This window comes from Kitasatospora sp. RG8 (assembly GCF_017813315.1).
Taxonomy (GTDB): domain Bacteria; phylum Actinomycetota; class Actinomycetes; order Streptomycetales; family Streptomycetaceae; genus Kitasatospora.
Genome location: NZ_JAGIYX010000022.1, coordinates 1 through 56,392, shown reverse-complemented (window position 1 = coordinate 56,392; position 56,392 = coordinate 1). Strand labels below are relative to the sequence as shown.

At 72.7% G+C, this 56,392-nt stretch carries 52 protein-coding genes and 1 tRNA gene (1 of these 53 cut by a window edge); 16 read left to right on the top strand and 37 right to left on the bottom strand.

Features of this window, described 5'->3' with window-relative positions; translation table 11 throughout:
- The 14 genes from tatA to arc all read right to left on the bottom strand — a co-directional run.
- A protein-coding gene (gene tatA / locus J5Y04_RS27830; protein WP_209415164.1) for a Sec-independent protein translocase subunit TatA crosses the window boundary here: on the bottom strand, positions 1-129 show its beginning. Its footprint begins 171 nt before the window's first position; 129 of the gene's 300 nt are visible here — the first part of the coding sequence; the start codon lies at positions 127-129; its stop codon lies beyond the left edge, outside the window.
- 241 nt (positions 130-370) lie between these two features.
- Positions 371-547 carry a hypothetical protein gene (locus tag J5Y04_RS27825; protein WP_153882874.1) on the bottom strand — a complete coding sequence of 59 codons (177 nt, stop codon included), beginning with the start codon at positions 545-547 and terminating at the stop codon, positions 371-373.
- Positions 548-631: 84 nt separating this feature from the next.
- A complete protein-coding gene (locus J5Y04_RS27820; protein WP_245205594.1) occupies positions 632-838 on the bottom strand; it encodes a hypothetical protein in 207 nt (68 codons plus the stop codon).
- A gap of 27 nt (positions 839-865) precedes the next feature.
- Positions 866-1,822 (bottom strand): YafY family protein, encoded by a 957-nt coding sequence (locus tag J5Y04_RS27815; RefSeq protein ID WP_209415162.1) that lies wholly within the window; start codon positions 1,820-1,822, stop codon positions 866-868.
- The gene (locus J5Y04_RS27810; protein ID WP_209415161.1) at positions 1,819-2,811 is read right to left on the bottom strand and encodes a YafY family protein; all 993 of its coding nucleotides are present in this window, start codon (positions 2,809-2,811) and stop codon (positions 1,819-1,821) included. The genes J5Y04_RS27815 and J5Y04_RS27810 overlap by 4 nt, the downstream gene beginning before the upstream one ends.
- 237 nt (positions 2,812-3,048) lie before the next feature.
- A complete protein-coding gene (locus J5Y04_RS27805) occupies positions 3,049-3,423 on the bottom strand; it encodes an FKBP-type peptidyl-prolyl cis-trans isomerase (protein WP_148647689.1) in 375 nt (124 codons plus the stop codon).
- A gap of 159 nt (positions 3,424-3,582) precedes the next feature.
- Positions 3,583-4,899, bottom strand: a complete 1,317-nt coding sequence (locus J5Y04_RS27800; RefSeq protein WP_209415160.1) for an FKBP-type peptidyl-prolyl cis-trans isomerase — start codon at positions 4,897-4,899, stop codon at positions 3,583-3,585.
- 220 nt (positions 4,900-5,119) lie between these two features.
- Positions 5,120-6,106: an FKBP-type peptidyl-prolyl cis-trans isomerase gene (locus J5Y04_RS27795; protein ID WP_209415159.1), complete on the bottom strand. Its 987-nt coding sequence runs from the start codon at positions 6,104-6,106 to the stop codon at positions 5,120-5,122.
- A 128-nt stretch (positions 6,107-6,234) separates the two neighbouring features.
- Positions 6,235-7,596 (bottom strand): Pup--protein ligase, encoded by a 1,362-nt coding sequence (gene pafA / locus J5Y04_RS27790; RefSeq protein WP_148647692.1) that lies wholly within the window; start codon positions 7,594-7,596, stop codon positions 6,235-6,237.
- A 125-nt stretch (positions 7,597-7,721) separates the two neighbouring features.
- Complete coding sequence (gene prcA / locus J5Y04_RS27785; protein ID WP_148647693.1) at positions 7,722-8,498, bottom strand: proteasome subunit alpha; 777 nt, start codon at positions 8,496-8,498, stop codon at positions 7,722-7,724.
- A 31-nt stretch (positions 8,499-8,529) separates the two neighbouring features.
- Positions 8,530-9,372: a proteasome subunit beta gene (gene prcB, locus J5Y04_RS27780; RefSeq protein ID WP_209415158.1), complete on the bottom strand. Its 843-nt coding sequence runs from the start codon at positions 9,370-9,372 to the stop codon at positions 8,530-8,532.
- Between the two features lie 160 nt (positions 9,373-9,532).
- Positions 9,533-9,751: a ubiquitin-like protein Pup gene (locus J5Y04_RS27775; RefSeq protein ID WP_209415157.1), complete on the bottom strand. Its 219-nt coding sequence runs from the start codon at positions 9,749-9,751 to the stop codon at positions 9,533-9,535.
- Positions 9,752-9,925: 174 nt separating this feature from the next.
- Entirely contained in the window at positions 9,926-11,437 is a 1,512-nt protein-coding gene (gene dop, locus J5Y04_RS27770; protein ID WP_209415156.1) for a depupylase/deamidase Dop, read from the bottom strand.
- 229 nt (positions 11,438-11,666) lie between these two features.
- Positions 11,667-13,433: a proteasome ATPase gene (arc, locus tag J5Y04_RS27765; protein WP_209415155.1), complete on the bottom strand. Its 1,767-nt coding sequence runs from the start codon at positions 13,431-13,433 to the stop codon at positions 11,667-11,669.
- 284 nt (positions 13,434-13,717) lie between these two features.
- Between arc and J5Y04_RS27760 the strand changes: the two genes are divergently transcribed.
- The gene (locus J5Y04_RS27760; RefSeq protein WP_148647697.1) at positions 13,718-14,020 is read left to right on the top strand and encodes a ferredoxin; all 303 of its coding nucleotides are present in this window, start codon (positions 13,718-13,720) and stop codon (positions 14,018-14,020) included.
- Between the two features lie 18 nt (positions 14,021-14,038).
- Here J5Y04_RS27760 and J5Y04_RS27755 read toward each other — a convergent pair whose 3' ends face one another.
- The 3 genes from J5Y04_RS27755 to J5Y04_RS27745 form a co-directional block, all read right to left on the bottom strand.
- The gene (locus tag J5Y04_RS27755) at positions 14,039-14,644 is read right to left on the bottom strand and encodes a hypothetical protein (protein WP_209415154.1); all 606 of its coding nucleotides are present in this window, start codon (positions 14,642-14,644) and stop codon (positions 14,039-14,041) included.
- 158 nt (positions 14,645-14,802) lie between these two features.
- On the bottom strand, positions 14,803-15,762 hold the full coding sequence (locus J5Y04_RS27750) for a tRNA (adenine-N1)-methyltransferase (RefSeq protein ID WP_209415153.1): 960 nt from the start codon (positions 15,760-15,762) through the stop codon (positions 14,803-14,805).
- Positions 15,763-15,843: 81 nt separating this feature from the next.
- Positions 15,844-17,058 (bottom strand): site-2 protease family protein, encoded by a 1,215-nt coding sequence (locus tag J5Y04_RS27745; RefSeq protein ID WP_307853328.1) that lies wholly within the window; start codon positions 17,056-17,058, stop codon positions 15,844-15,846.
- Between the two features lie 171 nt (positions 17,059-17,229).
- On the opposite strand from J5Y04_RS27745, the gene J5Y04_RS27740 reads away from it, so the two are divergent.
- Together J5Y04_RS27740 and J5Y04_RS27735 are read left to right on the top strand one after the other, a co-directional pair.
- Entirely contained in the window at positions 17,230-18,111 is an 882-nt protein-coding gene (locus J5Y04_RS27740; RefSeq protein WP_148647702.1) for a RecB family exonuclease, read from the top strand.
- Positions 18,112-18,154: 43 nt separating this feature from the next.
- The gene (locus J5Y04_RS27735) at positions 18,155-18,826 is read left to right on the top strand and encodes a response regulator transcription factor (RefSeq protein ID WP_148647703.1); all 672 of its coding nucleotides are present in this window, start codon (positions 18,155-18,157) and stop codon (positions 18,824-18,826) included.
- A gap of 136 nt (positions 18,827-18,962) precedes the next feature.
- On the opposite strand, the gene J5Y04_RS27730 is transcribed toward J5Y04_RS27735, so the two are convergent.
- From J5Y04_RS27730 to metH, 3 genes are all read right to left on the bottom strand, one after another.
- Entirely contained in the window at positions 18,963-20,576 is a 1,614-nt protein-coding gene (locus J5Y04_RS27730; protein ID WP_209415151.1) for an ABC transporter substrate-binding protein, read from the bottom strand.
- Between the two features lie 351 nt (positions 20,577-20,927).
- Positions 20,928-21,632: an HAD family phosphatase gene (locus J5Y04_RS27725; RefSeq protein ID WP_209415150.1), complete on the bottom strand. Its 705-nt coding sequence runs from the start codon at positions 21,630-21,632 to the stop codon at positions 20,928-20,930.
- A 159-nt stretch (positions 21,633-21,791) separates the two neighbouring features.
- A complete protein-coding gene (gene metH / locus J5Y04_RS27720) occupies positions 21,792-25,298 on the bottom strand; it encodes a methionine synthase (RefSeq protein WP_209415149.1) in 3,507 nt (1,168 codons plus the stop codon).
- A gap of 145 nt (positions 25,299-25,443) precedes the next feature.
- Between metH and J5Y04_RS27715 the strand changes: the two genes are divergently transcribed.
- A complete protein-coding gene (locus J5Y04_RS27715; RefSeq protein WP_209415148.1) occupies positions 25,444-26,532 on the top strand; it encodes a glycosyl hydrolase family 18 protein in 1,089 nt (362 codons plus the stop codon).
- A 79-nt stretch (positions 26,533-26,611) separates the two neighbouring features.
- Here J5Y04_RS27715 and J5Y04_RS27710 read toward each other — a convergent pair whose 3' ends face one another.
- Positions 26,612-27,127 carry an SRPBCC domain-containing protein gene (locus J5Y04_RS27710; protein WP_209415147.1) on the bottom strand — a complete coding sequence of 172 codons (516 nt, stop codon included), beginning with the start codon at positions 27,125-27,127 and terminating at the stop codon, positions 26,612-26,614.
- A gap of 362 nt (positions 27,128-27,489) precedes the next feature.
- On the opposite strand from J5Y04_RS27710, the gene J5Y04_RS27705 reads away from it, so the two are divergent.
- Entirely contained in the window at positions 27,490-28,440 is a 951-nt protein-coding gene (locus J5Y04_RS27705) for a PAC2 family protein (protein WP_209415146.1), read from the top strand.
- Between the two features lie 199 nt (positions 28,441-28,639).
- On the opposite strand, the gene mshC is transcribed toward J5Y04_RS27705, so the two are convergent.
- From mshC to J5Y04_RS27675, 6 genes are all read right to left on the bottom strand, one after another.
- Positions 28,640-29,869, bottom strand: a complete 1,230-nt coding sequence (mshC, locus tag J5Y04_RS27700; protein WP_209415145.1) for a cysteine--1-D-myo-inosityl 2-amino-2-deoxy-alpha-D-glucopyranoside ligase — start codon at positions 29,867-29,869, stop codon at positions 28,640-28,642.
- Positions 29,870-30,087: 218 nt separating this feature from the next.
- On the bottom strand, positions 30,088-30,960 hold the full coding sequence (locus tag J5Y04_RS27695) for a carbohydrate-binding protein (RefSeq protein WP_209415144.1): 873 nt from the start codon (positions 30,958-30,960) through the stop codon (positions 30,088-30,090).
- Positions 30,961-31,177: 217 nt separating this feature from the next.
- Complete coding sequence (locus J5Y04_RS27690) at positions 31,178-32,095, bottom strand: AraC family transcriptional regulator (protein WP_209415143.1); 918 nt, start codon at positions 32,093-32,095, stop codon at positions 31,178-31,180.
- A gap of 157 nt (positions 32,096-32,252) precedes the next feature.
- Positions 32,253-33,050, bottom strand: coding sequence for an SCO1664 family protein (locus tag J5Y04_RS27685; RefSeq protein ID WP_241681555.1), 798 nt, complete (start codon positions 33,048-33,050; stop codon positions 32,253-32,255).
- Between the two features lie 44 nt (positions 33,051-33,094).
- Positions 33,095-33,673 (bottom strand): DUF3090 domain-containing protein, encoded by a 579-nt coding sequence (locus J5Y04_RS27680; protein WP_209415142.1) that lies wholly within the window; start codon positions 33,671-33,673, stop codon positions 33,095-33,097.
- 188 nt (positions 33,674-33,861) lie between these two features.
- On the bottom strand, positions 33,862-34,590 hold the full coding sequence (locus tag J5Y04_RS27675; protein ID WP_209415141.1) for an MSMEG_4193 family putative phosphomutase: 729 nt from the start codon (positions 34,588-34,590) through the stop codon (positions 33,862-33,864).
- Positions 34,591-34,807: 217 nt separating this feature from the next.
- Between J5Y04_RS27675 and J5Y04_RS27670 the strand changes: the two genes are divergently transcribed.
- Positions 34,808-35,800, top strand: a complete 993-nt coding sequence (locus J5Y04_RS27670; protein ID WP_209415140.1) for a magnesium and cobalt transport protein CorA — start codon at positions 34,808-34,810, stop codon at positions 35,798-35,800.
- Positions 35,801-36,046: 246 nt separating this feature from the next.
- Here J5Y04_RS27670 and J5Y04_RS27665 read toward each other — a convergent pair whose 3' ends face one another.
- Entirely contained in the window at positions 36,047-37,093 is a 1,047-nt protein-coding gene (locus J5Y04_RS27665) for an LLM class F420-dependent oxidoreductase (protein ID WP_209415139.1), read from the bottom strand.
- 385 nt (positions 37,094-37,478) lie between these two features.
- Between J5Y04_RS27665 and J5Y04_RS27660 the strand changes: the two genes are divergently transcribed.
- The 5 genes from J5Y04_RS27660 (at position 37,479) to J5Y04_RS27640 (ending at position 43,607) form a co-directional block, all read left to right on the top strand.
- Positions 37,479-38,459, top strand: coding sequence for an aldo/keto reductase (locus J5Y04_RS27660; RefSeq protein ID WP_209415138.1), 981 nt, complete (start codon positions 37,479-37,481; stop codon positions 38,457-38,459).
- 324 nt (positions 38,460-38,783) lie between these two features.
- Complete coding sequence (locus J5Y04_RS27655; protein ID WP_209415137.1) at positions 38,784-41,111, top strand: helix-hairpin-helix domain-containing protein; 2,328 nt, start codon at positions 38,784-38,786, stop codon at positions 41,109-41,111.
- A gap of 134 nt (positions 41,112-41,245) precedes the next feature.
- A complete protein-coding gene (locus tag J5Y04_RS27650) occupies positions 41,246-41,806 on the top strand; it encodes a cysteine hydrolase family protein (RefSeq protein WP_209415136.1) in 561 nt (186 codons plus the stop codon).
- A 229-nt stretch (positions 41,807-42,035) separates the two neighbouring features.
- Positions 42,036-42,818, top strand: coding sequence for an SDR family NAD(P)-dependent oxidoreductase (locus J5Y04_RS27645; protein WP_209415135.1), 783 nt, complete (start codon positions 42,036-42,038; stop codon positions 42,816-42,818).
- A gap of 153 nt (positions 42,819-42,971) precedes the next feature.
- Positions 42,972-43,607, top strand: a complete 636-nt coding sequence (locus J5Y04_RS27640) for an ester cyclase (protein WP_209415134.1) — start codon at positions 42,972-42,974, stop codon at positions 43,605-43,607.
- A 115-nt stretch (positions 43,608-43,722) separates the two neighbouring features.
- On the opposite strand, the gene J5Y04_RS27635 is transcribed toward J5Y04_RS27640, so the two are convergent.
- Positions 43,723-44,328: a hypothetical protein gene (locus J5Y04_RS27635; RefSeq protein ID WP_148647722.1), complete on the bottom strand. Its 606-nt coding sequence runs from the start codon at positions 44,326-44,328 to the stop codon at positions 43,723-43,725.
- A gap of 454 nt (positions 44,329-44,782) precedes the next feature.
- Between J5Y04_RS27635 and J5Y04_RS27630 the strand changes: the two genes are divergently transcribed.
- Positions 44,783-44,992, top strand: coding sequence for a DUF5703 family protein (locus tag J5Y04_RS27630; protein ID WP_037846781.1), 210 nt, complete (start codon positions 44,783-44,785; stop codon positions 44,990-44,992).
- A gap of 275 nt (positions 44,993-45,267) precedes the next feature.
- On the opposite strand, the gene J5Y04_RS27625 is transcribed toward J5Y04_RS27630, so the two are convergent.
- The 3 genes from J5Y04_RS27625 to J5Y04_RS27615 form a co-directional block, all read right to left on the bottom strand.
- Positions 45,268-46,119: a chaplin gene (locus J5Y04_RS27625; RefSeq protein ID WP_209415133.1), complete on the bottom strand. Its 852-nt coding sequence runs from the start codon at positions 46,117-46,119 to the stop codon at positions 45,268-45,270.
- A 394-nt stretch (positions 46,120-46,513) separates the two neighbouring features.
- On the bottom strand, positions 46,514-46,759 hold the full coding sequence (locus tag J5Y04_RS27620) for a chaplin (protein ID WP_209415132.1): 246 nt from the start codon (positions 46,757-46,759) through the stop codon (positions 46,514-46,516).
- A gap of 255 nt (positions 46,760-47,014) precedes the next feature.
- Positions 47,015-48,361, bottom strand: coding sequence for a M20/M25/M40 family metallo-hydrolase (locus J5Y04_RS27615; RefSeq protein WP_307853326.1), 1,347 nt, complete (start codon positions 48,359-48,361; stop codon positions 47,015-47,017).
- A gap of 293 nt (positions 48,362-48,654) precedes the next feature.
- On the opposite strand from J5Y04_RS27615, the gene J5Y04_RS27610 reads away from it, so the two are divergent.
- Positions 48,655-48,742: transfer RNA gene (locus J5Y04_RS27610), tRNA-Leu, on the top strand.
- 153 nt (positions 48,743-48,895) lie between these two features.
- Here the strand turns inward: J5Y04_RS27610 and J5Y04_RS44030 are convergent.
- A complete protein-coding gene (locus J5Y04_RS44030; RefSeq protein WP_209415131.1) occupies positions 48,896-49,111 on the bottom strand; it encodes a YrhB domain-containing protein in 216 nt (71 codons plus the stop codon).
- Between the two features lie 397 nt (positions 49,112-49,508).
- Between J5Y04_RS44030 and J5Y04_RS27600 the strand changes: the two genes are divergently transcribed.
- A complete protein-coding gene (locus J5Y04_RS27600) occupies positions 49,509-50,612 on the top strand; it encodes a CapA family protein (protein WP_256463563.1) in 1,104 nt (367 codons plus the stop codon).
- A 655-nt stretch (positions 50,613-51,267) separates the two neighbouring features.
- Here J5Y04_RS27600 and J5Y04_RS27595 read toward each other — a convergent pair.
- On the bottom strand, positions 51,268-52,284 hold the full coding sequence (locus tag J5Y04_RS27595) for a DUF2278 family protein (protein WP_209415129.1): 1,017 nt from the start codon (positions 52,282-52,284) through the stop codon (positions 51,268-51,270).
- Between the two features lie 253 nt (positions 52,285-52,537).
- On the opposite strand from J5Y04_RS27595, the gene J5Y04_RS27590 reads away from it, so the two are divergent.
- Positions 52,538-53,209: a MarR family winged helix-turn-helix transcriptional regulator gene (locus J5Y04_RS27590; protein WP_209415128.1), complete on the top strand. Its 672-nt coding sequence runs from the start codon at positions 52,538-52,540 to the stop codon at positions 53,207-53,209.
- A 22-nt stretch (positions 53,210-53,231) separates the two neighbouring features.
- Positions 53,232-53,678, top strand: a complete 447-nt coding sequence (locus tag J5Y04_RS27585) for a hypothetical protein (protein ID WP_209415127.1) — start codon at positions 53,232-53,234, stop codon at positions 53,676-53,678.
- Between the two features lie 50 nt (positions 53,679-53,728).
- Here the strand turns inward: J5Y04_RS27585 and J5Y04_RS27580 are convergent, their stop codons facing one another.
- The 3 genes from J5Y04_RS27580 to J5Y04_RS27570 all read right to left on the bottom strand — a co-directional run.
- Positions 53,729-55,111: a chloride channel protein gene (locus J5Y04_RS27580; protein WP_209415126.1), complete on the bottom strand. Its 1,383-nt coding sequence runs from the start codon at positions 55,109-55,111 to the stop codon at positions 53,729-53,731.
- Positions 55,112-55,367: 256 nt separating this feature from the next.
- Positions 55,368-56,123 carry a TetR family transcriptional regulator gene (locus J5Y04_RS27575; protein WP_209415234.1) on the bottom strand — a complete coding sequence of 252 codons (756 nt, stop codon included), beginning with the start codon at positions 56,121-56,123 and terminating at the stop codon, positions 55,368-55,370.
- A gap of 145 nt (positions 56,124-56,268) precedes the next feature.
- Positions 56,269-56,392 (bottom strand): acyl-CoA dehydrogenase family protein (locus tag J5Y04_RS27570; protein WP_256463564.1); only part of this gene is annotated, 124 nt, incomplete at its 5' end.

Here is a 56,392-nt window from a genome sequence, read left to right as displayed (position 1 = left end):
CTTGGCCTCACTCTTGAGGATCCGCATCGACTGGCCGAGCGAGCGTGCCAGATCGGGCAGTCGCTTGGCGCCGAAAAGCAGGATGGCAAAAACCACGATCACCAGGATCGCGGTCCCCGAGATCCGCATGCTCGACCACCTTCAGTCACGGCGGCACCGGTGGGCCGCCCGTTGCGGGGATGGTAACCGCTGCGGGTGACGCCCTGACGTCGGCCGCCCGAACAGGACAGCGGCTCCCGGTCGGACCGTGCAGAGGGAGCCAACTGAGAGCGTAACCCGCCCACACCTCCGCGCAGCAGCCCCCGTACCCGCAACGGCCCGACGTGGTAGAGGACACCCGGGCCGCAGGACCGCGCCGGCCGGCGGCTGCTCAGCGTCCGGGCACCGCCGCCGCGAGGTCGCCGGCCGCCTCGGCCAGCGCGCGCGAGGCGGCGTCCACCCCCTTGGCGAGCGCCCGCACGTCCAGCCAGAGCCGGATCGCGAGGACACCGAGCACCAGCAGGCCGGCGGTGACGAGCAGGACGGCGGCGACGAGCATCCAGGACATGGCCACCACCCTACCGACCGGGGCCCGGCCCCCGACGCGGGCGGTTCGCCCCGGTCCGGAAGGGGCCGCCCCGGTCCCGGGCGGTCAGCCCTCGGCCGTCACGAGCCGCATCGTCCGCACCCCGGCGCCCGTCAGAGCGGTGACGATCTTCTCCCCGGCCGCCTTGCGCACCGCGGCCCCGCACAGCGGGCAGCCGAAGCTGTAGTGCGCCTGCGCGGGAGTCCGGCCGAGGGTCAGGCGGAACTCCTCGGCCGGCAGCTCCACCTTCTCCCGGCACTCCGAGCAGTACACCTTGAATCTGGTACCGGGCTCCACGGCTCAGACCAGCCCCTCCCCGTAGGCGGCCAGCGCCTCCAGCGCCGCCGACCGCGCCTGTCCGGCGAGCTCCGGCGGCGAGACGATCCGGCCGTCCCGGCCGAGGCGCAGCGCCAACGGGCGCAGCTGGGACGGGTCGGCGCTGCGCAGGGTGATCCGCAGGCCGCCGTCGGGCAGCTCCTCGGCGTGGTCGTGGGTGTAGTACTCGGCGACCCAGCGCCCGCCGGAGGTGACCTCGACGACCACCTCGGGGTCGTCGGCGGACGGGTTGACCAGCCCGCCGGAGAGGTCGCGCGGCTCGCGCCGGGGCGGGTCGGAGGGGGTGTCCAGGACCTTGATCTCGGCGACCCGGTCGAGCCGGAACATCCGGTGGTCCTCGGAGGTCCGGCACCAGGCCTCGAGGTAGGTGTGGCCCTCGGTGAGCAGCCGGATCGGGTCGACCTCGCGCTCGGTCATGCCGCCGCGGCCGTGCGAGTAGTAGCGCAGCCAGACCCGCCGGCCCTCGCTGAGGGCGCGGTCGATGTCGGCGAAGACGTGGCTCTCGGCCTCGAAGGTGACGCCGACCCGGGCGCTGCCCTCGGCGCTGTCCCCGGCGGCGTTCTCGATCTTGGCGACGGCGCGGGTGAGCGCCTCGCGGTCACCGGCCCGCAGGCCGGGCAGGCCGGCCACCGCGCGGGCGGCGACCAGCAGCGCGGTCGCCTCGTCGGCGGCGAGGCGCAGCGGCTGGGCGACGTCGTCGACGTTGTGCCACCAGATCCGCTCGCCGTCGGTGTCGATGTCGAGCAGGTCGCCGCCGCGGAAGCTGGTGCCGCACATCGGCAGCACGTTGAGGTCGCCGATCAGCTCGCGCTCGGTGATGCCGAAGGCGCGGGCGACCTCGGCGACCTCGGCGCCGGGGCGCTCGCGCAGGTAGGTGACCAGCGAGAGCATCCGCCGGGTCTGGTCGATCGCGTTGCTCATGCCCGCACTCCCTCGATTCCGTCCACAACGCCGGTCCCGGCGACAGCGCGCAGCCGCTCGATCACGTCCGTGCGCAGCTCGTCCGGGCCGAGCACCACCACGTCGGGCCCGAACTCGGCGAGGTCGGCGCCGAGCCCGTTGCCGTACGGGATCTCCAGCTCGTCCCAGGTGTCGTCGGCCCGCCGGGTGCTCAGTGCCTTGGTGCGCAGCGGGAAGCCGGCCCCGCGGCGGACCCGGACGACGGCGGTCGCGGTGGCGCCCTCGCCGGCGAACTTGGCGACGGTGGCGCGGACGTCGACGTGCTCGGGGACGGTGCCGAGGAAGGCCCCGGAGCGGGCGCGGACCTTGCCGGTGATCCGGCTGAGCCGGAAGACGCGGGCGTCGCCGCGGTCGCGGTCCCAGCCGGCCAGGTACCAGTGGCCGCGCCAGCACTCCAACGCCCAGGGTTCGACGGTGCGCTGCTCGACGGCGGCGGCGCCGGCCTTGCGGTACTCGAAGGTGACGGGGCGGCGGTCGCGGGCGGCGGTGAGCAGCGGTTCGAAGGCGCTCTCGCGGGCGGGGATGCGCGGTTCGAGGGCGGTGCGGCCCTCGGTCTCGCTGAACGGGACGCCGGCGGCGCGCAGCTTCTGCAGGGCGCCGCTGGCCGCGCCGGACATCTTGGCCTGCTGCCAGACGCGGGCGGCGAGGGTGAGCGCGGCGGCCTCCTCGGCGTCGAGGGCGATCTCCGGCAGGCGGTTGCGGTCGGCGCGGGCGAGGTAGCCGAGTTCGCCGTCGAGGGCGTTCTCGTCGACGTCGATGACCAGGCCGAGTTCGCGCAGGTCGTCCTTGTCGCGCTCGAACATCCGGTTGAAGGCGTCCTCGCTGCTGTTCTGCCAGGCTTCGCGGTAGGCCTCGATGGACTCCCGCAGCTCCTTCTTGGAGAGCGGACGTCTGGTGTTCATCAGGCACAGGGCGAGATTCATCAGCCGCTCTGCCTTGGCGATCGCCATCGCTGACCCTTCCGGTGTGCCGCGCCGCGCGCGGGGTGCGCCCGCCGGGTGGTCGTCGACCCGGCGGGACCGACCGTACCGGTAGCGGTACGCAGTGCAAAAGCCGAGTCCCTAAACGCGTGGGGCCGCACCCCCGCGCGGGGGGTACGGCCCTCGGTCACGACCGGGTCGCAGCGGTGTGCGGCCCGGTCGGGACCGTGGTCCGGCCGGGATCGGGCCCGGTCGTCGGGGTTCGGGTCAGACCGAGATCAGGTCGACCACGAAGATCAGCGTCGAGCCCGCCGGGATGAGCGGGGACGGCGACTGGTTGCCGTACGCCAGGTGCGACGGGATGACCAGCTCGCGGCGGCCGCCGACCTTCATGCCGACGACGCCCTGGTCCCAGCCCTTGATGACGCGGCCGGCGCCGAGCGGGAACTTGAAGGTGGAACCGCGGTTCCAGCTGGCGTCGAACTCCTCGCCGGTCTCAAAGGTCACACCGGCGTAGTGCACCTCGACGACCTGGCCCGGCTTGGCCTCGTCGCCGGTGCCGACCTCGATGTCGCGGATCTGCAGCTCGGTCGGCGCGTCGCCACCCGGGAAGTCGATCTCCGGCTTCGTCTTGTTGCTCACAACTGCCTCTTCTCGATTGGTTCCATTCACGACCAAGCGGCGGGCGCCCGCACCCGGTCCGTTCCCGGACCACGGTACGGGCGCCCGCCGCCCGTCCGGGCTCAGGCCACGCGGCCCGGCCCGAAGGTCACACGCACACCATTGTCACCCGAAAGTGGATCAGCCCTGACCGGCGTCCAGAATGTCCACGACGAAGACCAGGGTGGCGTTGGCCGGGATGTCGCCCTGGCCCTTGTCCCCGTAGCCGAGCGAGGCGGGGATGACCAGCTCGACGCGGCTGCCGACGGTCTGGCCCTCCAGGCCCTGGTCCCAGCCGGCGATGACCTGGCCGCCGCCCACCGGGAAGGAGAACGCCTGGCCCTTGCTGAGCGAGGAGTCGAAGACCTTGCCGTCCTTGAACAGCGCGCCGGTGTACTGGACGACGACCTTCTCGCCCTTCTCCACCTTGGGGCCGGTGCCCTTGATCAGGACGTGCGTCTTGAGCTCAGTCGGGTCGGCGGCGCCGGCGACCGGGGTGATGTCGGCCGGCTTCTTGCCGTTGTCCTTCACCTGCGGGAAGTCCGCGGGCGGCGGGGTCACGGTGCCGCTGACCACGGCGTCGGGCGCGTTGCTGTTGCGGATGTCGATGACGAACACCAGGTTGTCCTTGGCGCCGATCGACATGCTCGGGTTGCCCTGGGCGCCGAACGCGGCGGCCGGCGGGGCCACCACCAGGACGCGGCTGCCGGCCTTCTTGCCGACGACGGCCTGGTCGAGGGCCGGGATCAGGGCGTCGGTGCCGGCCTGGAAGATCTGCGGCTTGCCCTTCTCGTCGTACGAGCTGGGGATGTCCTTGCCGGTGGTCCAGTCCTTGGCCGTGTAGTCGACCGAGGTCCAGGAGTTCTTCTCGACCTTGGCGCCGGTGCCCTCGGAGAGGACCTTGACGACGAAGGAGCCGTCGGACTGCTCGCCGGGCACCTCGATGCCGGCCTTCTTGCCGAACTCGCCGGTGATCGTCGGCAGCACCTTGGCGCTGTCCTTGATCGGCGGCACCGGCTCGGCGCTCGGCGTGGCCGGCGCGCTCTTGCTGGCGTCCGGCTTGGCGGCGGCGGTGTCGCTCTTGGACCCGCCGTCCCTGTTCACGACGTACAACGTGATGCCGCTGCCGACCAGCAGCACCGCGAGCACGGTGCCGAGGATCACACCGAGCTTGCCGACGCCGGGCGGGTTCTCGGCGTACCCGGCCTCCGAGGTGTCCTGGCGGCGCACGTTGGACGCGAAGATCTGCGGGGCCTCGTCGGTCTTCGTCCCGCCCGTCCGCGGCGCGGCGGTGCCGGGCTGGGCCCAGCCCGCCTGCTGCTTCAGGATCGACGGCGGTACGACGATCGACTCGCCGTCGCCGGGCAGCGGGCCACCGGGCCGCGAGTCGGCCGGGTCACCGGTGGAGTTTCCGTTCGCGGTGCCGGCTCCGCCCGGGCTCGACGCTTTCTCAGACATGACTCCCCATCCATCTCGCCACGAGGTCTTCGAGGTCTACGGCCGGCGTGTTCGGCGCCGGGGTGCTGTCGCACTGCCGCCCGGAACCCGGACGCCGGAGGCGCCTACCACAGTGCGAGGGCAGTATGACAGGTCAGGATGAGGGCGGACGCTTCCTTGTGCGAGCGCCCGCCCAAGCGTACGGAATCCCACCGCACTCTTCCCAGCCCGCCTCGGGGATCTAGACCGCCTCGAGGATGTCGATCACGAAGACCAGGGTCGCGTTCGGCGGGACGGCGTCCTTCCCCTGCTCCTTGTAACCGAGGGCGGGCGGGACCACCAGTTCCACCCGGCTGCCGACGGTCTGGCCGACCAGGCCCTTGTCCCAGCCCTCGATCACGCTTCCGGTGCCGATCTGGAGCGCCTGCGCGCCGCCGTGGCTCCACGACGAGTCGAACTGCTGGCCGTTGCTCCAGAGCACCCCGGTGTACTGCACGACGAGGGTCTGCCCGGCCTTGACCTGCTTGCCCTCGCCCTTGATCAGCACGGCCTGCTGGAGGTCGGCGGGCGGGGCCTGCCCGGGCGGGATCGTGATCGTCGGAGCGGCCTTGCCGTTGTCCTTGACCTGCGGCAGCGTCGCCGGCGGCTGCGTCATGGCACCGGAGAGGGTGGAGTCGGGCGGCAGGCTCTCCATGATGTCCAGCACGAACACGACGGTGTCCCCGGGGCCCACGCCGAGCTCGGTGTTGCCCTGGCTGCCGAACGCGGCGGCCGGCGGGGCCACCACCAGCAGCCGGCTGCCGACCTTCTTGCCGATCACGCTCTGGTCGAAGGCGGGCACCAGCTGCCCGCTGCCCGCCTGGTAGAGCTGCGGCTTGCCGCCCGCGTCGTAGGAGCTGGGCAGGTCCTTGCCGGTGGTCCAGTCCTTGGCGGTGTAGTTCACCGTCACCCAGTCGCCCTTGTTCACCGTGGAGCGGTCCCCCTCGCTCACGGTGTTGACCACGAACTGGCCGCTGGGCGCACCATCGGGGATGGTGATGGTGGCCTTGCTCCCGAACCCGCCGCCCGAGAGCGTCGGCATCGGCGCGGCCTCGCTCACCGGTGCCGGCACGGTGGGCGCCGCACTGGGCGTCGTGGGCGTCGCCGGGCTGGTCGCCTTGGTGGAGCTGCTGCAGGCGACCGCCAGCAGCAGGGGCAGGGTGAGAAGCAAACCGGCGGTGCGGCGCACGGCGTTCCTAACTGTCGGTCAAAGTCGGCTCTCCGGACTCGACGGACAGCGTATGCCCCGACGGTGTCCGGCCCCGGTAGACACCACCGGGGCCGGACACCGCGAAGATCACACCGGGACCGCTCAGCTCACATCCCCGCGATCAGCTTCTCCACCCTCTCGTCGACGGAGCGGAACGGGTCCTTGCACAGGACCGTCCGCTGCGCCTGGTCGTTCAGCTTCAGGTGCACCCAGTCCACCGTGAAGTCCCGGCGCTGCTCCTGCGCCCGGCGGATGAAGTCCCCGCGCAGCCGGGCCCGGGTGGTCTGCGGCGGGATCGACTTGGCCTCGAAGGTCTTGAGGTCGGTGGTCACCCGCTGGGCCTGGTTCTTGGCCTGGAGCAGGTAGAACAGGCCGCGTCGGCGGTGGATGTCGTGGTACGCGAGGTCGATCTGGGCCACCCGCGGGTTGGACATGCTCATCTGGTGCTTCTCGCGGTAGCGCTCGATGAGCTTGTACTTCATGATCCAGTCGATCTCGGTGGCCACCCCGTCGAGCCGCTCGGTGCGGACCGCCTCCAGGGTGCGGCCCCAGAGGTCGAGGACCCGGGCGATGGTGCCGGTGTTGATGCCCTTGCGGTCGGCGAACTCCAGCGCCTTGGTGTAGTACTCCTCCTGGATGTCCAGCGCGCTGGCCTCCCGGCCGTTGGCGAGCCGGACCTGGTGGGTGCCGGTGAGGTCGTGGCTGACCTCGCGGATCGCCCGGATCGGGTTCTCCAGGGTGAGGTCGCGCATCACCACGCCGGCCTCGATGAGCCGGAGCACCAGGTCGGTCGCGCCGACCTTGAGCAGGGTGGTGGTCTCCGACATGTTGGAGTCGCCGACGATGACGTGCAGCCTGCGGTAGCGCTCGGCGTCGGCGTGCGGCTCGTCGCGGGTGTTGATGATCGGGCGGGAGCGGGTGGTCGCCGAGCTGACGCCCTCCCAGATGTGCTCGGCCCGCTGGCTGACGCAGTACACCGCGCCGCGCGGGGTCTGCAGCACCTTGCCGGCGCCGCAGATCAGCTGGCGGGTGACCAGGAAGGGGATCAGGACGTCCGCCAGCCGGGAGAACTCGCCGTGCCGGGCCACCAGGTAGTTCTCGTGGCAGCCGTAGGAGTTGCCGGCCGAGTCGGTGTTGTTCTTGAAGAGGTAGACGTCCCCCGCGATGCCCTCCTCGTGCAGCCGGCGCTCGGCGTCCACCAGGAGCCCTTCGAGGATGCGCTCGCCCGCCTTGTCGTGGGTCACCAGCTCGGTGACCTCGTCGCACTCGGGGGTGGCGTACTCGGGGTGGGAGCCGACGTCGAGGTAGAGGCGGGCACCGTTGCGCAGGAACACGTTGCTGCTGCGCCCCCAGGAGACAACGCGGCGGAAGAGGTAGCGGGCCACCTCGTCCGGCGACAGCCGTCGCTGTCCCCGGAACGTGCAGGTGACGCCGTACTCGTTCTCCAGCCCGAAGATTCGGCGGTCCATGCGGCATCCATTCTCTGATGGGAGCTGTCCGAAACCGCCTCCGCGGCGCCGTACGGGCCGCCGCAGGGGCACGGAGTCCCGCACGACGACGGCGGACGGCCGCCGTACGGGACTCCTTGGCACTGCTAGTCGGACTGCTCCGACTGCTCCGGCGGCGCGGTGGCCGCCGGCTTCTCCTCGTCGTCCGACTCCGCGGACACGTCGCCGTCGAGCAGCCGGGCGAGCTGGCCGCCCAGGATCCGCTTGAACTTGCGCTGCTGGAAGCGCTGGCGGTCGAGGACCGCCACCTCCAGCTGTTCGGGGGTGAGGGCGCGCGGGCTGCCGCCGTTCGGGTCCCGGGCGAGGGAGTCCACGGCGACCTTGACCGCCTCGGTGAGCGAGAGCCCGCTGCGGTGGCGCTGGCCCAGGTAGTTGCCGATCGAGTCGGCGTTGCCGCCGACCACCACGTAGTTCTTCTCGTCGACGACCGAGCCGTCCGGGGTGAGGCGGTAGATCTGGTCCTCGTCCGTGGTACGGCCGACCTCGGCCACGATCAGCTCCACCTCGTACGGCTTCTCGCCGACCGAGGAGAAGATCGTGCCGAGCGTCTGGGCGTAGACGTTGGCGAGGCCGCGGGCGGTGACGTCGGCCCGGTCGTAGGAGTAGCCGCGCAGGTCGGCGTAGCGGACGCCGCCGATGCGCAGGTTCTCGAACTCGTTGTAGCGGCCGACCGCCGCGAAGGCGATCTTGTCGTAGATCTCGGAGACCTTGTGGAGCGCCCGGGAGGTGTTCTCGGCGACGAAGACGATGCCGTCGGCGTAGGTGAGCACGACCACGCTGCGACCGCGCGCGATGCCCTTGCGGGCGTACTCCGCGCGGTCCGCCATGGCCTGCTGGGGCGAGACGTAGAACGGTGTCGACACCGGCGGCCGTCCCTTCCTTGGTAGGTGTTGGCTAGAGCAGCGGGGCCTGCGGGCCGTTGGGGTGGATGAGGCGCTCGTCGGTGATCGAGACGGCGATCTCGGACACCTCGGCCTCGGTGAGCCGGCGGAAACCGTCCTCCGTGATCAGCGAGACGATCGGGAAGATCTTGCGGGCGAGGTCCGGACCGCCGGTGGCGGAGTCGTCGTCGGCCGCGTCGTAGAGGGCCTGGACGACCAGGGTGGACGCCTGCTGGGCCGTCAGGTCCGCGCGGTAGAGCTTCTTCATCGAGCCGCGGGCGAAGACCGAGCCCGAGCCGGTGGCGGCGAACCCGCGCTCCTCGGAGCGGCCGCCGGTGACGTCGTAGGTGAAGATCCGGCCGCGGCCGAGGTCGAGGTCGTAGCCGGCGAAGAGCGGGACGACGGCGAGGCCCTGCATCGCCATGCCGAGGTTGCCCCGGATCATGGTGGTGAGGCGGTTGGCCTTGCCCTCCAGGGAGAGCACGGTGCCCTCGATCTTCTCGTAGTGCTCCAGCTCCAGCTGGAACAGCCGGACCATCTCGACCGCGAGGCCGGCGGTGCCGGCGATGCCGACCGCGCTGTACTCGTCGGCCGGGAAGACCTTCTCGATGTCGCGCTGGGCGATCACGTTGCCCATGGTGGCGCGGCGGTCACCGGCGATGACCACGCCGCCGTCGAACACCGCGGAGACGATCGTCGTCCCGTGCGGGGCCTCGACCACCGCTCCCTCCGGGAGGCTGCGGCGGCCCGGGATCAGCTCCGGCTGGTGCTCCGCCAGGAAGTCGAGGAACGACGAGGATCCCGGGGTCAGGAAGGCAGCCGGTAGACGCCCGGTGCCACGAGTGTTGGCTTCCACACGATTCCTTCCAGGTAGCTTGAAGCGCGCTGCCCGGCACCCTACCCGCCGACGATCACCGTCCACGCGTGGAGGGCCGGACCGGAACGGACGGACGGCCGTTGCCGTCCGCCCGCCCTCGGCGGCCGAGACCGTGAATTCCCTGAATGCCCGGGCGGTGTTACTGGCCGCCCTTCTGCACGAATTGCCGCACGAAATCCTCGGCATTGGACTCGAGCACTTCGTCGATTTCGTCGAGAACCGCGTCGACGTCGTCGCTCAGCTTTTCCTGGCGCTCCTTGAGCTCCTCGGAATTCTGCGCTTCCGCGACCTGCTCCTCGACCTCCTCGGAGGAGCGGTTCGCCCGCTGCTGGCCGCCGCCGGTGTCCTTGCTCGCCATTTCCCTCACCCCGCTCGATTCGTCTGGCACGGTTTGGTCGTTGCTTGCTGCACCGACCCTATACACAAGGGGCGACTACCGCTCCCGGTTTGCCGGTGACGCTTCCCGTCCGACACCCGCTGTCACCCCGGATGATTCCCATTCGGCGGACGTTCACCCATGGTGATCAAAAAGTTACCCGCCGGACAGGACGCGGAGCAGGTCCTCGGCCGTCCGGCAGCGGTCCAGCAGCTCCTTGACGTGGTTGCGGGTGCCGCGCAGCGGCTCCAGCGTGGGAACCCGCTGCAGCGAGTCGCGGCCCGGCAGGTCGAAGATCACCGAGTCCCAGGAGGCCGCGGCGACGTGCTCCGCGTACTGCTCCAGGCAGCGCCCGCGGAAGTAGGCCCTGGTGTCCTCCGGGGGCTTGGAGACGGCCCGCTCGACCTCCTCCTCGGTGAGCAGCCGCTCGAACCGGCCGCGGGCCACCAGACGGTTGTAGAGGCCCTTCTCGGGCCGTACGTCGCTGTACTGGAGGTCGACCAGGTGCAGCCGGGAGTTGTCCCACTCCAGGGCGTCGCGACTGCGGTAGCCCTCCAGGATCTCCCGCTTGGCGACCCAGTCCAGCTGCTTGGAGAGCGACATCGGGTCGCGCTCCAGCCGGCCCAGCACGTCCTCCCAGCGGGCCAGCACGTCCACGGTCTGCTCGTCCGCGTCGTTGCCGAAGCGGTCCTCGACGTACTTGCGGGCCAGTTCGAAGTACTCCAGCTGGAGCTGCACCGCGGTCAGCTTGCGCCCGTTGCGCAGCGTGACGAGGTGCTTCAGCGTGGGGTCGTGGGAGACCCGGTGCAGGGTGCGCACCGGCTGGTCGACGGCGAGGTCGGAGGCGATGAAGGAGTCCTCGATCATCGCCAGGACCAGCGAGGTGGTGCCCAGCTTGAGGTAGGTGGAGATCTCGGAGAGGTTGGCGTCACCGATGATCACGTGGAGCCGGCGGTACTTCTCGGCGTCCGCGTGCGGTTCGTCCCGGGTGTTGATGATCGGCCGCTTGAGGGTGGTCTCCAGGCCGACCTCCACCTCGAAGTAGTCGGCCCGCTGGCTGATCTGGAAGCCGTTGGCGGAGCCGTCCTGGCCGATGCCGACCCGGCCGGCGCCGGTGACCACCTGGCGGGAGACGAAGAACGGGGTGAGGTGGCGGACGATGTCGGCGAACGGTGTCGCCCGTTTCATCAGGTAGTTCTCGTGGGTGCCGTAGGAGGCGCCCTTGTTGTCGGTGTTGTTCTTGTACAGGTGGATGGTCTGCCCGTTGGGCAGTTCCAGGGCGCGCCTCGCGGCGGCCGCCATGATCCGCTCGCCGGCCTTGTCCCAGAGCACGGCGTCGCGCGGGTTGGTCACCTCGGGCGAGCTGTACTCGGGGTGCGCGTGGTCGACGTAGAACCGCGCGCCGTTGGTGAGGATGATGTTGGCGAGGCCGATGTCCTCGTCGGTGAGCTGGCTGGCGTCCGCGACGTCGCGCGCGAGGTCGAAGCCCCGGGCGTCGCGCAGCGGGTTCTCCTCCTCGAAGTCCCAGCGGGCCCGCCGTGCCCGGTGCATCGCCGCCGCGTACGCGTTGACGATCTGGGACGAGGTGAGCATGGCGTTGGCGTTGGGGTGCCCGGGCACGGAGATCCCGTACTCGGTCTCGATGCCCATCACGCGCCGTACGGTCATGCGGCCCTCCTTGCCCGGTGCGCCGCCCCCCACGGGCGGAACACGCTGACGTACCGCTGAACAACACCGGCGCCGGCGATGTGCCCGCGCACGGTGGGTCGAGCCTAGAACGCGGCACCGACGGGCGGGCCCCGAGACGCGCCGTCCGGCTGCGGGGCCGCGAGGCGCCACAGCCGGACGGGGTGCGTGCTGCTCCGGGGACCGCGGTTGCCGGCCCGGGGTCGAACGGTTACAGGTACTGCCCGGTGTTGGCGACAGTGTCGATCGAGCGGCCGGACTCGGCGCCCTGCTTTCCGGTGACCAGCGTGCGGATGAAGACGATCCGCTCGCCCTTCTTGCCGGAGATCCGGGCCCAGTCGTCCGGGTTGGTCGTGTTGGGCAGGTCCTCGTTCTCCTTGAACTCGTCCACGCAGGCGGCGAGCAGGTGGGAGACGCGCAGACCGCGCTGGCCGTGGTCGAGGAAGTCCTTGATGGCCATCTTCTTGGCACGGTCGACGATGTTCTGGATCATCGCGCCGGAGTTGAAGTCCTTGAAGTACAGGACCTCCTTGTCACCGTTGGCGTAGGTGACCTCCAGGAAGCGGTTCTCCTCGGTCTCGGAGTACATCCGCTCCACCACCGACTGGATCATCGCCTCCACGGTCGCCTCGACGGAGCTGTCGTGCTCCTTGAGGTCGTCCGGGTGGAAGGGCAGCGTGCCCTTGAGGTACTTGGAGAAGATGTCCTTCGCGGCCTCGGCGTCCGGGCGCTCGATCTTGATCTTGACGTCCAGGCGGCCGGGCCGCAGGATCGCCGGGTCGATCATGTCCTCGCGGTTCGAGGCGCCGATGACGATGACGTTCTCCAGGCCCTCCACGCCGTCGATCTCGGCGAGCAGCTGCGGGACGATGGTGTTCTCCACGTCCGAGCTGACACCGGATCCACGGGTGCGGAAGAGCGACTCCATCTCGTCGAAGAAGACGATGACGGGCGTGCCCTCGCTCGCCTTCTCCCGGGCCCGCTGGAAGACCAGGCGGATCTGCCGCTCGGTCTCGCCCACGTACTTGTTGAGCAGCTCGGGGCCCTTGATGTTGAGGAAGTAGCTCTTCCCCTGGGGCCGGCCGGTCACCTCGGCGACCTTCTTGGCCAGCGAGTTGGCCACCGCCTTGGCGATGAGCGTCTTGCCGCAGCCGGGCGGGCCGTAGAGCAGCACGCCCTTGGGCGGGCGCAGCTCGTACTCCTTGAAGAGGTCGGCGTGCAGGTAGGGCAGCTCGACCGCGTCGCGGATCAGCTCGATCTGGTTGCTGAGGCCGCCGATCTGGCGGTAGTCGATGTCCGGGACCTCTTCGAGGACCAGCTCCTCGACCTCGGACTTCGGCACGACCTCGTAGACGTAGCCGGAGCGGGGCTCCAGCAGGAGGGCGTCCCCCGCCCGGATGGTGATCTCGCGCAGCGGTTCGGCGAGGCGCACCACCCGCTCCTCGTCGGTGTGGCCGATGACCAGGGCCCGCTCGCCGTCCTCGAGGATCTCCTTGAGGGTGACGATGTCGCCGATGCGCTCGAAGGCCATCGCGTCCACGATGTTGAGGGCCTCGTTGAGCATCACCTCCTGGCCGCGCCGCAGTTCGTCGAGGTCGACGTTGGGGCTGACGTTCACGCGGAGCTTGCGCCCCCCGGTGAAGATGTCGGCGGTGCCGTCCTCGTTCTGGTTGAGGAAGGTGCCGAATCCGGCCGGGGGCTGTGCCAGCCGGTCCACTTCCTCCTTGAGGGCCACGATCTGGTCGCGGGCCTCGCGCAGGGTGGAGGCGAGCCGTTCGTTCTGGGCGGTCACGCCGGCCAGGTTGGTCTGGAGCTCGACGATCCGCTCTTCGAGGATTCTCGAATTGCGCGGCGAGTCGGCGAGCTTGCGGCGCAGCACGGCGATTTCCTGCTCAAGGTACGAGACCTGAGCGGCCTCGTCGGAACCACGAGCGGGCCTGCCGGTGCTGCGGTTGTAGTCGTCATCGTGGGCTGCCACGGTCCTCACCTCCTCCGGGGAGCTGGACGCTTCCAGACCCTACCTGGGACCAGGGGTCCGTAAACCCCTAGATCAAGAAAGATGGAACGGGCGTGTCCGATCTTCGCCCTCGCGTGCTTCCCCTCTGCTAAGGGGATACCCACCGCGCACCGCCCAAAGCGGACCAGATGTATCGTCGAGCGAGTCGATATCCGATCGCGACCGAGACTTCCGGTCCGATCGTTGTACGAATGGCGGGATTGCCTCAGATAAGGGGCAGCCCGGGACAGAAACGGCAGGGGACCATGTCGGTGACCGAAGACGCGAAGGCCGGCGGACCGCTGGAGGTGTGGATCGACCAGGATCTGTGCACCGGCGACGGCATCTGCGTGCAGTACGCGCCCGAGGTCTTCGAGCTCGACATCGACGGGCTGGCCTACGTGAAGGGCGAGGACGACGAGCTGCGCCAGCAGCCCGGCGAGACGGCCCCGGTGCCGCTGACGCTTCTTCAGGACGTGGTGGACTCCGCCAAGGAGTGCCCCGGCGACTGCATCCACGTGCGCCGGGTCTCCGACCTGGTCGAGGTGTACGGGCCCGACGCCGAGTAGGCGGCGGGCGAGCACCCGTCAGGTCCGGGTGAGCGGGGCGGTGGTCTGGGAACGGTCCCAGCCGCCGCCCTTGCGCGTCCAGGTGAGGTCCAGTGAGATGTCCGGGCTGAACCGCGGCACGTCGTCGCTGGAATACCCCTGCGCGTGGGCGGTGATGACGCCGTCGCTGCGCAGGCCGAGCCGGCCGACGGTGAGGTGTTCGCCCTCGGAGAGCAGGGTGGCCAGCACGACGGGCTTCCCGCCGGTGCCGGGGCCGAGCAGGTAGACGGCGTCCGGCGGGGTGCCGTTCTCTGCCGCGCAGTGGGCGGCGGCGACGGTGCCGGGCCGGCCGTCGCCGAGGTCGGCGGCGAAGCTGACGGATATCTTCACCGGGAACGGCCCGCAGTCCAGCGGGAGTTCGGCCCGGGCCGGGTCGGGGGCGGCGGCCGCCGGGAGGGCCTTGGCGGTGGCCCGGGCGGGCCTCGGGGTGCCGGTGGCCGGGGCGGCGGCGAGCGCGGTGGCGACCACGGCGGCGCAGCCGGCGGTCGCGAGGGCCCAGTGCCAGGGGGCCGGGCGGGCGTGTGCCGGCCCGCTGCCGGGCTGCGGTGTCTGCTGCTCTGCCGTCGCCTTGACCGCGGTCTCCACCAGGCGTCCCCTCCAGCGGGAATGTGTGCGCGTGGGTCGGTGTGAGCGTGCATCGTCCCACACGGGGACGGGCGCGGGGTGGCCCGGGTGCGGGGGTAGCACGAAGGGGTGGTACGCGGGCGGGGAGCCCGGCGCACCACCCCTGTCGGGCGTACGGGTCAGCCGAGGTCGGCCGGCTCCGGATCGGCGGCGCGGGCGGCGGCCCGGGCGGCGGCGCGCTCCTGCAGGCTCGGCTCGGGCGAGCCGTTGTCGTAGTCCTCGCCGTACGCGCCCTTGGCCGGGCGGCGGCGGCGCAGCGGCGGCTCGACGCCGTCGGCGAGGCGGCGGGAGGTGAGCAGGAAGCCGGTGTGGCCGATCATCCGGTGGTCCGGGCGGACGGCCAGGCCTTCCAGGTGCCAGGTGCGGACCATGGTCTCCCAGGCCTGCGGCTCGGTGAAGGTGCCGTGCTCGCGCAGCGCCTCGACGGTCTTGGACATCTGCGTGGTGGTGGCCACGTAGCAGCAGATGAGGCCGCCGGGGACGAGCGCCTTGGAGGCGACGTCCAGGCACTCCCAGGGGGCGAGCATGTCGAGGATGACGCGGTCGACGTCGGTCTCGACCAGGTTGTCCTGGAGGTCGCCGACGGTGAGCTTCCACGCCGGGTGCGGCCCGCCGAAGTAGCGCTCGACGTTGCCCTGGGCGATGTCGGCGAAGTCCTGCCGGCGCTCGTAGGAGGCCAGCATGCCGGTGTCGCCGACGGCGCGCAGCAGGTAGGTGGAGAGCGCGCCGGAGCCGACGCCGGCCTCGACCACGCGGGCGCCGGCGAAGATGTCGGCCATGGCCAGGATCTGCCCCGCGTCCTTGGGGTAGATCACGGCCGCGCCACGCGGCATGGACAGGACGTAGTCGGGGAGCAGGGGGCGCAGCGCGAGGTACGGGACGTTCCCCGTGGTGCGCACGACCGTGCCCTCGGGGGCGCCGATCAGCTCGTCGTGGGGGAACGCACCCTTGTGGGTGTGGAACTGGTTCCCGGCCTGGAGCGTGAACGTGTAGTGGCGGCCCTTCGGGTCGGTCAGCTGGACCTGGTCCCCGACCTGGAAGGGCCCGCGTCGGCGGGTGGCACCGGTCGGTTCGGACATGCGGACAATCCTAAGGGAAGCGCGCCGTCCGGCTTACCAGGTGATCGTTGCGGTGATGGCGGCGCCCGCGGGGCGGGCCCCTCAGCGGCCGGCGACGGCGGCGGTGAGGCGCTGTTCGATGTCGGTGAGCGCGGCGACGCCGTACACCCGGCCGTCGGCCTCGACGACGAGGTACTCGCCGGCCGGGGTGGCGCGGACGGCGCGCAGCAGGTCCTCGCCGGTGAGGTCGGCGCTCAGGCGCAGTCCCGGTTCGAGGTCGCGGGCCAGCGCGCCGACGGCGATCCAGGGGCGGCGGTGCTCGGGCACGGCCCGCACCTGGGACTCCCGGACGATGGCGATCGGTTCGCCGCGGCCGTCGACGACGACGACGGCGCCGGCCTCGGCCTCGCGGGCGCGGCGCATGGCCTCGCCGAGCGGGGTGTCGGCGGTGACCTCGACGGCGCGCCGGGCGAGGTCGCGCAGGCGCAGGCCGGGCAGGGCCTCCTTGAGCCGGGCGTTCTGCAGGCTGCCGCCGGCGCCGGTCCAGATGATCGCGGCGAGGACGGCGGCCAGCACGGCGTCGATCATGGTGTCGGTGGTGGTGCGTTCGACGCCGCGGGCGGAGCTGACCAGGGGCAGGCCGATCAGGACGGCCACGGCCAGGCCACGGCCCACCCAGGCGGCGGCGACGGTGCCGGTCATCGGCCGGCCGGTGACCGCCCAGACGACGGCGCGCAGCATCCGGCCGCCGTCCAGCGGCAGGCCGGGCAGCAGGTTGAACGCGGCGACCACGAGGTTGGAGACCATCAGGCCGGTGAGCAGCACCCCGGGCACGCTGGAGAGTTCGACGGCCTGCATGGCGAGGTAGAAGGCGCCGCCGAGCACCAGTGAGAGCAGCGGCCCGACGAAGGCGAGCCAGAACTCGCGCCAGGGGCTCTCGGCCTCGTTCTCGATCTCGGAGACGCCGCCGAAGAACTGGAGCTGGATCCGGCGCACGCCGAGACGGTAACGGAGCGCGACGACGGTGTGGGCGAGTTCGTGGACGAGGACGGAGCCGTAGAAGGCGACGGCGAAGGAGAACGCGACCAGGTAGCGGGTGGCGCCGAGTCCGGGCAGGACGCGGTCGAGCTGGCCGCCGAAGACCCAGGTGATCAGGGCGGCGATGGCGAACCAGGAGGGCGTGACGTAGACCGGCACGCCGAAGGGGCGGCCCATCAGGATCCCGCTGCGGCGCTCCGGCTCCTCGGGCGGTCCGGGCCGGGTCCTGCCGTCGTGCGGTGGCTGGTCGGAGGTCTGCGGACCCCTGCTGTCGCTCACCGTGATCCCTTCGGTCGGTTCCCCGTCGTGCGCGCGCGCCGGTGCGCCCACGCTACGTGATCGGGGCCGTGGGGCGCCGTGCGCCCCTCTCCCAGACTTCATACCCACTGGAAAGGGCCCTTGGCAGCACGGTGGCAGCGGGATGACAGCACAGGGCAATAGGGTCGGGGTATGCAGCAGACCGACACCAGCAGTGCCCCCGCGGCCCCGGCCCGGCCGGCGGCGCCCCCGACCGGCCTGTCCCCGTCCCGCGCGGGGGACTTCCTGACCTGCCCGCTGCTGTACCGGCTGCGGGTGATCGACCGGCTGCCGGAGCCGCCGAGCGCGGCGGCGACCCGCGGCACCCTGGTGCACGCCGTGCTGGAGCGGCTGTTCGACAGCCCGGCGGCGGAGCGGACGCCGGAGCGGGCGCTGGGCCTGCTGCGCCCGCAGTGGGAGCGGCTGCTGGGCGAGCGTCCGGAGCTGGTCTCGCTGTTCCCGGGGGACCCGGACGGCGCGGCGCTGACCCGCTGGCTGGCGGACGCCGAGAAGCTGGTCGAGCGGTGGTTCCGGCTGGAGGACCCGACCCGGCTGCACCCGGTGGAGCGGGAGCTGTACGTGGAGACGGCCCTGGAGTCGGGGCTGCTGCTGCGCGGCTACATCGACCGGGTGGACGTCGCGCCGACCGGTGAGGTCCGGCTGGTGGACTACAAGACCGGCCGGGCGCCCTCGCGGGACTTCGAGGGCAAGGCGATGTTCCAGATGAAGTTCTACGCCCTGGTGGTCTGGCGGTGGAAGGGCGTGATCCCCAAGCGGCTCCAGCTGGTCTACCTCGGCGGGGGCGGGGACGTGGTCAGCTACGACCCGGACGAGACGGATCTCCTGGCGGTGGAGCGCAAGCTGCAGGCGCTCTGGGAGCGGATCACCGAGGCGGTGGCGACCGGGGAGTTCCCCGCCACCCGCAACCGGCTCTGCGACTGGTGCGACCACCAGGCCAGCTGCCCGGAGTTCGGCGGCACTCCCCCGCCGTACCCGCTGCCGCTGGCCCGCACGTCCGTCGAAGACGGCGTCTGACGAAGGCGATCCCACGGGGGATCCGATGAACGAGGAGTCCTAGGTGACGATCCGAGTGCTGCTGGTCGACGACCAGCCGCTGCTGCGCACCGGTTTCCGGATGATCCTGGAGGCGGAGTCCGACCTGGTGGTGGTCGGCGAGGCCGGCGACGGCCAGCAGGCGCTGGACCAGGTGCGGGCGCTCCAGCCCGACGTGGTGCTGATGGACATCCGGATGCCCAGGATGGACGGTGTGGAGGCGACCCGCCGGATCGCCGGCCCGGGGCGCGACGGCCCGGCCAAGGTGCTGGTGCTGACCACCTTCGACCTGGACGAGTACGTGGTGGAGGCGCTGCGCGCGGGTGCCAGCGGCTTCCTGCTGAAGGACGTCCCGGCCGAGGAGCTGGTGCAGGCGATCCGGGTGGTCGCGGACGGCGCGGCCATGCTGGCGCCGAGCATCACCCGCCGGCTGCTGGACATGTACGCCACCAAGCTGCCCTCGGGCGAGGAGGCGCCGCCGCAGGCGCTGAACGCGCTGACCGAGCGCGAGCTCGAGGTGCTGAAGCTGGTGGCGCGCGGCCTGTCGAACGCGGAGATCGCGGCGGAGCTGTTCGTCAGCGAGACCACGGTGAAGACCCACGTGGGCCACGTGCTGACCAAGCTCCAGCTGCGTGACCGGGTGCAGGCGGCGGTGTACGCGTACGAGAGCGGGCTGGTGCGCCCCGGCACGCTGTGACCGCGGCGGGCGCCGCGGGCGCCGTGCGCCGGACATGACGGTGGCCCGTCCGCTCCCCCTGCACCCTGGGGGGAGCGGACGGGCCACCGTGCTGAGGGTCGCCCGGTCGCCCGGGCCCGTGCACGCCGTCCGCCGGCTACTTGCCGATCCGGCCGATCTCCCAGAACCGGAAGACGCCGGTGGTGTCGACGGTCGCCTCGACGCCGGCGATGTACGGCTTCGAGGCGTAGAAGGACTTGTTCTGGTACAGCGGGATGAGCGGCACGTTCTCGGCCACGATGTTCTGGATCTGGTTGTAGGTGGCGGAGGCGGCGCCGCGGTCGGCCTGCTTGAGGCCCTCGGGCACCAGCTTCTGGCTGATCCGGGCGTCGTCCCAGCCGTGGTGGTACGCGCCGCCGCCGACGATCAGCGGGGCGATGTAGTTGTCGGCGTCCGGGTAGTCGGCGAACCAGCCGACGGTGTACGCCTGGTACCTGCCCTCGGTCCAGCCCTTCTTGAAGGCCTCCCAGTCCGCCTCGTGCTGGACGGTCACCTGGAAGATCCCGCCGGCCTCCAGCTGCTTCTTCAGCATGTCGGCCTCGGCGCTCTCGGTCCGCGAGCGGGACCAGGTGAGGGTCAGCTTGACCGGCATGGGGACCTTGGCCGCGGTCAGGATGGACTTGGCCTTGGCCGCGTCCTGGTCGCCGTACTTGTCGAAGAAGGACGTGCCGTGGCCGGTCACGCCGGCCGGGACCATCGAGTACAGCGGCTGGACGGTGCGCGCGAAGACGTCGCGGGCGAGCGACTTGCGGTCGACCAGCTGGGCCGCGGCCTGGCGGACGGCGACGTTGCCGGCGGTGGCGTCCTTGGTGTTGAAGACCAGGCTGCGGGTGTCGTTGCTGTCGCCCTCGACGACCTGGAGGTCGGTCTTGCCGCCCTGCTGCTCGGACCGGACCTGGGCCGCGGTGTTGGGCTCGAGGCTGTTGTCGGTCAGGTCGATGTCGCCCTTGTCGAGCGAGGCCTTCAGGTCGGAGGCCTTGTCGAAGTACCGCACGGTGAACTTCTTGTTCCGCAGCTTGGCGTCGCCGGTGTAGGCGGCGTTGGCCGAGAGCACGATCTTGCCGGGGGCCTTGGCGCCGCCCTCGGCGTCCATGGTCGCGATCGAGTCGATCTTGTACGGGCCGGAACCGACCAGCTTGTCGTTCTCGAGCAGCTTGTCGGCCGGGAACACCTGGTGGTCGACGATCGCGCCGGCCGGCGTCGCCAGCTTGGCCGGGAGGGTGGCGTCGGGCTGGGAGAGGTGGAAGACCACCTCGGTGTCGCCCTTGGCCTCGACCGACTTGATCGTTTCCAGCAGGCCGGCGGGGCCGTTCTGGTCGTTGATCTTCTTGGTCCGCTCGATGGAGTGGACCACGTCGGCGGCGGTGAGCGGGTGGCCGTTGGAGAACTTCAGGCCGGACTTCAGCGTGCAGTGGTAGAGCATGGCGTCGCTGCCGGAGAACTCGCAGGACTGCGCGGCGTCCGGGCCGGGCGCGCTGGAGGCGGCCGGGTAGCTCAGCAGCGACTGGAAGGAGTTGCGCAGCACCAGCCAGGCGCCGGAGTCGTAGGCGCCGGCCGGGTCCAGCACGTTGGTGACCGAGGTGGTACCCATGGTGATCGACTTGTCGCCGTCCCCCTTGACGGCGTCGGTGACCGACCCGCAGCCGGCCACCGAGACGGTCACGAGGCCGGCACAGCCGAGCACTGCCAGTCTTCCAGCTGAAGTCTTCACGGGTCGCGTCCTTCTGTGCGGTCCGGCGGGGGCCGGCCGGTCCGCGGAGGAGTGCGCCTACCGGGTGTGTGGCGCGCGCGGGCCGGTTGCCGTGCGACCGCGGGCAGGACGGGGTTGCCCGTCAGCGGCGGCGCAGGGCTCGGGGGTGGGGAACGAACTGGAGTAGCGTGCCATATCGAACACGCACCACCGGTACCCGTACAGGTGACAGTTGGGACACGAGATCCGGGTGCGGAGGCGGCCATCCTACGAGTTGTCAGGCAATGCCCGTTTTCTCCCCGGACCGCCGACGGCAACGGATGACGGTGCCCGCTTACCGGTCAGTAGGGCCGGTCCGCAATGAGACGACAATCACACTCGCGAGGCGACGAGCGAGCGGAGCAGTTCAAGATCCACCTGCTCCAGCGAGGGCAGCACCAGCCGCCCGGGGGCCGGCTCGATCACCGCCACCGTCGGCACCGCGATCACCGGGCAGCCCGCCGCCTCGGCCGAGCGGACGCCGGTCGGCGCGTCCTCGACCACCACGCAGCGCCCCGGCTCGGCACCCAGCCTGCGCGCCGCCTCCAGGTACGGGTCCGGGTGCGGCTTGGTGCGCGGCACCTCGTCGCCGGCGACGGAGAACGCGAAGTGGTGGGCGCCCAGCGACTGCAGCACGATGTCGATGATGTGCCGGTGCGAGGCGGACACCAGTGCGGCCGGAACGCCGTGCGCGGCAAGGGTGTTGAGGAGCCGCTCGGCGCCCGGCATGAGCGGGACGCCACCGGCCAGCAGGTCCACGAAGCGCTGGTTGATCAGGACGGTGAGGTCCGCCGGGGCGATGTCCACGCCGGTGCTGGCGAGCAGGTGGTCGATCACCCGGCTCATCGGGCCGCCGACGACCTGGGCGCGGTCGTTCTCGTCGAGCTCGTAGCCCAGCTCGGCGAAGAGCGAGGCCTCGGCCCGCCACCAGAAGTCCTCGGTGTCGACCAGCGTCCCGTCCATGTCCAGCAGCACCGCCTGCAGGCCCCGGCCGTCGCCGTGGTCGAGGACGCGGGTGGCGGTGGAGATGGTGGTCATGGCGGGATCCTTCCGTCGGTGCCCCGGGGGGCGCGACCGGGTTACCCGGCCCCTGGGGATGGCACGGGCCGGCCCGCTGGTGAGCGGACCGGCCCGTTCAGGATGATCCAGGATACGCCCCGACCGCCCGAAAAGGGCGAACGGTACGCGACGTGCGGACTACCGGGCGTTGAAGTACTTGGCCTCCGGGTGGTGGATCACGATCGCGTCGGTGGACTGCTCGGGGTGCAGCTGGAACTCCTCGGAGAGCACCACGCCGATCCGCTCGGGCCGCAGCAGCTCGGCGATCTTGGCGCGGTCCTCCAGCTCCGGGCAGGCCCCGTAGCCGAGCGAGAACCGGGCGCCCCGGTACTTCAGCGCGAACATGTCCTTGACGTCCTGCGGGTCCTCGCCGGAGAAGCCCAGCTCGAAGCGGACCCGGGCGTGCCAGAACTCCGCCAGCGCCTCGGCGAGCTGCACCGAGAGGCCGTGCAGCTCCAGGTAGTCGCGGTAGGAGTTGTTGGCGAACAGCTCGTTGGCCGCCTCGGAGATCCGGTTGCCCATGGTGACCACCTGGAGGCCCACCACGTCCTTGACCCCCGACTCCTCCGGGCGGAAGAAGTCCGCCAGGCAGAGCCGGCGCCCGCGCCGCTGGCGCGGGAAGGTGAAGCGGGTCCGCTCGGTGCCGTCCTCGTTGAAGACGATCAGGTCGTCGCCCTTGGAGTTGGCCGGGTAGTAGCCGTAGACCACGGCCGCCTCCAGCCAGCCCTCGGTCTGCAGCCGGTCCAGCCACATCCGCAGCCGCGGCCGGCCCTCGGTCTCCACCAGCTCCTCGTACGAGGGGCCGTCACCGCTGCGGGCCGCCTTGAGGCCCCACTGGCCCTTGAACAGCGCGTCCTCGTCCAGCCAGGAGGCGTAGTCGGCGAACGGCACGCCCTTGACGATCCGGTCGCCCCAGAACGGCGGGGCGGGAACGGTGTTGTCGACGGCCACGTCGGAGCGGATCTGGCCGAGGTTGACCTCCTCCGGCTCCTCGACCTCGACCCGGGCGTGCCGGCGCTGCTTGAGCTCCGGCAGGGCGGCGCCGGGCACACCGCGCTTGACCGCGATCAGCGCGTCCATCAGCCGCAGGCCCTCGAAGGCGTCCCGGGCGTAGCGGACCTCGCCCTCGTAGATCTCGTGCAGGTCCTGCTCGACGTAGGCGCGGGTGAGCGCGGCGCCGCCGAGAATCACCGGGTAGTCGGCCGCCAGCTTGCGCTGGTTCAGCTCCTCCAGGTTCTCCTTCATGATCACGGTGGACTTGACCAGCAGGCCGGACATCCCGATGACGTCCGCCCGGTGCTCCTGCGCGGCGTCCAGGATCGCCGAGACCGGCTGCTTGATGCCCAGGTTGACCACGTTGTAGCCGTTGTTGGACAGGATGATGTCGACCAGGTTCTTGCCGATGTCGTGGACGTCGCCCTTGACGGTGGCCAGCACGATGGTGCCCTTGCCCTCGCTGTCGGACTTCTCCATGTGCGGCTCCAGGTGGGCCACCGCGTTCTTCATCACCTCGGCGGACTGGAGCACGAACGGCAGCTGCATCTGGCCGGAGCCGAACAGCTCGCCGACCACCTTCATGCCGGAGAGCAGCGTGTCGTTGATGATCTCCAGCGCCGGACGCCCGGTCAGCGCCTCGTCCAGGTCGGCCTCCAGGCCGTTCCGCTCGCCGTCGATGATCCGGCGCTGGAGGCGCTCCTCCAGCGGCAGCGCGGCCAGCTCCTCCGCCTTGGACGCCTTGACCGAGGCCGAGGAGACGCCCTCGAACAGCTGGAGCAGCTTCTGCAGCGGGTCGTAGCCGTCGCGGCGGCGGTCGTAGACCAGGTCGAGCGCGACCTCGCGCTGGTCCTCGGGGATCCGGGCCATCGGCAGGATCTTGGAGGCGTGCACGATCGCCGAGTCCAGGCCCGCCTCGACGCACTCGTTCAGGAAGACCGAGTTGATCACCATCCGGGCGGCCGGGCTGAGGCCGAAGGAGATGTTCGACAGGCCGAGGGTGGTCTGCACGTCCGGGTGGCGGCGCTTGAGCTCGCGGATCGCCTCGATGGTCTCGATGCCGTCCCGGCGGGACTCCTCCTGGCCGGTGCCCAGGGTGAAGGCCAGGCAGTCGACCAGGATCGAGCCCTCGTCGATGCCGTACTCGGTGGTGAGCTGGGTGATCAGCCGCTCGGCGATGGCCACCTTGGTCTCGGCGGTGCGGGCCTGGCCCTCCTCGTCGATGGTCAGCGCGATCAGTCCGGCGCCGTGCTCCCGGGCCAGCGAGGCGATCCGGCCGAACCGGGTGTCCGGGCCGTCGCCGTCCTCGTAGTTGACCGAGTTGAGCACCGCGCGGCCGCCGAGCGACTCCAGGCCGGCGCGCAGCACGTCCGGCTCCGTGGAGTCCAGCACGATCGGCAGGGTCGAGGCGGTGGCCAGCCGGCCGGCGATCTCCTTCATGTCGGCGACGCCGTCGCGGCCGACGTAGTCCACGCAGAGGTCCAGCAGGTGGGAGCCGTCCCGGATCTGCTCGCGGGCGATCTCCACGCACGCCTGCCAGTCGCCGGCCAGCATCGACTCGCGGAACTTCTTCGAGCCGTTGGCGTTGGTGCGCTCGCCGATCGCCAGGTACGAGGTGTCCTGGCGGAACGGCACCGCCTGGTACAGCGAGGCGGCCGACGGCTCCGGACGCGGCTCGCGGGCGGTGACCGGGCGGCCCTGGACCCGCTCGACCACCTGGCGCAGGTGCTCGGGGGTGGTGCCGCAGCAGCCGCCGACCAGGGAGAGGCCGTACTCGCGGGTGAAGACGTCGTGCGCGTCGGCCAGCTCGGCCGGGGAGAGCGGGTAGTGCGCGCCGTCCTTGCCGAGCACCGGCAGGCCCGCGTTCGGCATGCAGGAGAGGCCGACCCGCGCGTTCTTGGCCAGGTAGCGCAGGTGCTCGCTCATCTCGGCCGGGCCGGTGGCGCAGTTCAGGCCGATGTAGTCGACGCCGAGCGGCTCCAGCGCGGTGAGCGCGGCGCCGATCTCCGAGCCGAGCAGCATGGTGCCGGTGGTCTCGACGGTCACCTGGACCAGCACCGGCAGGTCCACGCCGGCCTCGGCGAGCGCCTGCTTGCTGCCCAGGATCGCCGCCTTGGTCTGCAGCAGGTCCTGGCTGGTCTCCACCAGCAGGGCGTCCGCGCCGCCGGCGATCAGGCCGGCCGCGTTCAGCCGGAAGCCGTCGCGCAGCACCTCGTACGGCGCGTGGCCGAGGGTGGGCAGCTTGGTGCCGGGGCCGATCGAGCCGAGCACCCAGCGGGTCCGGCCGTCGGCGGCGTGGGCGTCGGCCGTCTCACGGGCGATCCGGGCGCCGGCCTCGGAGAGCTCGAAGATGCGGTCGGCGATCTCGTACTCGCCGAGCGCCGAGAAGTTGGCGCCGAAGGTGTTGGTCTCCACGCAGTCCACGCCCACCACGAAGTACGCGTCGTGGACGGAGCGGACGATGTCGGGCCGGGTGAGGTTGAGGACCTCGTTGCAGCCCTCCAGGTTCTGGAAGTCCTCCAGCGTCGGGTCCTGCGCCTGGAGCATGGTGCCCATCGCCCCGTCGGCGACCACCACGCGGGTGGCGAGCGCCTCACGCAACGCGTTCGCGCGGCTCTGCTGGGTGATGGACGGATCGGCTGCAGTGGCCATGGGGCTTCTCCCTGGGTGCGACGGCTGTCGGCTTTGCAACCCCGCTTGATCGGGGCCGCACCTGGCCAGCGTATCCGGCCCACGGCGGGAGGCGGTGGTGCATTCCGTATCCTGAGCGTTCGGCCGCGACGGGGAGAGCGACTGCATGACGACGATCGGCGCACGGGCACGGCGGTTCACGGGGGAACTGGGGAGGCCGCTGCGGGCGCTGCGGACCCGCTGGCGGGGGTGGTCCAGATGGCGGAAGTCCCTGGCCGTGCTGGGCGTCGTGGTGGCCGTGCTGGCGGCACCGGTCGGCGCGGCGGCGCTCGCGCTGCGGCTCCAGTACGCCGGCGACCCCTCCCCCGAGGCCCGCACCCGCGGCAAGGACGCCGTCTGGCTCGGCCACGCCTGGGTGGACGGCCGGAAGGGTGACGCCGACCTCGCCGACCTCGCCGAGCGGCTCTCCGGCACCGGCGTGCGCGACCTGTACGTCCACACCGGCCCGCTGGAGCACGACGGCTCGCTGCCGCCGTCCGTCCACCCCCGGGCCCGCTGGTTCACCGAGGCCGCGCACCGCGTCCTGCCGGGCGTCCGGGTGCAGAGCTGGCTGGGCGACGAGGTCAAGCCGGAGAAGGACGCCCTGGACCTGGAGGACGCACCCACCCGGGACCGGGTCACCGCCTCCGCCCGCCAGGTGCTCGACCTCGGCTTCGACGGGGTGCACTTCGACATGGAACCGATCCGCCCGGGCTCGAAGGGCTGGCTCGCCCTGCTCGACCAGGTGCGCCCGGTGACCGCCGGGCGCGGCACAAAGCTGTCGGTGGCCGCCCCGCAGATCGACCCGCTGCCCTGGCAGCACAACGTCGGCATCGCGCTGACCGGCCACGGCAAGTGGTGGGACCAGGCCTACTTCGCCGAGACCGCCCGCCGGGTCGACCAGATCGCGGTCATGACGTACGACTCCAGCATGCCGTCCGAGTCGCTGTACGGCGGCTACAACGCCTACCAGACCGAGCTGGCGCTGGAGGCCACCCCGGAGGACGTGGACCTGCTGATGGGCCTGCCGTTCTACTGGGAGGACAAGTGGGGCCACTGGGGCCACGCCGAGACGGTCGACGCCGGCATCCGGGGCATCCGGCTCGGACTCGGCCGGTACGACCTGCACCGGCGGAACTTCGGCGTCGGGCTGTACGTGGACTTCGCCGCCACCGAGCAGAACTGGGCGGACTACCGCAGCGGCTGGGTGCGCTGAGCCCCGCGGGGCCGGTGCGCACGCGTGCGGACGCCCGCCCCGGCCGGGGCGTCCGGGGTCGGCCCGGGGTCGGCGCGCCTCAGGCCATCCGGTGGGCGAGCGCGCCGAGGTAGCGGCGGATCGCGGCGTCCTCGCCCGTCACGTAGTGCCCGACGGCGCGGTAGAGCGGCTTGTACACCTCGCCGCGCTCGGTGACGGTCAGGGTGCAGCCCACGCCGGCCGGGGTCAGCACGTACGTCCAGGTGCCGCCGTACGGCAGGTCCGGATCGGCGATACCGGTCACCAGGCGGTGCGGCGCCTCGCTCTCCACCACCTCGTACGTGGTGTGGCCGTGCCTGTCGTACTCGCGCCAGCGGGCCCGGCCGCCGGCCGTCGCGGGCAGCCGCTCGACGTGCGACAGGCCCGGGCGCCAGGCGGGGTAGAGGTCGACGTCGGTCAGGACGTCCCAGACCGCGCCGGGCGGCTGGGCCAGGTCCAGGCCGCCCTCGGTCATGTGCTCCACCGGCAGCCGCCGCCCGGCCGCCTGGGCCGCCAGCACCGCCCCGGCCCCGGCCGCGAGCGCCACCGCGGCTCCTGCCCAAAGCCATCCGTTCATCCGCCCGGCTCCTCACACCCGCAGCCCGGCCCCCGCCTCCATCATCACGCCGCCCCGTCGCGGCAGCACGCCCGGCGGCCGGCCCGGCGGACCGGGCGGCGGACCGGGCGGCCCCGCGAGGGCGCCGCCGGGATATCCGCTGGCCCCCGGCGCCCGGCTCCCCCAGACTGTCCCGGTGCCCGGCCTGTCCCGGCGCCCGGCCGCCGGGCGCATCAAAGCCCGTAGGCTGGGCAGGTAGGGACCATGGAACGCGGCGTTCCATGGGTGACGAGAGGTTCGACAGTCGGCAGCCGGACCGCCGGCGCCCCGGCATCCCAGCCGGGACGGGGTGCGGCCGCCCGCCGACCGGAGGGAGACGCTGGGTGATCGAGCTGGAAGATGTTCCCGAGTTGATCGACCCGGTGATGGTCTGCGCCTTCGAGGGCTGGAACGACGCCGGTGACGCCGCATCCGCCGCCCTCGCGCATCTGGACGAGACCTGGGGCGGCAAGGTGTTCGCCGCCCTGGACGCGGAGGACTACTACGACTTCCAGGTCAACCGGCCCACGGTGTGGCTGGACGGCGGCGTCCGCCGGATCACCTGGCCGACCACCCGGCTCTCGGTGGTCCGGGTGACCGAGCCGACGACCCGGGACATCGTCCTGGTGCGCGGCATCGAGCCCAGCATGCGCTGGCGCTCGTTCTGCAACGAGATCCTCGCCTTCGCGCACGAGCTGGGCATCGAGCTGGTGGTGATCCTGGGCGCGCTGCTCGGCGACACCCCGCACAGCCGCCCGGTGCCGGTCAGCGGGGTCACCTCCGACCCGGAGCTGGCCCAGCGGCTGGACCTGGAGGAGAGCCGCTACGAGGGCCCGACCGGGATCGTCGGGGTGCTCCAGGAGGCGTGCACGCATGCCGGGGTGCCGGCCGTGACGCTCTGGGCGGCGGTGCCGCACTACGTCGCGCAGCCGCCGAACCCCAAGGCCACGCTGGCGCTGGTCAACAAGCTGGAGGACCTGCTCGACCTGCGCATCCCGCCGGGCGAGCTGGGCGAGGACTCCCGCGCCTGGCAGCTGGGCGTGGACCAGCTGGCCGCGGAGGACACCGAGGTGGCCGAGTACGTGCAGCAGCTGGAGGAGGCGCAGGACACCGCCGAGCTGCCGGAGGCCTCGGGCGACGCGATCGCCCGCGAGTTCGAGCGCTACCTGCGCCGCCGGGAGAACGTCGGGCCGACCGGCGAGAAGCCGGTGGCCGGGCACGCCACGGCGGAGCGGCCGAGCGATCCCGAGCCGCCGGCCGCCCGGGAGAGCCAGGACGGCGGCGAGGAGGAGTAGTCCCTCCGCCGCGGTACGCACGCCGAAAGGGGCGTCAGGACGAGTGGTCCTGACGCCCCTTTCGGCTGTCCGGCGGGTGCGCGGGTGCGTGGCGACTGCTACGTCCCGCGGGTGCGTGGCGTCCGCTGCGCCCGGCGGGTGCGTGGCGTCCGCTGCGCCCGGCGGGTGCGTGGCGCCCGCCGGGCGTGGCGTGCGGGTCCTACAGGGCCACGCCGAGCAGGGCGTCCACCGTGCGGGAGACCAGTCCGGGCGCGCCGATGTCCTCGCCGCCACCGGACTCCTGAAGGCCGGCCCAGCGGTCCACCGCGGCCAGCGCGGCGGGCGCGTCCAGGTCGTTGGCGAGCGCCTCGCGGACCTCGGCGAGCAGCGCCTCGGCCGGCGGGCCGTCCGGGCGGGAGACCGCGGCGCGCCAGCGGGCGAGCCGCTCCACGGCCTCGTCCAGGGTGGCCTTGGTCCACTCCCAGTCCTCGCGGTAGTGGTGCGAGAGCAGGGCGAGGCGGATCGCCGCCGGGTCGACGCCCTCACGGCGCAACGCCGAGACGAAGACCAGGTTGCCGCGGGACTTGGACATCTTGTGCCCGTCCAGGCCGACCATGCCGGCGTGCACGTACGCCTTGGCGTACGGGTGGTCGCCGGTGGCCACCTGGGCGTGCGCGGCGCCCATCTCGTGGTGCGGGAAGGAGAGGTCGCTGCCGCCGCCCTGGATGTCGAAGGACATGCCGAGGTACTGCAGCGCGATGGCGACGCACTCGATGTGCCAGCCGGGCCGGCCGTGGCCCAGCTCGGTGTCCCAGGCGGGCTCGCCCGGGCGGGCGGCGAGCCAGAGCAGGGCGTCCAGCGGGTGGCGCTTGCCCGGGCGGTCCGGGTCGCCGCCGCGCTCGGCGAAGACCGGGCGCATCGCCTCGCGGCTCAGGCCGGAGACCTCGCCGAAGTGCGGGTCGGCGTCCACCGAGAAGTAGATGTCGCCGTCCACCTCGTAGGCGGCACCGCTCGCCAGCAGCTTCTGGACCAGCGGGACGATCCACGGGATCGACTCGACGGCGCCGATGTAGTGGGCCGGCGGGAGCAGCCGCAGGGCGGTCATGTCCTCGCGGAAGAGCGCGGTCTCGCGCTCGGCCAGCGCCACCCAGTCCTGGCCGGTCTCGACCGCGCGGGCCAGCAGCGGGTCGTCCACGTCGGTGACGTTCTGCACGTACAGGACGTCGTGACCGGCGTCCTTCCACACTCGCTGCGCCAGGTCGAACGCGTTGTAGGTGGCGGCGTGGCCCATGTGGGTCGCGTCGTAGGGAGTGATGCCGCAGACGTAGATCCGGGCGGTGCCGTCCTGCGGCACGACCTCCCGGATACAGCCCGCTGCGGTGTCGTGGATACGAAGGGGGAGCCCCTGACCAGGCAGGGCGGGAACCTCGGAGGCGGGCCAGGCATGCATGGGAATCACTTTAACCGTGCGAACATTTGAAAGCCTAACCAGTATGCAAGATCGACTGGATTCGCCTGCTTTCGTTGCCTGAGCGCTTTCGGACTGATATTGACCGGCTCCGGGCGACCCCGGCGCGGCGCCCGCACCCCTCGCGGGCACGGGTGAGCGCCCGGCCGGCCCTGCCGCCGACCGGGCGCCCGGCTCCTCCGGGGAGGCGGCCGGAGCCGCTACAGCCGCTGCCAGAGGGCCGGCACGTTGGGCGGCTCCCAGCCGGTGATGGCGGTGTGCCCCTGCAGGCACCGGTAGGAGACGCCGGCATAGGTGACGCGGTCGCCGGTGTTGTAGAGCGTCCCGGCGGCCCAGGTGCCCCCGGGCTGCCCGGTCGCGGTGGGGGTCGGGGTCGGCGTTGGCGTGGTGGTCGGACTGCCGGTCGGGGTCGGCGTCTGCGGCACGTTCAGGACGAAGTCGTAGATACCCTCCTTCGCCTGGCCGACCTGGCGGACGTTCATCAGCAGCCGCGCGTCGTAGATGGTGTCGGTGCTGTTGCGCGGCTCACCCGGGAAGTACAGCTGGGTGGTGAGCACCGGACGGCCGGGCGCCTGGAGCTTGACGTGGATGTGCCGGGTGCGGCCCGGGTAGAGGCCGGGGACGATCGTGGTCAGGCTGAACGCGCCCTGGGCGTTGGTGAACTGGTGGCCGCGGAACGCGAAGCCGGTGTTGTCGTACGCGCCGTTGACGTCGGCCTGCCAGAAGTCGAGCAGCACGCCGGAGATCGGCAGGCAGGCCCGGCCGAAGACGTAGCCGCTCACGGTGAGCCGGGTGCCGGGGGTGCTGTCGGTGATCAGCGAGGTGCGCAGCGGGGAGTTGGGCTTGAAGTAGGGGCCCTCGGTCTGCTCGATGGTCGGTTCGTCGTCGTCGTGGCAGGCCGGGGTGAGACCGGGCAGCTCGCCGGTGCCGGCCCGGTCGCGGGCCAGGGCGACCCCGCCGCCGACCAGCAGGGGCGCGGTGCCGAGGACGGCGGCGGCCTTCAGGACGGACTTCCGGCTGATCCGGCGGTCGATCAGGCCCTCCGGCCCGGTGGGCTCTTCGGATGCGGGCATGCGCCGACTCCTTCGGTGTGTGGGGGATGGCGTGGAGTGTGGTGGACGGAGTGGTGCGGTGGACGGAGTAGTGCGGTGGATGACGCGGTGCGTGGATGACGCGGTGGATGGGCGGTGCGGTGGATGGGTGGCCCTTGCCATGGTGGGGGCATGACAAGGGCCGAGCCGGCCGCCCGCCCGGTCGCTCCGAGCGGGCCACCGGCGGCCAGCAGCCAACCTACGGGCCGTCGGGGGCCGCCGCGATGGACGCGATCCGGGGATCGTGGTGTTTTCCTCCGACCCGGACCCGGAACTCCCCCGGCGTCATCCCGGTCTCCCGCCGGAAGAAGCGGCAGAAGTACGCCGGGTCGCCGAACCCCGCCTCCCGGGACACCTGGCGGATCGTCAGATCGGTGCACGCCAGCAGTCGTTTCGCCTCCAGGGTCTGCTGCTGGCGGATCAGCCTGCCGGGCGTACGGCCGGTGGCCTGCTTGACCAGCGCCTGGAGGTGCCCGGGCGAGACTCCCAACTCCTGGGCGCAGGAGGCCACCGAGCGCTGGACCCCTCCCGGGTCGGCGATCAACCGGCCGAAGGCGGCGGCCAGTTCGGCCTGGCGGCCCGGCGCCGCACCACCCTCGCCCGGGGCGCGGGCGCGCAGCGCGCGGACGATCAGGATGTGCAGGCTGGCCCGCAGCACGCCCGCGTAGCCGGCCGGTCTGGTCCGGTACTCGTGTTCCATGTCGGCCAGCAACGCGCCGATCGGCCCGGCCTGTTCGCCGAGCGGGAGCACCGGGAGGGTGGCCAGGGCGCGCAGCGCGGCGACGTCCTGGGGCTGGGAGAGCAGGAAGTCCTCATTGAAGAGGACGACCTGACCGGTGAGCCCGTCCGCGTCGGCCCAGTAGTGCACCTGGCCTGGCGCGATCACGCACAACTGCGGTGGCCGGAGCGGCCGGTGGACCAGGTCCAGGACGTGGGCCCCGGCGCCGCCGGTGACGTAGACGATCTCGAAGAAGGAGTGCCGGTGGGGGAAGCCCGCGCGGGAGAGCGGGCCGATGGCGTCGAAGCCGCCGATCGCGAACGGCAGCAGGTGTGGCAGCGGGACCTGTAACCGGTGCAGCGGCAGGTCCAGGTGGGGGGTGGTCCGTCGCTCGTCCATCGGAGCAGTCTGCGGCCGGACAGCCGTACCGGTCCAGACCAATCCTGGCCCGGCCTTGCCCGGCCGGGCCCTGCCCTGCCCGGGTCCGGCCCCACCCCGGTCCGCCCCTGGGCCGGGGGCGGGCACGGGGGCGGGTGCCGATGCGTTCAGGTGCGCGTCAGATCGGCGGCCAGGGGATCGACGGCCAGTCCTCGGAGGGCAGCGGGTGCAGGCCGGTCCGCCGCAGCCCGTCCACCCGGTCCCGGGCGGCGGCGAGTTCGGCGGCCGTCAGGTGCGGGGCGAGCCGCTCGGCGAGGCCGCCGTCCAGCTGCTCCGCGAGGCCGGCCAGTACCTCCAGCGCCTCCTCCGGCAGCGGCTGCCCTGCCCAGCCCCAGAGCAGGGTGCGCAGCTTGCCCTCGGTGTTGAAGGTGACACCGTGGTCGATGCCGTAGATCCGGCCGTCGGCGGCGGGGATCAGGTGACCACCCTTGCGGTCGGCGTTGTTCAGGACGGCGTCCAGCACGGCCAGCCGCCGCAGCCGCCGGTCGTCGGGGTGGACGAGCAGTGCGGTACGCCCGTCGCCGACCTCCGCCTGCACGATCGGCAGCCAGCCGTCCTCGGGCCCCCGGGGGTCCTGGAGGGCGAGCAGCGGTTCGGCGTCCGGGTCGGGCTCGACCCAGAGCTGCACCATGCCGGGCCCGTGCGGCCCGTCGCGCAGCACGGTGGGCGGGATCAGCGCCCAGCCGGTGGCGGCGGCCAGTTCGTACGCGGCGACCTCGCGGCCGGCCAGCGTGCCGTCGGGGAAGTCCCAGAGCGGGCGTTCGCCGGCCACCGGCTTGTAGACGGCCTGCGCGGTCAGTCCGTCCAGCGTGACGCTGCAGTACAGCGCCGCGTTGGAGGCGTCGGTCAGCCGGCCGTGGACGGCCAGCGCGCCCTCGCGCAGCAGGTGCAGCGCGGTGGGCGGGTCGGCGGCCAGGGCGGCGCCCGCCGCCGGGTCCGCCTGCGGAGGGGTCTCGGTGTTCAGCGCCGGTAGCCGTTCGCGCGCGGGCACAGGTGGCCCTCCGGGTCGAGCGGCAGGTTGCAGAACGGGCAGGGCTTGCGGCCGGCGGCGACGAGGTCCAACGCCCGCTTGGCGAAGACCCGGGCCATCGCTCCGGTGAGCCGCACCCGCAGCATGTCCGGGCCGTTCTCGTCGTCCTCGAAGACGGCCTCGGCGGCGTTCTCGCCGTCCTCGTCGTCCTCGTCCTCGATCACCGCCTGCGCCTCGACGACCAGCCGGGCGTCGATGCTGTCCCAGGCCAACGCCATGGTGCCGACCCGGAACTCCTGCTCCAGCGGCAGGTCCAACGGCGCGGTGTCGAGCAGGTCGACCGGCGCGGTGGCGGGGATGGCGGCATCGCCGCCGCTGCGCCGCAGGGCCTCGTCCAGCACCTCCTCGATCCGTTCGGCGAGCGCGGCGACCTGGGTCTTCTCCAGCAGCACGCTGGTGATCCGCCCCCGGGCGGAGGCCTGCAGGTAGAACGCCCGGGCGCCGGGCTGGCCGACGGTGCCGGCCACGAACCGTTCGGGCTGGTCGTAGAAGAAGACCTGACGGGGCACGCTCTCGCTCCGGATCGTGTCGATCGTGGTAGGGGTCGGTCGGTCGTGGGGCGCTCGGGGTCGGTCGCGGCTGGTCGCGAGCCGGTGGTCGGGGTGGGGCCGGGTCCCGGTGGGACCCGTTAGTCACCCTACGACCTCCCGGCCCGGCCCGGGGAGCCGAGCCCGGGACCGGACACCGCCGGCTCCGGTCAGGCCGCGCCGGTGGCGCCGCCGACCACCGCGTCGCCGTCGGCGGTGCCGGCACCGCGCCCGGCGTGGCCGGTGGCGTCGGCGTCGCGCGGCCCGGGGGCGAGCGAGGCGAGGTCCCCGGTGTCGCCCATCCTCAGGACGAACGGCCGCTTCGGCGTGTAGCGGATCGCGGTGACCGAGCAGGGCTCGACGCTGATCCGCTGGAAGTGGTCGAGGTGCAGGCCGAGCGCGTCGGCCACCACCGCCTTGATCACGTCGCCGTGCGAGCAGGCGATCCAGACCGCGTCCTCGCCGTGCTCGGCGGCGATCTTCTCGTTCCACTCGCGGACGGCGCTCACCGTCCGGTGGCTCAGCTCGCGCAGGGACTCCCCGCCGGGGAAGGCGGCCGCCGCCGCGTGGTCCTGGACGGTGCGCCAGAGCGGCTCCTTGGCCAGCTCGGCCAGCGGGCGGCCGGTCCAGTCGCCGTAGTGGCACTCGCCGAGCCGCTCGTCCTCGGTGGGGCCGCCGAGTTCGGGCCGCGCGGCGAGCAGCGGCTCCAGCGTCTGCCGGCACCGCTCCAGCGGGCTGCTGACGGCCTGCGCCAGCGGGATCCCGGCGAGCCGGCCGGCCAGAGCGGCGGCCTGCGCGCGCCCGGTGTCGTCGAGGTCCACCCCGGGCGTCCAACCGGCCAGGATTCCGGCGGTGTTCGCGGTCGAGCGGCCGTGGCGGACGAGCAGCAGGGTGGGCATGGGGCCTAGCGTACGGCCTCCCGGGCGGGGCGCGGACGGGAGGCGGGCGGGCGGCGAGCGGCCAGGAACGGCAGCGGGCGGTTCCGGGACGGCGGAGGCAGTGACGTGAGGCGGCTGCGGCCGGGCGGGTCCGGGGCGGCGGGAGTGGTGCCGGATTGGTGTGGAGCATCGGTACGACGGGGCGATGTGCCGCCACCGCCGCCGTCCAGGGGCCACAATGGCCCGCATGATCGTCCACTGCGCCATCTACCGCGACGGCTGCCGGATCGAGGGCCCGCAGGACCACACCGGCGCCCTCGCCGCCGCGCGGGCGGCCGGCAAGGGCAGTTTCGTCTGGATAGGCCTGTTCGAGCCGACCGCCGAGGAACTCGACCAGGTCGGCACGGAGTTCTCGCTGCACCCGCTGGCCGCCGAGGACGCCGTCCGCGCGCACCAGCGCCCGAAGGTGGAGGCCTACCAGGACTACCTGTTCGTGGTGCTCAAGACGCTCGGGTACCACCCCGGTGGGCACGCGGTGACCAGCGGCGAGGTGATGGTCTTCGTCGGCGAGGACTTCGTGATGACGGTCCGCCACGGTGCCGACAGCCCGCTCGGCGGGCTGCGGGCGGAACTGGAAGCGCAGCCCGAGGTGCTGGCGCTCGGGCCGAGCGCCGTCCTGCACTCGGTCTGCGACGTCGTGGTGGACGGCTACGTGGACGTGGTCGTCGCGCTCCAGGCCGACCTGGACGAACTGGAGGCCGACGTGTTCGCCCCCGGCAGGGTCGACCGCGCCAACGCCGGCCGGATCTACGGCTACAAGCGCCAGCTGGTGGCCGTCCGACGCGCCACCGGCCCGCTGCTGGAACCGATGCTGCGGCTGGAACGCGGCGGCGTGCCGTTCGTCCGCGCCGAGGCGCTGCCGTACCTGCGGGACGTCGCCGACCACCTGGCCCGGGCCAACGACCAGGTGGACGGCATGGACCGGCTGCTGTCGGACATCCTCAGCGCCAACCTGGCGCAGGTCAGCGTGCAGCAGAACAACGACATGCGGAAGATCTCGGCCTGGGCGGCGCTGGCCGCCGTGCCGACCATGATCGCTGGCGTGTACGGCATGAACTTCGAGCACATGCCCGAACTGCACCAGCCGTGGGGGTACCCGGCGGCGCTGACGCTGATGGTGGCGGTCTGCGTGGTGCTGCACCGGGTGTTCAAGCGGCACGACTGGCTGTAGGGCACGCGGCCGGTGGCCCGCGCAGGGGGCCGGGTGCGTGGCGGTCTGCGTGGTGCTGCACCGGGTGTTCAAGCGGCACGACTGGCTGTAGGGCACGCGGCCGGTGGCCCGCGCAGGGGGCCGGGTGCGGGGGTGCCGGGCGCAGGCGGCCGGGCGCCGAAGGGGTACCGGGCGCGGCCGGCTTTCCGGCTCGGCCGGCCGGCGGGGCGGGCCCGCCGGCCGGACGACCTGCTGGGGCGGGGCGGATCAGGCCAGCCCGGCACGCTCCAGCGCCTCGACGCCCGTCCGCAGCGCCTGCACCCGCTCGTCCAGGGTGAACCCGGCCGGTGCCAGGGTCAGCGTGGTGACGCCCGCGTCCGCGTACGCCTGCATCCGGTCGGCGATCCGGGCGGTGTCGCCGACCAGCGAGGTGGCGTCGATCAGGTCGTGCGGGACGGCCGCCGCGGCGCCCGCGTAGTCCTTGGCGAGGTACTTCTCCTGGATCTCGTCCGCCGCCTGCTCGTAGCCCATCCGCCGGGTGAGCTGGTTGTAGAAGTTCTTCTCCTTGCTGCCCATGCCGCCGATGTAGAGGGCGGCGTAGGAACGCTGGGAGTCGACCCCGGCCTTGATGTCCTCGCCGACCGCGATGGTGACGGTCGGGCAGAGGTCGAAGCCCTCCAGGGTCTGCCCGGCCTTGGCCCGGCCGGCCTTCAGCGGGTCGAGGGAGAGCGCGGCGTGCTCGGGCGAGAAGAAGATGCCGAGCCAGCCGTCGGCGATCTCGCCGGTCTGCTCCAGGTTCTTCGGGCCGATCGCCGCGATGTACAGCGGGATGTGCTCGCGCACCGGGTGCACGGTGAGCTTGATCGGCTTGCCGGGCCCGCCGGGCAGCGGCAGCGTCCAGTGGGCGCCCTCGTGGACGAGCCGCTCACGGGACATCGCCTTGCGGATGATCTCCACGTACTCGCGGGTCCGGGCCAGCGGCTTGTCGAACTTCACGCCGTACCAGCCCTCGGAGACCTGCGGCCCGGAGACGCCGAGGCCGAGCCGGAACCGGCCGCCGGACAGGGTGTCCAGGGTGGCCGCCGTCATCGCCGTCATCGCCGGGGTGCGGGCCGGGATCTGGAAGATGGCCGAGCCGATGTCGATCCGCTCCGTCTTGGCGGCGACGAAGGAGAGCACGGTGGCCGCGTCCGAGCCGTAGGCCTCGGCGGCCCAGCAGACCGAGTAGCCGAGCCGGTCCGCCTCCTGGGCGACGGCGATGTTGTCGGCGTCCATGCCGAGTCCCCAGTAGCCGAGGTTGATACCGAGTCGCATCTGCCAAGCCTTCCAGTCGGGTTGTTCGCGAGGGTAACCGCGCACTCGGCGGTCATGCTACTGGCCGGTAGGTGTGGGCCGGGACACATTGCGGGCGCCCCGGCGCGCGCCGGGGCGGGCGGCACGTGCGCGCCGGGGCGGTGACCCCGGACGCCGGGCGGGCGGTCACCCGCGCGCCGGTGGGCGGCCCCGCGCGCCGGGGCGGTGGCCGGCGGCCTGCGGTGACGGCTCCGCGGGCAGTGATCGTTCTGCGGGTCTGCACACCAGCCCGGGCACCGGCCGCTACGCTCAGCCGACGTGGGGACGCCTCTCCCCACCTGCGCGTTCGCCAGGCGGGCCGACGTACCCGGCGACCCGCGTTCAAGGCCAGTGGAGGGCCCGTCCGATGGAAATGCGACACCTCGGCCGCACCGGGCTGCAGGTCTCCCGGCTCGGCCTCGGCACCATGACCTGGGGCCGCGACACCGACGAACACGAAGCCGCCGAGCAGCTCAAGGAGTTCGTCGAGGCCGGCGGCAACCTCGTCGACACCGCCGACGTCTACGCGGACGGCGGCGCCGAGTACCTGCTCTCCCGGCTCGCCGACAACGTCGTCCCCCGCTCCGACCTCGTCATCGCCACCAAGGCGGGCAGCGTCCCCGAGTCCGCCCGCCGCTTCGACGGCTCGCGTGGCCACCTCCTCGCCGCCCTCGACGCCTCGCTGCGCCGGCTCGGCACCGACTACGTCGACCTCTGGCAGGTGCACGCCTTCGACCCGGTCACGCCGGTCGAGGAGACGCTCACCGCCCTCGACATCGCCGTCACCTCCGGCCGTGCCCGGTACGTCGGGGTCTGCGACTTCAGCGGCTGGCAGCTCGCCAAGGCGGCCACCTGGCAGCGCGCCCACCACGGCCGGGTGCCGCTCGCCGGCGCGCAGCTGGAGTACTCACTGCTCCAGCGCGGCATCGAACGGGAGGCGCTGCCCGCCGCCCGGGACGCCGGGGTGGGCCTGCTCGCCTCCTCCCCGCTCGGGCGCGGCGTGCTCACCGGCAAGTACCGACACGGCTTGCCCCAGGACTCGCGCGGCGCCTCGCCGTACCTCTCCGGATTCGTCCAGCCCTACCTCGGGGAGCGCTCGCGGCGGATCGTGGACGCCGTCGCCACCGCCGCCGACGGCCTCGCCAGCAGCCCGCTCGCGGTGGCGCTCGCCTGGGTGCGGGACCGGCCGGGCGTCGCGAGCGCGCTGGTCGGGGCGCGGACGGCGGCGCAGCTCCAGGCGGCGCTGTCAGTGGAGGCGCTTACGCTTCCGGATGAGATCCGCGGTGCGCTCGACGACATCTCGTCGCCGGTCCACCGCTACCCGGATCAGGGGTGGAGCGAGCTGTAGGGCCCGCGTCGCCCGTGGTCCGGGCGGCTTCGAGCCGCTCCGACCCGTTCAGACCCGTTCAGACCCGTTCAGACCTGGCCCGACCGGACTGGACCTGACCTGGCCCACCCTGACCTGCCGTGACCCGACCCGACCTGTTTTGATCTGATCCGACCTGTTTCGACCTGCCCGACCGACCCCATCGGCGCAGCCGCTCCGCGCGGCCGTGCCGTCCCGACCATGCCGACCGCGCCGACCGCGCCGGGGCGGCCGCCTGCGGCCCGCCGTCGCGCCGTCCGGTGCGGTCCGGTGCCAGCTGTGGAGTGACCTTTCTTGGAGCGAACGATGAGTGACACGGAGAACGGCGCTCCGGAGGAGACCACGGTGACCCCGGGCCCGGACGGCAGCGCCGAGAGCCGCGGCAGCGGCGACACGGACAAGGCGGCCGCCGTCGCGGCGCTTGCCGCGGCGATCCGGACGGTCGGGAAGCAGTCCGCGGGCCCCGCGCCCGAGGCCTCGCCGGCCGCCCCCACCGGCGGCCCGGACGCCACCCCTTCGCCCGGTACCGCTCCTTCACCCGGTACCGCTCCTTCACCGGAGGCGTCGGCTGCCGCCCGTCCGTCCCCGGTCCGGGGCGGGACCGACGAGCAGCGTGCGCAGGCCCTCAAGGACACCGCCGAGGTCCTGGCCGCCGGCGGCGCACCGACCGACCTCGCGACCGCCGCCGTGGCCGCGTTCGGCGACGGCGCCGCCGGGCAGCTGCGGGCCGACCCGTGGGCCGTGCTGACCCTGCCCGGTGTCCGCCCCGAGCACGCGGACGGCTTCGCCCGCGGTCTGCTCGGTCCCGCCGCCGGCCCCGGCGACCCGCGCCGGGCGCAGGCACTGGTGCCGTGGCTGCTGGAGCAGGCCGCACTGCGCGGCCACTCCGCCGTGGAGATCGGCGAGGTGACCGCCGGGCTCGACCGTCTCGGTCTCCCGGACACCGCCGCCGCGCTCCAGGCGGCCATGGACGACGGCCGGGCGCTGCCGTTCCAGGAGGAGCTGACCGGTGCCGAGGCGCACGCCGCGGGTGGCGGCGAGGAGGACGACGAGCCGCCGACCCGGATGCTGCTCGCGCTGGAGCGGCTGGCCCTCGCTGAGGACAGCCTCGCCGAGGGCCTGGTCCAGCTGATGTCCACCTTCGTCCCCGGCGAGGACGGTCCCGAGGGCGAGGACCAGCCCGAGGACGAGCACCGGCCCGAGGACGAGCACCGGCCCGAGGACGAGCACCGGCCCGAGGACGAGGGCGGTCCCGAGGGCGGTCCCGAGGGCGGTCCCGACGACGAGGGCGTGCCCGCTGACGGAGGTCCGGCCGGGGAGGCCGCCGACGGCGCCGCCGCCGAACCGGCCTCCGACGAGCACGACGCCGCCGGACACGACACCACGGGGCACGACGCCACCGAGCACGGTGCCGAACCGCCCGCCGCGCCCGAACCTCCCGCCGCGCCCGGCCCGGCCGCCTGGGAGGCGGCCGCCGTCGCCGCCACGTCCTCCTCCGCGACCGCCCTGATCCGGGCCGCCGCGGAGAACGCCCTGGTCACCCACACCGGCGGCGAGGCCGCGCGGGCCGAGCCGGCAGCCCTGGTCCGGGCGGCCACCGGCCTCGGGCTCCGCGCCTGGGCCGCCACCTGGACCAACCAGGGCCGCGACAGCCTCGCCGCGCTCGCCGAAGGCCCCTTGCAGGTCGCCACCCTGGCCGAGCTGCTGGCCGGGACGGCCGGCCCCGGCCGTTCCCCGGACGGCACGCTCGCCCTGGACGTCCTGGTCGTCCTGGACGCCCCGCTGCTGGACGTCGAGCTGGCCGCCACCCTGCTGGAGTCGCTCGCCGACGGCACCCGGCTGGTCCTCAGCGGCGACCCGGGCCAGCTCTGGTCCGCCGGTCCCGGCCGCTTCTTCGCCGACCTGATGGCCGCCAAGGTCTGCCCGTCCGTGGCCTCCCGCACCCCGGACTTCGGACCGATCGGCGAGCTGGTCTCCGGGGTCGGCATCGGCGAGCTCCAGCCGGTCGAGGCGCCGGACAAGGAGGTGGTCATCCTGACCGCCAAGGACGGCGCCGAGGCCGTCCACCGTGCCGTGCAGCTGCTCACCGACTCCATCCCGCGCGCGCTCGGCATCCCCGCCGAGCAGGTGGTGCTGCTCACCCCCGGCCACGGCGGACCGGCCGGCACCCGGGCGCTCAACGCCGCCGCCAAGGCCCGCCTCAACCCCGGCCCGGGCCGCTTCGCCGGCTTCGACCCGGGTGACCGGGTGGTCGACTCCCCCGCCCCCGGCATCACCCGCCCCGCCCGCGTGCTGGACGGCGACGCCACCGGTCTGCACCTGGAGTACGCGGACGGCGCGCGGCGCACCGTCCCGCCCGCCGAGGCCGGCCGACTGCGGCACGGCTGGGCGCTGACCGTCCACCAGGCGGTCGGCCGCCGCTGGCCGGGCGCCGTCGTGGTCCTCCCCGAGGACGCGGGCGCGGCGCTCACCCGCCAGTGGGTGTACACGGCGTTCGGCCGCGGCGAGCGCCACCTCTCGGTGGTCCACGCCGCCGGCCCCGCCCTCCCCCAGGCCGTCGCCGAGCGCCCGGCCCAGCCCCGCACCACCCGGCTGCGTGCGGTCCTCGCCGAGAACGCCGCCCAGGTGTACTGACGGCGCGGGCACGTACCGGGAACCGATTGCGGTGGGGGCAGGACCCCCGCCGCCACCGCAATCGGCTGGTCCGCCGTCAGTGGTCGGCGCTAGCGTGCGGGGCGCAGTAGTCCATCGTGCGCAAAGGGGAGACCATGACCACCCTCGAGAACCGGCCGAACACCGCACTTCTCGTGATCGACGTACAGAACGACGTGGTCGAGGGCGCCTACGAGCGCGACGCCGTCGTCGCCAACATCGCGGCCCTGGTCGAGAAGGCCCGGCTGGAGCAGGTGCCGGTCATCTGGGTCCGGCACTCCGCCGAGGACCTCGTCCTCGGAAGCGACGGCTGGCAGATCGTGCCCGAGCTGGTGCCCGCCGAGGGCGAGGCGATCGTCGAGAAGCTCTTCCGCGACTCCTTCGAGGACACCACCCTGGAGGCCGGACTGGCGGGCCTGGAGGTCGGGCGCCTCGTGGTCACCGGCGCGCAGACCGACTTCTGCGTCCGCTCGACGCTCCACGGCGCCCTCGTCCGCGGCTACGACGCGATCCTGGTCAGCGACGCCCACACCACGGAGGACCTCTCCTCCTGGGGCGCGCCGAAGCCGGAGCAGGTCATCGCCCACACCAACCTCTACTGGTCCGGCCAGAAGGCGCCCGGGCGGACGGCCGGGACGGTCGAGACCAAGAACGTGGACTTCGGCCGCACGGCCTGAGCCCGCGCCCCAGCGCTCCCGAGCGGCTGCCGGCCGGCGCCGGTTCCGCAGTCCGGCCCGTGCACGGGAAGTCGGATCCGCCGACTTCCCGCGCACGGGCCGCGCACGTTCCCCGGTACTGCCATGACGGGCGTTCATGGCAACGATAGAAACCAAGCCTTGGACGCATGACACCTGGTCGGCGGAGGGTGGAGAGCACTTCCCCACCCCGACCGAGGAGTGCCGTTCCATGGATCTACAGCTCACTGACCAGGTGGTCGTCGTCACCGGCGCCTCCGCCGGAATCGGCGAGGCCACCGTCCGGCTGCTGGCCGCCGAGGGGGCCGTCGTGGTGGGCGTCTCCCGCTCCCCCGAGGGCGTCGAGAAGCTGGGCGACCGGGTCGACGCACTGGCCGCCGACCTCACCGAGCCCGGCACGGCGGACCGGATCGTCGAACAGGTACTGGCCCGGCACGGCCGGCTCGACGCGCTGGTGAACAACGTCGGCGGCCTGGACGCCCGGAGCGGCTTCCTGGACGTCACCGACGAGCAGTGGCTTGCCACCTTCGACCTCAACTTCCACTCCGCGGTGCGCATGAGCCGCGCCGCGCTGCCCGCCCTGCTGCGCACCGGCGGGGCGATCGTGCACGTCGCCAGCGAGGCCGCCCGGCTGCCCGACAGCCCGCTGGTCGACTACGCGGCGGCGAAGACGGCGCTGCTGTCGCTCTCCAAGTCCCTCGCCGTGGAGTTCGGCCCCCGGGGAGTCCGTTCCAACGTGGTCTCGCCCGGACCGACCCGCACCCGCCTCTGGGACGCTCCCGGCGGCTTCGCGGAGCAGCTCGCCGAGGGCTTCGGCCTGCCGACCGAGGCCGCGATCGACCACTTCGTCCGGGAGGTCCGGCGGCTGCCGACCGCACGGCTGGGCACGCCCGAGGACGTCGCCCGGGTGATCGCCTACCTGGTCTCGGCGCCCGCCGGCCAGGTGACCGGCGCCGAGTGGGCCGTCGACGGCGGCGCGCTCCGCCAGCTCTGAACCCCCTCTGAACCCCCGCCGGGCTGCGCACGTCCCGTACCGCCTTGCCCTGGGCACCCCCGTGCACGGCCCGCCCCGCCATTCCCCGTACACATCCGTGCACCCCTGTGCACCGCCCGTACCGCCCCGCACCTGAGAGGAACGTCCGAAACCATGCGTCCGCGCCAGCGTTTCCGCACCACCGCCACGGCCGCCGCCGGCATCGCCGCCCTGCTCGTCGCCGCTGCGACGGTCGGCAGCGCGCCCGTTGCGACCGCCGCCTCCGAACACCCCTCCGCCACCCACGGTGGCGACCGTGCCTGGCGGCTGGTCGACCGCACGCCGGGGCTCGTCCAGCCGCGCGCGCTCACCGTGGACGGCTCGCTCCCCGCCCGACGGGCAGCCCAGGAGATCCGGCTCGCCCAGCAGCTCTACACCTTCTGGAACACCGGCGAGCAGCGTTACCTGGACTCCGCCGTCGACCCCGGATTCCGGGACAACACGCTGCCGGAGGGGCGCCCGCAGGGCCCGGCCGGGCCGGCCTTCGCCTCCCGCACCTTCCGTGCCGCCGTGCCGGACCTCAGCTGCGAGCTGTCGGACCTGCTGATCACCGGCGACCGGATCACCGCCCGGCTGGTCTTCCGCGGCCACTTCACCGGGACCTTCAACGGTGTGCGGGGGCAGGGCCAGCGCGTCGAGTTCAACGCGATCGACATCCAGCACGTCGGCACGGTGCGGATCATCGAGGACTGGCACATCGAGGACAACCAGGCCCTGCTCGCCCAACTCGGCGCCGGCGCAGGCCGTTGAGCGCCGACCACTGGGCGCCCTGCCTCCGGAGCCGGCGGCGCGGCGGGGAGAGGTACCCCGCCGCGCCGCCCGGCGTGACGCCGCGGCCCGCGGAACGGACCGGGAGCGACCCGGATCAGTCGTCGAGGTCCTCGTCGTCGTAGACCTCGCTGACGTCGAACCGGCAGATCAGCAACTGCGGGTCGGCGTGCTCGAAGGGCTCCGGCAGCCACTCCCCCGGCTCGGACGGCTCGGCCGCCGCGACCCAGAGCGTCGAATCGCCCTCCTCCAGGCCGAACTCCTCGCTGCGGGCGGCGATCTCGTCCGGCTCGTACTCGCCGAACAGCACGCCGATCGCGGCGTTCAGACCGCCCGTGCCGCCCCCGCCGGGGGTCAGCGACTCGTCCAGCCGCTCGGCCTGGGCGCGAAGCCGCTTCGAGTCCACCACGTGGTAGTCGCGGCGGATCAGCACGCTGATCGACTCGGGCTGTTCCGGACCGTGGTAGCCGCCCGGCCCCTCGTCACCGGGGACCTCGAACGGGGTGACCTCGTCGTAGACCTCGTAAAGGAGTTGGTCGTAGGCGATGGCCGCCGTCGCCAGCTGCTCGTAGGCGGCGAACACAGCGGGATCGTCCGCTGCGCTGGGGCTCGACACCGCTTCCAGATGACGGTCGATGGCGGCCTTGACCGCCTCGGCGGCGGCGCGTACCTCGGCAATGGTGGGCTGCGCGGCATCAGACATGGTGCAGACGCTATCTCCCCGCGGCGTCGGTACGCACAGCGGTTGTCACCTACACCCGCGATTTCACCGCAACTTCCGCCCTGATGTCCGATCCGCGTGGATCTGTGCCCGCGTACGCCCGCGCGCGGGCCGCGGCGACGGCACGGCTGGGCCGTCCGAGTGCCGCTTGGCGAGCCATGATCGGGGTATTCCGTCAGGAGGAGAAACGGAACTGATGCACTGTCAGGATCCCGGGCGCGGCGCAGGTGGGCCGGCGGCGGTTCGGCGGCGGATCGAGGGCGGGCCGAGGGCGGGCCGCCTGCGGTTCTGCCGGCGATCCCCCAGGCGGTCCACCCGGCGGGTCCCGGGCGGGACCACGGGTGAGCGCTCGGCGGGAGTGCGGCCGAAAATGCCCGGGCCCGTTGTCGGGGGCAGGCCGTAGGCTTGCCCGAAGGTGTCCCTCAGGAGGAGCGTTTTGACCCCACCGAAGCCGGTCCGGCAGCCGGAGTACGAGTACCAGTCGCTGCGCATGCCGCGCGGCACCTCACGCAACGCGGCACGCCAACTGCTCACCGACCACGCCGAGTACGGCCACTGGGAGCTGGACAGACTGCGCCTGTTCCCCGACGGCAGCCGGACGGTGCTGCTGCGGCGACGGATCATCCGGCAGGTCCGGAGCTGGTGACGGCCGTCACGCCGTGGGCGTGATCACCGACCCCGGCGCCTGAAGCCCCACGCCCGTGCCTTCGCGCGCCCGCGGCCGTCCGTTCATCCGACGGCCGCGGGCGGCTTCTCCGGCTCGGCGTGCGCCGCTCAGCACGCTCCGCGCGACGTGCGCCGTGGCCTCGCCTGGCGGGGCCCACTCAGCGGGGCCCCGCTCGTCGCGCCCTCAGGGCATGCGGTTCAACCCGCACAGGCTTCCGGTCACGGGCCCACGGTCCCAGCCGGAACGCCCGAGGATCAGCGCGCGCCGGCGCGGGCGCGGCGGTAGAGGACGCCACCTCCGACCAGTAGGGCGAGGCCGGCCGCACCGAGCAGTTCGGTGCTTCCTGCACCGGTCGACGCCAGCTGGCTCGCGGTGGCCTGCGGGCTCTCGGTCCGGACCGAGGCCGGCACGGCCTGAGCGGTGGGGGTGGCAGCAGGAGGCGTGGACGGGCTCCCCGTGCGCGGCGGGATGCCCGGCGGCGTCGTTTTGTTGTCACCCGGGCCCTGTGAGGGCGGCGTGGACGGGTGGGTGGGCGGCGGGTTGTGCGGGGTGTGCCCCTCCGGACAGTCGTCGTCCGGCTTGGTGGGCGGGGCCGACACCGGGTGGCTCTCGTTGCCGCAGGCGTTCCCGAAGGCCGGGTTGCCGACGCCGACCACGTCGACCGAGTTGCCGCAGGCGTTGACCGGCACGTGCACCGGCGCCTGGATGCTGTTGCCGGAGACCGCCCCGGGCGAACCGGCCGCCGTGCCGGATGCCGAGGATCCGGAAGCGGAGGACCCGGAAGCGGAGGACCCGGGTGCCGAGGAACCGGAGGCGGAGGATCCGGAGGAGCCGTGACCGCCGCCGGCCGGGTGCCCGCCGCCGCTGGCGTTGGCACAGTGGTTGCCGTACGCCGGGTTCAGCGCGCCGACCACGTCGACGGTGTTGCCGCAGGCGTTGATCGGCACCTCGACCGGCACCTGCACCGAGTTCCCCGAGGCCACGCCCGGGGAACCGGCCGCGACCCCCTGCGCCTCGGCGCCCGCGTAGGCGTAGCCGGCGGTCGAGGCCAGGACACTGCCGGTGGCCACGGCCGTGAGGAGCCCCTTCTTGGCTACATTCCTCATATTTTCCCCTGACGTATCGAAACGACGTGATGACCTAAACGAAAGTCGGAATTTCCGAATAACTGGCTAGGTCTTCGGCTGCACAGGGGACAACGAGGCTGGGGCATCGAGGTTGAGCCGAACGAACCCTCTTCACCCGATCGAGCGAAGCCACCCACAGGCAGTGGACAAGCACCCCGACAGCCCCGGGCGGATCCAGCGAGATCCCGCACGGACCGGAGCGAGTCCTGGCGGCGTCTCCCCGAGCGGGTCCTGGCGGCCCGGAGCAGGCCGGCCGGACTGCCGGACGGACCCGGGCAGTGAAGCGCCCCCGGTGCGGCGCGTCCGCCACCCGGGGGCCAAGTCAGTCAACCCGATGACCAGCCTGTCAGCCGATCACACGGTCAACCTGCGCTCAGAAGTTGGCGCAGTGGTTGCCGAAAGCCGGGTTCAGAACGCCGATCACGCTGACGGTGTTGCCGCAGAGGTTCACGGGGATGTGCACGGGGATCTGCACCTGGTTGCCCGAAACCACGCCCGGCGAGCCGGCGGCGACACCATCGGCCGCGGCACCACCGTGGGCGGACGCAACACCGGCGGCGGCCAGCACCAGGCCGCTGGTGGCGGCGGTCACGGCGGCGATCTTCTTGAGCTTCATCATTCCTCCTGTACGGACTGCGCAACCCGTTCGGCGGGCTGCAAAGGAATGAACGAGGGTGTGGCAAACGGGGTACGGAACCTTTTCCCCATTCACCCGCAACGGTGACGCCTCGCACAAGATGTCGACCTGGAACCTAGCGGAGAAACGTTTCTCTGGATCTTTGTTCCGCCGTCCCAAATCATTAGCTCGGACAATGCGGATGGCCCGCCCCCGGGCACCCCGGGAACGGGCCTCGCCCCGCTCGGGGCCGGTTGCTCAGCTGAGGTCGATGAACCGGTCCAGCACCCGGACGCCGAACTTCAGCCCGTCCACCGGCACCCGCTCGTCCACGCCGTGGAACATCCCGGCGAAGTCCAGCTCCGGCGGCAGCTGAAGCGGCGCGAAGCCGAAGCAGCGGATCCCGAGGTCCTGGAACGACTTGGCGTCCGTCCCGCCGGAGAGGCAGTACGGCACGGCGCGCGCGATCGGGTCCTCGGCACGGAGCGCGGTCTGCATCGCCTCCACCAGCGCTCCGTCGAACCCGGTCTCGATCGCCTTGTCCGAGTGCAGGCTCTCCCGCTTCACGCGCGGGCCGAGCACGCTGTCCAGCTCGGCCAGGAACTCCTCCTCGTAGCCGGGCAGGAATCGCCCGTCCACGTGCGCGGTCGCCTGCCCGGGGATCACGTTCACCTTGTAGCCGGCGCCGAGCATGGTCGGCTGGGCGGTGTTGCGCAGCGTGGTGCCGATCATCTTGGCGATGCCGCCCAGCACCCGCAGCGTCTCGTCCATGTTCTCCGGGTCGAGCTCGACGCCGAGCGCGTCCGACAACTCGTCCAGGAAGGCCCGGACGGTCTTGGTGATCCGCAGCGGGAACTTGTGCCGCCCCAGCCTCGCGACCGCCTCGCACAGCTCGGTGATCGCGTTGTCGTCGTTCTCCATCGACCCGTGCCCGGCCCGGCCCTCGACCGTGAGCCGCATCCAGTGCATGCCCTTCTCGGCCGTCTCCACCAGGTAGAGCCGGGTCTGGTCGTTGACGGTGAACGAGAAGCCGCCGACCTCGCCGATCGCCTCGGTCACGCCCTCGAACAGACCCGGGTGCTTGTCCACCAGGTACCGGGCCCCGTACGTGCCGCCCGCCTCCTCGTCCGCGAGGAAGGCCAGCACCAGGTCGCGCGGGGGCTTGCGCCCGGTCCGCAGACGGTCACGGACGACGGCCAGCGTCATCGCGTCCATGTCCTTCATGTCGACCGCGCCGCGCCCCCAGACGCAGCCGTCCGCGATCTCGCCGCCGAACGGGTCGTACGTCCAGTCCGCGGCATTGGCCGGCACCACGTCGGTGTGCCCGTGGATCAGGAGGCCCGGACGCGACCGGTCCTCCCCCTCGATCCGCACCACCGTCGACGCCCGCCCCTTGGCCGACTCGATGATCTGGGGTTCGAGACCGAACTCCGCGAGCTGTTCGGCCACGTACTCGGCGGCCTTCCGCTCCCCCGGCCCGGAGCCGTCGCCGTAGTTGCTGGTGTCGATCCGGATCAGATCGCGACAGATCTCGGCGACCTCCGACTCGGCCGTCACCTTCGGCGCCGCCGCCCGCCCCGCCGTCGACTCGCTCCGCTCGCTCACGGTCACTCCTCGTCTCAGCCCCGCACCGGCGCACCACCGCGCCACCCCCGGGACCTGCACCCGGGCCGTACGAGCACGTCCGCCCATACTCCCCCAGCCCCCCACCCGGATCCACCCCGCGGACCCGGGGGAAACCGCAGGAAACCCCCTGGTCACACCCCCGCCACAGACCACTCCCCTCCCCCGCCGCCTGCCCCCGCACCCCCACCCGGAGCCGTTTTGGGAGCTCAAGCCGATCTTTGCTACAGTTACATCTGTCAGCGCGGCCGAGGAAGCCGCAAAGACAACACCTAGTCCGGGTGGCGGAATGGCAGACGCGCTAGCTTGAGGTGCTAGTGCCCTTTATCGGGCGTGGGGGTTCAAGTCCCCCCTCGGACACCACGAGTGCGGGTCAGGAGAAATCCTGACCCGCACTTTGCGTTTGCGGGTCGCCGCTTCGGCGGCACAGACCGGGAACCGGCGGCAGCGGCAATCCGTCGGCGCCCGGGTCGCCGCCGGCCACCCGGGCGCGGTCGGCGGGGGCGGGGATCGCGCTCAGAGCTCAGACTCCGGAGGCGGGGGAAAGACGCCCGTTTCCATGAAGTACTCCCCCTGCCTGACCGACAACGAGGACGGGAGGAACGCGACCGTTCCGTCGTCCTTGCGAACGTAGAGGGCGCGTGACATGGGCCGGTTCTTGGGATCGCCGGTATCCAGATACTCCTGGGTCTCGAACCGGACGTTCCACGCCCAGCCGAACTCCCCTCCCACTCCTCGCGCAGCACGACCGTCCGCGGCGTTGCGGATTGGATCCTGCCCGGAAAGACCCGGACCGCCTCGATCGCTTCCTGTTTCCTCATTGGATGTGTTGCTCCTTCGCCAGGGCCCCCGGACAGCGAGGCCTTGACTCTCAATACGGCATGAGCTGGACCTCTGCAAGCCGTCGTGCGCAGCAATATGAGGGAGCGTCAGGACTCTGTGGCGGGGTCGGAGCCAGGACACCCGTCGAGGCCGTGGTTCGCCTCAGTGGGAACCGGCGCGCTCCGGCGGGCGGTCCTGTCGGGCGAGGTCGCCGCGGTGGCCCCGCTCGGGGACGACCGGGCGGGGTTCCCCGCAACCTGCGACGCGGCGGTGGCGGGCCTAGCGTTGTGGTGTGGACGCGGGAGCGTTGAGCTTGTTCCTCTGCGGCGACGTGATGCTCGGCCGCGGTGTCGACCAGATCCTGCCGCACCCCGGTGATCCGACGTTGCGGGAGCCGTACGTCCGGGACGCGCGGGACTACGTCGAGTTGGCGGAGGCCGTGTGCGGCCCGATCCCCCGGCCGGTCGACTTCTCCTGGCCCTGGGGGGAGGCCTTGGAGTTGCTCGACGAGGTCGCGCCCGACGTCCGGGTGCTGAACCTGGAGACGAGCATCACCCGTAGCAACTCCTTCGCACCGGGGAAGGAAGTGCTGTACCGGATGAACCCGGCAAACGTCCCGTGCCTGGCCGCCGCCCGGCCGGACGTCTGCGTGCTGGCCAACAATCACGTACTGGACTTCGGCCTCCGTGGACTCGGGGAGACGCTCGACGCCTTGGCGGGGGCGGGGCTGACCTCGGCGGGAGCAGGACGGGACGCGGCCTCCGCCCGGCGGCCGGCGGTCATCGGGGTCGGCGACGGCGGGCGGGTCCTGGTCTTCTCCTTCGGGACGGCGTCCAGCGGCATTCCGTGGCGGTGGAGCGCGGCCGGGGAGCGGGCCGGCGTCGACTTCGTCTCGGAGGCCTCGGCCGTCGACGCGGCCGATGTCGTCGACCGGGTACGGCAGGTGAGGCGACCGGGCGATGTCGTGGTCGCCTCGGTCCATTGGGGGTCCAACTGGGGCTACCGGATCTCCCGGGACCAGACCCGCTTCGCCCACGCCCTGGTCGACGGCGGCGTCGACGTCGTGCACGGGCACTCCTCCCACCACCCCCGCCCCGTCGAGGTCTACCGCGGGAAGCTCATCCTCTACGGCTGCGGCGACTTCATCGACGACTACGAGGGCATCGCCGGTCACGAGCAGTACCGGGACGACCTGCGGCTGCTGTACTTCGTCTCGGTGGACCCGGGGAGCGGGGATCTGGTCGGTGTCCTCATGGCGCCGGTCCAGGCTTGGCAGATGCGGCTCCGGCACGCCTCGCACGCCGACGGGCAGTGGATGCGGGAGGTGCTCGACCGGGTCAGCCGCGGATTCGGCGTCCGGATCGACCCCGGTCCCGACGGCATGCTGGCCCTGCGGCGGACGTGGGGGTGACGGACCGGGCGAAGGCGGAGCGGCGTGGCACGGCCTGGAGCGACAGGGTGCGGCCCGGAGCCGCGTGGGTGGCACGGGGCGGCGCTCGGCCGGCCCGCGTCCGGATCGTCAACGGGCGCTCCAGACCGGGCAGCCGGGGTGGTGGCGGCGCGTGCGGATGACGGTGCCGCCGAGGGAGCGGTGCTCGGTGACGGAGGCGTCGCAGCACCCTGTCCGCCGGGCCGCGGGTGCGGGGCCCCGCGGTGCGGTCGACACGGGAGGGACGGACGGCTCAAGCGGCTTGGCCGACGCGGTTGGCGGCTTGGCGGTGGCCGGTGCCGCCGCCGAGGCCGGAGGAGGAGTGGAGGGAGCGGTCTTGGCGGGGGCCGGCTTCCGGTGCGGAGCGGCCGGGCGACGACGCCGGCGGCGGCGCGGTGTGGAGGTGGTCACGGGCGGGATCTGCCCCGGCCGGGCCCGGTGAAATCCGGGGCTCACTCGGACGAGGGACAAGAGGAGGCCGGCAGGGGCGGGCAGCGTCACCGGGCCCGGGCCCGCACCCGGATCCGGCGACGGCCCGCGACGGCCCGCGACGGCCTACGAACGCCATAAGGCGCCAGAAGGCGTCAGCGGGAGTCAGAGGGCATCAGAAGACAGCGGAAGGCGTCGGATTACTACCTCAGAAGGTGATCGTCCGGCCCTCGGCCGCGGCCTGGCGGGCGGTGTAGGCGACACCGTGCACCTTGAGGCCGCTCGGGTCGAGCAGGGTGATCGCCCCGCCGTGGTTGCCGAGCTCGAAGCCGCCGGCGCCGTGCACGGTGAGCGCGGCCCCGGCGGCCAGCGGCCCGGCGGGCAGGGCGAGCCGGTGCTTGGCCTGGTCGGCGAGGTGCCAGCCGGCCAGGTCGACGGGCGCCGCGGAGGTGTTGAGCACGGTGACCGTCTCGTCCTCGGGAGCCGGGCCGACCGGGTTGACCACGGCGGCGACGATGCGCAGCGCGGTGTCGTGGCCGGTCGGGTCGGTGGGGCGCGGCGGGGTGCCCGGGAGAGTGTGGCCGGTGGCGTCGTCGGTGTGCCAGGCCTGCGACTGGAAGGCGAGGAACACGGCGATCCAGCGGTCCTCGGAGGGCAGGTGGATCAGCAGCCCTCCGTCCTGGTAGACGCCGTCGTCCGCGCGGAAGCGGCCGCTGTTGCCCTGGTTCATGTGGATGTCGTGGACGCCGTTGCCGGGCGTGAAGCCGAACACCTTGTCGGGGACGGTCGGCTCGGGGCCGAAGCGCTGGCCGATCAGGTAGACGGCGGCGGCCGGGTCGTTGATCGCGCGCTGGACGTAGTGGTCGAGCAGGTCGGCGAGGTCGTTGTCGGCACCGGGGGCGTCGGGCGGCAGCGTGCGCAGGGCGGCCGGGTCGAAGAGGTTGCCGCGGATGAAGTCCAGACTCGCCGTGCCGGGCTTCGAGGGGAGGTCGGTCCAGCCGCTGCCGGCGGCGGGAAGCAGCGCGGTGAGCGGGTGCCGGAAGTCGTCCACGACGACGTAGAGCAGGTCCGAAGGGGACTGCTGCGACTGGACGTTGACCGCCGCCCGGTAGTCGGTGCCCTGCGCGTCGCGCAGGTGGATCTGGTAGTGCGGGGTGTCGGCGGCGCCTTCGCGGCGCCGCTCGACGGCGGTGGCGGCGAGCACGCCGTAGTTCTTCAGGGGCATCGGTGAGGTCCTTCGGCCGGTCCGGTGGGCTCCGGTGCGCCGTGCTGGGCGGGCACCCCTCCGTTATGCCGCACGGACCGCGGTCGGCACGGGCGAATCGACGGATGTTCACCGGCTGTCCGCCGAACGGGTGCACGGCCCGCCGTCGTTGACCCGGACGCACCTCGTCGGCCCGGGGCCGCCTCCGCTCGCGAGTGGTGCTGCCGCCCGGGCGTTGACACGCATCGCTCCCTATATACAGAATGACTTCATTATGAAGTACGTACATAAATCCGAGGAACCGGCCGCCGGTCCGCTCGACCGCGATGCCGAGGGCCGGCTGTACGACACCCGGGTCCGGGCCGCCATGGCCGGGTTCACCCGTGACGGGGACACCCTCGCCCTGGAGGCCGCGGCCGCCGCGCGCTCGGCCTTCCACGCCGTCGAGCGGCTGCGGACGCACGGCACCCAGGGGCGCGGGCTCAGCTCGGGCGCACTGGACGTGCTGATCCGGCTGAACGCCGCCGGGGAGGCGGGCGCGGCAAGCCCGACCGATACAGCCGATACGACCGGGACAACCGGTATGACCAGCACGAGCGGCGCAATCGGCACGGAGGGGCTCACCGTCGGCGAGCTGGCCCGGGCCGGCGGCGTCAGCTCGCGCAACGTCACCGGGCTGGTCGACACCCTGGAACGGGAGGGCCTCGCCCGGCGTCTGCCCGACCCCCGCGACCGGCGGGCCGTCCTGGTCACGATCACCCCGGAGGGACGGGCCTGGCTGGAGGCGTTCCGGGCGCCGACCGAGCGCGCCATGGCGGCGGTCTTCCACGGGTTCTCGCCCGACGAGCTGGCCCAACTGCGCCACCTCTGCCTCCGCCTGGTGGAGAACCAGCAGCGCATCGAGCAGTACCTCGACCGTCCGCAGCAGCCGGACAGGAAGCCCTGAACTCACCAGGAGGGGGAACACCATGAGCACTGTGAGCACCGAGAACACTGTGAGCACAGCCGAACGGCAGGCCCGGCAGTCCCAGCAGGCCCGGCAGACTCGCCGGACCCGGGAGACCGTCAGGGCGTACCACGAGGCCCGGCTCCGGGGTGACGTGGCGGGCGCCGCCGCGCAGACCGGCGAGCCGTTCGCCTTCCGCAGCCCGCTGATCACCTCGTCCAGCCCGACCGGCCACCTCGCGGGGCTGGACGGCTTCCTCGGGCTGGTCACCGGCGTCGAGCTGCTCAGCGAGCTGTACCGTCCGGAGGAGGCGACGCTGGTGTACGACGTGCACACCGCCTCGCCGGTCGGCACCCAGCGCACCGCCGAGCACTTCCGGCTGCGGGACGGGCGGATCGCCTCGATCGCGCTGATCTTCGACGCCGCCCCGTGGGGCCCGCTGATGGCCGCCGCCGTCCCGCCGGCGTAGCCGGAGGAACTGGTCCGACACGAACGCCGGAGGCGCGGGCCGGCCCGGCGTCAGCCCGCCTGCGCCCGGTCGTGCCCGTCCTGCGGAACGGCGGCCGGACGCCGGACGAGGCTTCGGGCCATCTCCCCCACGACCACTGCGGTTACCGACGAGACGATCAGCAACGGCATCGTGTTCACGGAGTCCGCACCGAGCAGCGCCGCCCCGAGCACCGCGCTGGTGACCGGCAAGCGGGTGACCGCCGCGGCGGAGGCGGCGAGCCCGGCCGCCAGGCCCGGCGCGTCGCCGAAGCCGGGCAGCGGGGCGCAGGCCACCCCGACGGCGGCGCCGATCAGGAGCGCCGGGAAGATCGGGCCGCCGCGGAGGCTGCCGAGCGCGATGCCCCAGCCGACCGCTTTGCAGAGTGCCAGCGCCAGCAGCGCCCCGATCGACCAGGAGGCCGGGTCGGCGGCCAGCGCGCCGAGGGTGATCTGCCCGGACAGGGCCGCCTCCGCGGGTGAGCGCCCGGTGAGCAGCGCGTACGCGGAGATGCAGGCGCCGACCGCGACCGCGCAGACCACCGTACGGGCCGCCGTCCGGCGGGCGGTCGGCGCCGGCCCCTGCGGCCTGCCGCTGGTGTACGTCTTGACCAGCTCTCCGATCGTGTGGGCCGCCACGCAGAGCACCGCCACGGCTGCCGCGACGGGGACGCCCCAGAGGAAGTCACCGGGGTCGGGGGTGCCCGCCGGCGGCTCGGACGACAGTGAGAGCGCACCGATCGACAGGCCGGTCCAGTGGCCGAAGCCGGTGAAGACCAGCGCGCCGATGCCGCTCGCCAACAGGCACGGCAGGATCAAGGCCATCAGCCGTGGGCCGCCGAGCCCGGCCGCCTCGATGATCATCACGGCGGCGACCAGCGGGCTGCCGAAGATGGTGGAGATCGCCGCCGCCGAGCCGGTCGCACCGAGCACGGGTGGCAACTGCGGCTGGGACGTCCGCTTGGCGGAGCTGACCGCGAGCAGGGCCAGGCCGCTGCCCATCGCCATCAGCGGCGCCTCGGGGCCGAGGACCGCGCCGAGCGGCAGGCAGGCCAGGGCCGCCAGCACCACGCCGGGGACGGCCTTCGGCATGGTCGGCGGGCCGCCGATCCCGTCCACCGGGATGTGGCCGCCGCGGCCCGGGAACCGGGTCACGATCGGGGCCAGCAGCAGACCGGCGAGCAGCAGCGCCGGCAGGGGCCACCACCAGGGCGGGCTGTCGAAGCCGGCGGCGTCGGGAAGGCTCTCCCAGATCCAGTGCTGGAGTTCGTGCTCCAGGCTGACGAAGCCGAACGCGGCCAGCGAGACCGGGATGCCGACCAGGGCCGAGACCAGCAGCAGTCCGAGGTACCCCTTCCTCAGCAACACCTCTTGCAGGGTGGGGCCGCCACTCGCCGTCCTGGTCTGCTCGGACAATGCCCGCTCCCTCGCGCTCCCCGGGGCCCGCCACCGCCCTGCCCCGTCCTGGGACCGAGTCTCGCCCGCGGCGCAGGGGCGCGCACGGTAACCGACGCGCTCCGCACGGCGCGCCCCAGGCGGGTTACGCCGCACGGGTGAGCCGTTGAGAGGGCAGCGCCGTTCAGAAGGCCAAGTGGCCTGGGAGGCCAGGAAGCCGGGAGGCCCGGAAGCCCAGGAGGCTCAGAAGAGCACGAAGCCCGGAAGAGTCACGGGATCACCGTGGCTGCACCTGGCGGGTCTCCCCCAGTGCGCTCTCGATCCCCTGCACCATCCGCCAGAGCGGCACCCGGCGGCTGGCGACCAGCACCACCACGTCGTCCGGATCCTCCTCACCGCCGGAGCCGGCAGCCGCGCCACCCGACGCCCCGCCGGACGCCCCGCCCGATGCCCCGCCGCCCGACGCGCTGTCGGCCGGACGGTCGCTCCAGGTGCCGGTGACGAAGGCCATCGCCGCGTCCACCTCGGCGATCCAGTCGCTCTCGCCGCCGGAGCGCAGCCAGGTCCGCAACGCGTGGTTGTGCGCGGAGACGACGGCGGCCGCGATCACGTCGGCCCGCAGCGCGCCGTCCGGCCGGTCGGCGAAGCGGCCGCGCAGGTAGTGCGCGAGCGTGTGCTCGTAGCGCCAGACCACCGACAGCTCGTACGCGCGCAGGCCGGGCACCTTGCGGGTGAGCCGGTAGCGCTGCACGGAGAAGGACGGCTGCTCGGCGTACATCCGCAGGACGAGGCGGGCGGCGTCGCAGGCGTGCCGGACCGGGTCCTCCTCGCCGTTGCCGGACTCCAGGAACTCCGTCATCTCGGCGAGGCTGCGCTCGTGGTCGGGGAAGACCACGTCCTCCTTGGCCGGGAAGTAGCGGAAGAAGGAGCGCCGGCCGACCCCGGCGAGCGAGACGATGTCGTCGATGGTGGTCTGTTCGAAGCCTCGTTCCAGGAAGAGCTCGAAGGCGGCGGCGACCAGCGCCTCGCGCATCGCCGGTTTCGGCGGCCCGTCGTTCATGGGCTGGTCCTGTTCTTCCTTCTCGCTCATTCCCGGAACATAGCACCGGCTTCGAACAGCCGGACCCGCGTGTCCGGCGGTGCACCGCGGTCCGCCGGGTGCACCGCCGCGCGCCGGACTACGGCAGGTTGCGGGCCATCACGATCCGCTGGATCTGGTTGGTGCCCTCGTAGATCTGCGTGATCTTCGCGTCCCGCATCATCCGCTCCAACGGGTAGTCCCGCGTGTACCCGTACCCGCCC

Bases quoted from the DNA above. Each gene is read 5' to 3' on its own strand.
- J5Y04_RS27825 (WP_153882874.1), bottom strand. From the start codon at position 547: ATGTCCTGGATGCTCGTCGCCGCCGTCCTGCTCGTCACCGCCGGCCTG.
- J5Y04_RS27815 (WP_209415162.1), bottom strand. From the start codon at position 1,822: ATGAGCAACGCGATCGACCAGACCCGGCGGATGCTCTCGCTGGTCACC.
- J5Y04_RS27810 (WP_209415161.1), bottom strand. From the start codon at position 2,811: ATGGCGATCGCCAAGGCAGAGCGGCTGATGAATCTCGCCCTGTGCCTG.
- J5Y04_RS27800 (WP_209415160.1), bottom strand. From the start codon at position 4,899: ATGTCTGAGAAAGCGTCGAGCCCGGGCGGAGCCGGCACCGCGAACGGA.
- pafA (WP_148647692.1), bottom strand. From the start codon at position 7,596: ATGGACCGCCGAATCTTCGGGCTGGAGAACGAGTACGGCGTCACCTGC.
- J5Y04_RS27775 (WP_209415157.1), bottom strand. From the start codon at position 9,751: ATGGCGAGCAAGGACACCGGCGGCGGCCAGCAGCGGGCGAACCGCTCC.
- dop (WP_209415156.1), bottom strand. From the start codon at position 11,437: ATGACCGTACGGCGCGTGATGGGCATCGAGACCGAGTACGGGATCTCC.
- J5Y04_RS27760 (WP_148647697.1), top strand. From the start codon at position 13,718: ATGTCGGTGACCGAAGACGCGAAGGCCGGCGGACCGCTGGAGGTGTGG.
- J5Y04_RS27750 (WP_209415153.1), bottom strand. From the start codon at position 15,762: ATGTCCGAACCGACCGGTGCCACCCGCCGACGCGGGCCCTTCCAGGTC.
- J5Y04_RS27740 (WP_148647702.1), top strand. From the start codon at position 17,230: ATGCAGCAGACCGACACCAGCAGTGCCCCCGCGGCCCCGGCCCGGCCG.
- J5Y04_RS27725 (WP_209415150.1), bottom strand. From the start codon at position 21,632: ATGACCACCATCTCCACCGCCACCCGCGTCCTCGACCACGGCGACGGC.
- metH (WP_209415149.1), bottom strand. From the start codon at position 25,298: ATGGCCACTGCAGCCGATCCGTCCATCACCCAGCAGAGCCGCGCGAAC.
- J5Y04_RS27715 (WP_209415148.1), top strand. From the start codon at position 25,444: ATGACGACGATCGGCGCACGGGCACGGCGGTTCACGGGGGAACTGGGG.
- J5Y04_RS27710 (WP_209415147.1), bottom strand. From the start codon at position 27,127: ATGAACGGATGGCTTTGGGCAGGAGCCGCGGTGGCGCTCGCGGCCGGG.
- mshC (WP_209415145.1), bottom strand. From the start codon at position 29,869: ATGCATGCCTGGCCCGCCTCCGAGGTTCCCGCCCTGCCTGGTCAGGGG.
- J5Y04_RS27695 (WP_209415144.1), bottom strand. From the start codon at position 30,960: ATGCCCGCATCCGAAGAGCCCACCGGGCCGGAGGGCCTGATCGACCGC.
- J5Y04_RS27690 (WP_209415143.1), bottom strand. From the start codon at position 32,095: ATGGACGAGCGACGGACCACCCCCCACCTGGACCTGCCGCTGCACCGG.
- J5Y04_RS27675 (WP_209415141.1), bottom strand. From the start codon at position 34,590: ATGCCCACCCTGCTGCTCGTCCGCCACGGCCGCTCGACCGCGAACACC.
- J5Y04_RS27670 (WP_209415140.1), top strand. From the start codon at position 34,808: ATGGCCCGCATGATCGTCCACTGCGCCATCTACCGCGACGGCTGCCGG.
- J5Y04_RS27665 (WP_209415139.1), bottom strand. From the start codon at position 37,093: ATGCGACTCGGTATCAACCTCGGCTACTGGGGACTCGGCATGGACGCC.
- J5Y04_RS27660 (WP_209415138.1), top strand. From the start codon at position 37,479: ATGGAAATGCGACACCTCGGCCGCACCGGGCTGCAGGTCTCCCGGCTC.
- J5Y04_RS27655 (WP_209415137.1), top strand. From the start codon at position 38,784: ATGAGTGACACGGAGAACGGCGCTCCGGAGGAGACCACGGTGACCCCG.
- J5Y04_RS27650 (WP_209415136.1), top strand. From the start codon at position 41,246: ATGACCACCCTCGAGAACCGGCCGAACACCGCACTTCTCGTGATCGAC.
- J5Y04_RS27645 (WP_209415135.1), top strand. From the start codon at position 42,036: ATGGATCTACAGCTCACTGACCAGGTGGTCGTCGTCACCGGCGCCTCC.
- J5Y04_RS27640 (WP_209415134.1), top strand. From the start codon at position 42,972: ATGCGTCCGCGCCAGCGTTTCCGCACCACCGCCACGGCCGCCGCCGGC.
- J5Y04_RS27635 (WP_148647722.1), bottom strand. From the start codon at position 44,328: ATGTCTGATGCCGCGCAGCCCACCATTGCCGAGGTACGCGCCGCCGCC.
- J5Y04_RS27625 (WP_209415133.1), bottom strand. From the start codon at position 46,119: ATGAGGAATGTAGCCAAGAAGGGGCTCCTCACGGCCGTGGCCACCGGC.
- J5Y04_RS27620 (WP_209415132.1), bottom strand. From the start codon at position 46,759: ATGATGAAGCTCAAGAAGATCGCCGCCGTGACCGCCGCCACCAGCGGC.
- J5Y04_RS27595 (WP_209415129.1), bottom strand. From the start codon at position 52,284: ATGCCCCTGAAGAACTACGGCGTGCTCGCCGCCACCGCCGTCGAGCGG.
- J5Y04_RS27590 (WP_209415128.1), top strand. From the start codon at position 52,538: ATGAAGTACGTACATAAATCCGAGGAACCGGCCGCCGGTCCGCTCGAC.
- J5Y04_RS27585 (WP_209415127.1), top strand. From the start codon at position 53,232: ATGAGCACTGTGAGCACCGAGAACACTGTGAGCACAGCCGAACGGCAG.
- J5Y04_RS27575 (WP_209415234.1), bottom strand. From the start codon at position 56,123: ATGCGCGAGGCGCTGGTCGCCGCCGCCTTCGAGCTCTTCCTGGAACGA.